Annotated in this window: 61 protein-coding genes and 4 tRNA genes (2 of these 65 cut by a window edge); 24 read left to right on the top strand and 41 right to left on the bottom strand. The window is 67.9% G+C overall.

What is annotated here, in order from left to right:
- From AB0M45_RS19155 to rplJ, 6 genes are all read right to left on the bottom strand, one after another.
- Positions 1–168 carry the 5' end (the start) of an MCE family protein gene (locus tag AB0M45_RS19155; protein ID WP_364330405.1) on the bottom strand. It extends 1,185 nt beyond the left edge of the window, so the window shows 168 of its 1,353 coding nt (coding positions 1–168); its start codon is at positions 166–168; its stop codon lies beyond the left edge, outside the window.
- Positions 165–992 carry an ABC transporter permease gene (locus AB0M45_RS19150; RefSeq protein WP_364330470.1) on the bottom strand — a complete coding sequence of 276 codons (828 nt, stop codon included), beginning with the start codon at positions 990–992 and terminating at the stop codon, positions 165–167. Before AB0M45_RS19150 ends, AB0M45_RS19155 begins: the two co-directional genes overlap by 4 nt.
- A 39-nt stretch (positions 993–1,031) precedes the next feature.
- A complete protein-coding gene (locus AB0M45_RS19145; protein ID WP_364330402.1) occupies positions 1,032–1,826 on the bottom strand; it encodes an ABC transporter permease in 795 nt (264 codons plus the stop codon).
- Positions 1,827–1,837: 11 nt separating this feature from the next.
- Positions 1,838–2,971 carry an ABC transporter ATP-binding protein gene (locus AB0M45_RS19140; RefSeq protein ID WP_364330399.1) on the bottom strand — a complete coding sequence of 378 codons (1,134 nt, stop codon included), beginning with the start codon at positions 2,969–2,971 and terminating at the stop codon, positions 1,838–1,840.
- A gap of 206 nt (positions 2,972–3,177) precedes the next feature.
- The gene (rplL, locus tag AB0M45_RS19135; protein ID WP_067468960.1) at positions 3,178–3,558 is read right to left on the bottom strand and encodes a 50S ribosomal protein L7/L12; all 381 of its coding nucleotides are present in this window, start codon (positions 3,556–3,558) and stop codon (positions 3,178–3,180) included.
- 66 nt (positions 3,559–3,624) lie between these two features.
- The gene (gene rplJ, locus AB0M45_RS19130) at positions 3,625–4,164 is read right to left on the bottom strand and encodes a 50S ribosomal protein L10 (RefSeq protein WP_364330395.1); all 540 of its coding nucleotides are present in this window, start codon (positions 4,162–4,164) and stop codon (positions 3,625–3,627) included.
- A 441-nt stretch (positions 4,165–4,605) separates the two neighbouring features.
- Between rplJ and AB0M45_RS19125 the strand changes: the two genes are divergently transcribed.
- A complete protein-coding gene (locus AB0M45_RS19125) occupies positions 4,606–6,228 on the top strand; it encodes an MFS transporter (RefSeq protein ID WP_364330392.1) in 1,623 nt (540 codons plus the stop codon).
- A 107-nt stretch (positions 6,229–6,335) separates the two neighbouring features.
- Here the strand turns inward: AB0M45_RS19125 and AB0M45_RS19120 are convergent, their stop codons facing one another.
- From AB0M45_RS19120 to AB0M45_RS19070, 11 genes are all read right to left on the bottom strand, one after another.
- Entirely contained in the window at positions 6,336–6,875 is a 540-nt protein-coding gene (locus AB0M45_RS19120) for an NAD(P)H-dependent oxidoreductase (RefSeq protein WP_364330389.1), read from the bottom strand.
- Between the two features lie 98 nt (positions 6,876–6,973).
- The gene (gene rplA / locus AB0M45_RS19115; RefSeq protein WP_364330386.1) at positions 6,974–7,687 is read right to left on the bottom strand and encodes a 50S ribosomal protein L1; all 714 of its coding nucleotides are present in this window, start codon (positions 7,685–7,687) and stop codon (positions 6,974–6,976) included.
- A gap of 75 nt (positions 7,688–7,762) precedes the next feature.
- Positions 7,763–8,197: a 50S ribosomal protein L11 gene (rplK, locus tag AB0M45_RS19110; RefSeq protein WP_039802009.1), complete on the bottom strand. Its 435-nt coding sequence runs from the start codon at positions 8,195–8,197 to the stop codon at positions 7,763–7,765.
- 94 nt (positions 8,198–8,291) lie between these two features.
- Entirely contained in the window at positions 8,292–9,029 is a 738-nt protein-coding gene (gene nusG, locus AB0M45_RS19105) for a transcription termination/antitermination protein NusG (protein WP_364330467.1), read from the bottom strand.
- Between the two features lie 167 nt (positions 9,030–9,196).
- Positions 9,197–9,583: a preprotein translocase subunit SecE gene (gene secE, locus AB0M45_RS19100; RefSeq protein WP_364330382.1), complete on the bottom strand. Its 387-nt coding sequence runs from the start codon at positions 9,581–9,583 to the stop codon at positions 9,197–9,199.
- Between the two features lie 31 nt (positions 9,584–9,614).
- Positions 9,615–9,687, bottom strand: a tRNA-Trp gene (locus AB0M45_RS19095).
- Positions 9,688–9,908: 221 nt separating this feature from the next.
- A complete protein-coding gene (locus tag AB0M45_RS19090; RefSeq protein WP_364330464.1) occupies positions 9,909–10,973 on the bottom strand; it encodes a fused (3R)-hydroxyacyl-ACP dehydratase subunits HadA/HadB in 1,065 nt (354 codons plus the stop codon).
- 182 nt (positions 10,974–11,155) lie between these two features.
- Positions 11,156–11,326, bottom strand: coding sequence for a 50S ribosomal protein L33 (rpmG, locus tag AB0M45_RS19085; RefSeq protein WP_011211653.1), 171 nt, complete (start codon positions 11,324–11,326; stop codon positions 11,156–11,158).
- A gap of 42 nt (positions 11,327–11,368) precedes the next feature.
- A tRNA-Met gene (locus AB0M45_RS19080) sits at positions 11,369–11,444 on the bottom strand.
- Positions 11,445–11,526: 82 nt separating this feature from the next.
- Positions 11,527–11,599 (bottom strand) — tRNA-Thr (locus AB0M45_RS19075).
- A gap of 606 nt (positions 11,600–12,205) precedes the next feature.
- Positions 12,206–12,288: transfer RNA gene (locus AB0M45_RS19070), tRNA-Tyr, on the bottom strand.
- Between the two features lie 175 nt (positions 12,289–12,463).
- Here AB0M45_RS19070 and AB0M45_RS19065 point away from each other — a divergent pair.
- Entirely contained in the window at positions 12,464–12,955 is a 492-nt protein-coding gene (locus AB0M45_RS19065) for a YajQ family cyclic di-GMP-binding protein (protein ID WP_195129371.1), read from the top strand.
- Positions 12,956–13,120: 165 nt separating this feature from the next.
- Here AB0M45_RS19065 and AB0M45_RS19060 read toward each other — a convergent pair whose 3' ends face one another.
- The gene (locus tag AB0M45_RS19060; protein WP_364330377.1) at positions 13,121–13,573 is read right to left on the bottom strand and encodes a hemerythrin domain-containing protein; all 453 of its coding nucleotides are present in this window, start codon (positions 13,571–13,573) and stop codon (positions 13,121–13,123) included.
- A 69-nt stretch (positions 13,574–13,642) separates the two neighbouring features.
- Here AB0M45_RS19060 and AB0M45_RS19055 point away from each other — a divergent pair, with 69 nt between their 5' ends.
- Positions 13,643–14,107, top strand: coding sequence for a MarR family winged helix-turn-helix transcriptional regulator (locus AB0M45_RS19055; RefSeq protein WP_364330374.1), 465 nt, complete (start codon positions 13,643–13,645; stop codon positions 14,105–14,107).
- Positions 14,108–14,123: 16 nt separating this feature from the next.
- On the opposite strand, the gene htpX is transcribed toward AB0M45_RS19055, so the two are convergent.
- Both htpX and AB0M45_RS19045 read right to left on the bottom strand, forming a co-directional pair.
- On the bottom strand, positions 14,124–15,005 hold the full coding sequence (gene htpX, locus AB0M45_RS19050) for a zinc metalloprotease HtpX (protein WP_364330371.1): 882 nt from the start codon (positions 15,003–15,005) through the stop codon (positions 14,124–14,126).
- A 233-nt stretch (positions 15,006–15,238) separates the two neighbouring features.
- The gene (locus AB0M45_RS19045; RefSeq protein ID WP_364330368.1) at positions 15,239–16,291 is read right to left on the bottom strand and encodes a polyprenyl synthetase family protein; all 1,053 of its coding nucleotides are present in this window, start codon (positions 16,289–16,291) and stop codon (positions 15,239–15,241) included.
- Positions 16,292–16,488: 197 nt separating this feature from the next.
- Here AB0M45_RS19045 and AB0M45_RS19040 point away from each other — a divergent pair, with 197 nt between their 5' ends.
- Genes AB0M45_RS19040 through AB0M45_RS19030 form a run of 3 tightly spaced genes read left to right on the top strand, consistent with a single transcriptional unit; the run spans position 16,489 to position 18,700 of the window.
- Positions 16,489–17,760, top strand: a complete 1,272-nt coding sequence (locus AB0M45_RS19040) for a geranylgeranyl reductase family protein (protein WP_364330365.1) — start codon at positions 16,489–16,491, stop codon at positions 17,758–17,760.
- 16 nt (positions 17,761–17,776) lie between these two features.
- Positions 17,777–18,205, top strand: a complete 429-nt coding sequence (locus tag AB0M45_RS19035; RefSeq protein WP_364330362.1) for an AraC family transcriptional regulator — start codon at positions 17,777–17,779, stop codon at positions 18,203–18,205.
- A 57-nt stretch (positions 18,206–18,262) separates the two neighbouring features.
- On the top strand, positions 18,263–18,700 hold the full coding sequence (locus AB0M45_RS19030; protein ID WP_364330359.1) for a VOC family protein: 438 nt from the start codon (positions 18,263–18,265) through the stop codon (positions 18,698–18,700).
- Between the two features lie 58 nt (positions 18,701–18,758).
- On the opposite strand, the gene AB0M45_RS19025 is transcribed toward AB0M45_RS19030, so the two are convergent.
- Positions 18,759–19,265, bottom strand: a complete 507-nt coding sequence (locus tag AB0M45_RS19025) for a DUF2505 domain-containing protein (RefSeq protein WP_364330356.1) — start codon at positions 19,263–19,265, stop codon at positions 18,759–18,761.
- Between the two features lie 39 nt (positions 19,266–19,304).
- Here AB0M45_RS19025 and AB0M45_RS19020 point away from each other — a divergent pair, with 39 nt between their 5' ends.
- The 4 genes from AB0M45_RS19020 to AB0M45_RS19005 all read left to right on the top strand — a co-directional run bounded on the left by AB0M45_RS19020 (position 19,305) and on the right by AB0M45_RS19005 (position 26,096).
- The gene (locus tag AB0M45_RS19020; protein ID WP_364330354.1) at positions 19,305–19,760 is read left to right on the top strand and encodes a DUF3592 domain-containing protein; all 456 of its coding nucleotides are present in this window, start codon (positions 19,305–19,307) and stop codon (positions 19,758–19,760) included.
- Between the two features lie 100 nt (positions 19,761–19,860).
- Entirely contained in the window at positions 19,861–21,003 is a 1,143-nt protein-coding gene (locus tag AB0M45_RS19015; protein ID WP_364330351.1) for a glycosyltransferase family 1 protein, read from the top strand.
- 71 nt (positions 21,004–21,074) lie between these two features.
- Positions 21,075–21,779, top strand: a complete 705-nt coding sequence (locus tag AB0M45_RS19010; RefSeq protein ID WP_364330348.1) for a demethylmenaquinone methyltransferase — start codon at positions 21,075–21,077, stop codon at positions 21,777–21,779.
- Positions 21,780–21,893: 114 nt separating this feature from the next.
- The gene (locus AB0M45_RS19005; RefSeq protein ID WP_364330345.1) at positions 21,894–26,096 is read left to right on the top strand and encodes a bifunctional nitrate reductase/sulfite reductase flavoprotein subunit alpha; all 4,203 of its coding nucleotides are present in this window, start codon (positions 21,894–21,896) and stop codon (positions 26,094–26,096) included.
- Positions 26,097–26,129: 33 nt separating this feature from the next.
- Here the strand turns inward: AB0M45_RS19005 and menE are convergent, their stop codons facing one another.
- The 3 genes from menE to AB0M45_RS18990 all read right to left on the bottom strand — a co-directional run bounded on the left by menE (position 26,130) and on the right by AB0M45_RS18990 (position 28,986).
- Entirely contained in the window at positions 26,130–27,281 is a 1,152-nt protein-coding gene (gene menE, locus AB0M45_RS19000) for an o-succinylbenzoate--CoA ligase (RefSeq protein WP_364330342.1), read from the bottom strand.
- Between the two features lie 417 nt (positions 27,282–27,698).
- On the bottom strand, positions 27,699–28,091 hold the full coding sequence (locus AB0M45_RS18995; RefSeq protein WP_364330339.1) for a VOC family protein: 393 nt from the start codon (positions 28,089–28,091) through the stop codon (positions 27,699–27,701).
- A 1-nt stretch (position 28,092) separates the two neighbouring features.
- On the bottom strand, positions 28,093–28,986 hold the full coding sequence (locus AB0M45_RS18990; protein ID WP_364330336.1) for a 1,4-dihydroxy-2-naphthoyl-CoA synthase: 894 nt from the start codon (positions 28,984–28,986) through the stop codon (positions 28,093–28,095).
- A 278-nt stretch (positions 28,987–29,264) separates the two neighbouring features.
- Between AB0M45_RS18990 and AB0M45_RS18985 the strand changes: the two genes are divergently transcribed.
- From AB0M45_RS18985 to menD, 3 genes are all read left to right on the top strand, one after another.
- A complete protein-coding gene (locus AB0M45_RS18985; RefSeq protein WP_364330333.1) occupies positions 29,265–29,921 on the top strand; it encodes a PaaI family thioesterase in 657 nt (218 codons plus the stop codon).
- 74 nt (positions 29,922–29,995) lie between these two features.
- Positions 29,996–30,442: a hypothetical protein gene (locus AB0M45_RS18980; protein ID WP_364330330.1), complete on the top strand. Its 447-nt coding sequence runs from the start codon at positions 29,996–29,998 to the stop codon at positions 30,440–30,442.
- A gap of 414 nt (positions 30,443–30,856) precedes the next feature.
- Entirely contained in the window at positions 30,857–32,500 is a 1,644-nt protein-coding gene (gene menD, locus AB0M45_RS18975) for a 2-succinyl-5-enolpyruvyl-6-hydroxy-3-cyclohexene-1-carboxylic-acid synthase (RefSeq protein ID WP_364330327.1), read from the top strand.
- A gap of 16 nt (positions 32,501–32,516) precedes the next feature.
- On the opposite strand, the gene AB0M45_RS18970 is transcribed toward menD, so the two are convergent.
- The 3 genes from AB0M45_RS18970 to AB0M45_RS18960 all read right to left on the bottom strand — a co-directional run bounded on the left by AB0M45_RS18970 (position 32,517) and on the right by AB0M45_RS18960 (position 33,744).
- Entirely contained in the window at positions 32,517–32,744 is a 228-nt protein-coding gene (locus tag AB0M45_RS18970; RefSeq protein WP_364330324.1) for a hypothetical protein, read from the bottom strand.
- A gap of 134 nt (positions 32,745–32,878) precedes the next feature.
- A complete protein-coding gene (locus tag AB0M45_RS18965) occupies positions 32,879–33,121 on the bottom strand; it encodes a hypothetical protein (protein WP_364330321.1) in 243 nt (80 codons plus the stop codon).
- 110 nt (positions 33,122–33,231) lie between these two features.
- Complete coding sequence (locus tag AB0M45_RS18960) at positions 33,232–33,744, bottom strand: SgcJ/EcaC family oxidoreductase (RefSeq protein WP_364330318.1); 513 nt, start codon at positions 33,742–33,744, stop codon at positions 33,232–33,234.
- 64 nt (positions 33,745–33,808) lie between these two features.
- Here AB0M45_RS18960 and AB0M45_RS18955 point away from each other — a divergent pair, with 64 nt between their 5' ends.
- Together AB0M45_RS18955 and AB0M45_RS18950 are read left to right on the top strand one after the other, a co-directional pair.
- Positions 33,809–34,267, top strand: coding sequence for a MarR family transcriptional regulator (locus AB0M45_RS18955; protein WP_364330315.1), 459 nt, complete (start codon positions 33,809–33,811; stop codon positions 34,265–34,267).
- Between the two features lie 111 nt (positions 34,268–34,378).
- A complete protein-coding gene (locus AB0M45_RS18950; protein ID WP_364330312.1) occupies positions 34,379–34,957 on the top strand; it encodes a TIGR03086 family metal-binding protein in 579 nt (192 codons plus the stop codon).
- Here AB0M45_RS18950 and AB0M45_RS18945 read toward each other — a convergent pair.
- Complete coding sequence (locus tag AB0M45_RS18945; RefSeq protein WP_364330309.1) at positions 34,954–35,586, bottom strand: TetR/AcrR family transcriptional regulator; 633 nt, start codon at positions 35,584–35,586, stop codon at positions 34,954–34,956. The genes AB0M45_RS18950 and AB0M45_RS18945 overlap by 4 nt on opposite strands.
- Before the next feature lie 164 nt (positions 35,587–35,750).
- Between AB0M45_RS18945 and AB0M45_RS18940 the strand changes: the two genes are divergently transcribed.
- From AB0M45_RS18940 to AB0M45_RS18930, 3 genes are all read left to right on the top strand, one after another.
- Positions 35,751–36,785 (top strand): aldo/keto reductase, encoded by a 1,035-nt coding sequence (locus AB0M45_RS18940; RefSeq protein ID WP_364330461.1) that lies wholly within the window; start codon positions 35,751–35,753, stop codon positions 36,783–36,785.
- A 125-nt stretch (positions 36,786–36,910) separates the two neighbouring features.
- Positions 36,911–37,903 (top strand): ATP-binding cassette domain-containing protein, encoded by a 993-nt coding sequence (locus AB0M45_RS18935; protein WP_364330306.1) that lies wholly within the window; start codon positions 36,911–36,913, stop codon positions 37,901–37,903.
- Between the two features lie 56 nt (positions 37,904–37,959).
- Positions 37,960–38,745: an ABC transporter permease gene (locus AB0M45_RS18930; protein WP_364330458.1), complete on the top strand. Its 786-nt coding sequence runs from the start codon at positions 37,960–37,962 to the stop codon at positions 38,743–38,745.
- Positions 38,746–38,888: 143 nt separating this feature from the next.
- Here the strand turns inward: AB0M45_RS18930 and AB0M45_RS18925 are convergent, their stop codons facing one another.
- Positions 38,889–42,506 (bottom strand): BTAD domain-containing putative transcriptional regulator, encoded by a 3,618-nt coding sequence (locus AB0M45_RS18925; protein WP_364330303.1) that lies wholly within the window; start codon positions 42,504–42,506, stop codon positions 38,889–38,891.
- A 131-nt stretch (positions 42,507–42,637) separates the two neighbouring features.
- Between AB0M45_RS18925 and AB0M45_RS18920 the strand changes: the two genes are divergently transcribed.
- Positions 42,638–43,102, top strand: a complete 465-nt coding sequence (locus AB0M45_RS18920) for an SRPBCC family protein (protein ID WP_364330300.1) — start codon at positions 42,638–42,640, stop codon at positions 43,100–43,102.
- Between the two features lie 94 nt (positions 43,103–43,196).
- Positions 43,197–44,066, top strand: a complete 870-nt coding sequence (locus tag AB0M45_RS18915; protein WP_364330297.1) for a 1,4-dihydroxy-2-naphthoate polyprenyltransferase — start codon at positions 43,197–43,199, stop codon at positions 44,064–44,066.
- On the opposite strand, the gene AB0M45_RS18910 is transcribed toward AB0M45_RS18915, so the two are convergent.
- From AB0M45_RS18910 to AB0M45_RS18890, 5 genes are all read right to left on the bottom strand, one after another.
- Entirely contained in the window at positions 44,063–44,446 is a 384-nt protein-coding gene (locus AB0M45_RS18910) for a phage holin family protein (protein WP_364330294.1), read from the bottom strand. The genes AB0M45_RS18915 and AB0M45_RS18910 overlap by 4 nt on opposite strands.
- Positions 44,447–44,520: 74 nt before the next feature.
- Complete coding sequence (locus AB0M45_RS18905) at positions 44,521–45,102, bottom strand: Clp protease N-terminal domain-containing protein (protein ID WP_364330291.1); 582 nt, start codon at positions 45,100–45,102, stop codon at positions 44,521–44,523.
- The gene (locus tag AB0M45_RS18900) at positions 45,102–45,323 is read right to left on the bottom strand and encodes a helix-turn-helix domain-containing protein (RefSeq protein ID WP_364330288.1); all 222 of its coding nucleotides are present in this window, start codon (positions 45,321–45,323) and stop codon (positions 45,102–45,104) included. Before AB0M45_RS18900 ends, AB0M45_RS18905 begins: the two co-directional genes overlap by 1 nt.
- Before the next feature lie 168 nt (positions 45,324–45,491).
- Positions 45,492–46,577 carry a PLP-dependent cysteine synthase family protein gene (locus tag AB0M45_RS18895; protein ID WP_364330285.1) on the bottom strand — a complete coding sequence of 362 codons (1,086 nt, stop codon included), beginning with the start codon at positions 46,575–46,577 and terminating at the stop codon, positions 45,492–45,494.
- Entirely contained in the window at positions 46,574–46,936 is a 363-nt protein-coding gene (locus AB0M45_RS18890; RefSeq protein ID WP_364330282.1) for a DUF4229 domain-containing protein, read from the bottom strand. Before AB0M45_RS18890 ends, AB0M45_RS18895 begins: the two co-directional genes overlap by 4 nt.
- Positions 46,937–47,120: 184 nt before the next feature.
- On the opposite strand from AB0M45_RS18890, the gene AB0M45_RS18885 reads away from it, so the two are divergent.
- On the top strand, positions 47,121–47,330 hold the full coding sequence (locus AB0M45_RS18885; RefSeq protein ID WP_195129343.1) for a BldC family transcriptional regulator: 210 nt from the start codon (positions 47,121–47,123) through the stop codon (positions 47,328–47,330).
- 117 nt (positions 47,331–47,447) lie between these two features.
- On the top strand, positions 47,448–47,654 hold the full coding sequence (locus AB0M45_RS18880) for a hypothetical protein (protein WP_364330278.1): 207 nt from the start codon (positions 47,448–47,450) through the stop codon (positions 47,652–47,654).
- A gap of 203 nt (positions 47,655–47,857) precedes the next feature.
- Here AB0M45_RS18880 and AB0M45_RS18875 read toward each other — a convergent pair whose 3' ends face one another.
- Complete coding sequence (locus AB0M45_RS18875) at positions 47,858–48,466, bottom strand: hypothetical protein (RefSeq protein ID WP_364330275.1); 609 nt, start codon at positions 48,464–48,466, stop codon at positions 47,858–47,860.
- A gap of 355 nt (positions 48,467–48,821) precedes the next feature.
- On the opposite strand from AB0M45_RS18875, the gene AB0M45_RS18870 reads away from it, so the two are divergent.
- Complete coding sequence (locus AB0M45_RS18870; RefSeq protein WP_364330272.1) at positions 48,822–49,421, top strand: hypothetical protein; 600 nt, start codon at positions 48,822–48,824, stop codon at positions 49,419–49,421.
- A 280-nt stretch (positions 49,422–49,701) separates the two neighbouring features.
- The gene (locus AB0M45_RS18865; RefSeq protein ID WP_364330269.1) at positions 49,702–50,373 is read left to right on the top strand and encodes a hypothetical protein; all 672 of its coding nucleotides are present in this window, start codon (positions 49,702–49,704) and stop codon (positions 50,371–50,373) included.
- 215 nt (positions 50,374–50,588) lie between these two features.
- Here the strand turns inward: AB0M45_RS18865 and ccsB are convergent, their stop codons facing one another.
- The 6 genes in view from ccsB to AB0M45_RS18835 are tightly spaced (at most 40 nt apart) and all read right to left on the bottom strand, a layout consistent with a single transcriptional unit that may run on beyond the window.
- A complete protein-coding gene (ccsB, locus tag AB0M45_RS18860; protein WP_364330456.1) occupies positions 50,589–51,554 on the bottom strand; it encodes a c-type cytochrome biogenesis protein CcsB in 966 nt (321 codons plus the stop codon).
- A 2-nt stretch (positions 51,555–51,556) separates the two neighbouring features.
- Positions 51,557–53,233, bottom strand: coding sequence for a cytochrome c biogenesis protein ResB (locus AB0M45_RS18855; RefSeq protein WP_364330266.1), 1,677 nt, complete (start codon positions 53,231–53,233; stop codon positions 51,557–51,559).
- The gene (locus AB0M45_RS18850) at positions 53,230–54,072 is read right to left on the bottom strand and encodes a cytochrome c biogenesis CcdA family protein (RefSeq protein ID WP_364330263.1); all 843 of its coding nucleotides are present in this window, start codon (positions 54,070–54,072) and stop codon (positions 53,230–53,232) included. Before AB0M45_RS18850 ends, AB0M45_RS18855 begins: the two co-directional genes overlap by 4 nt.
- Positions 54,073–54,112: 40 nt before the next feature.
- Positions 54,113–54,367, bottom strand: a complete 255-nt coding sequence (locus tag AB0M45_RS18845) for a hypothetical protein (RefSeq protein ID WP_364330260.1) — start codon at positions 54,365–54,367, stop codon at positions 54,113–54,115.
- Positions 54,364–55,005: a TlpA disulfide reductase family protein gene (locus AB0M45_RS18840; protein WP_364330257.1), complete on the bottom strand. Its 642-nt coding sequence runs from the start codon at positions 55,003–55,005 to the stop codon at positions 54,364–54,366. The genes AB0M45_RS18845 and AB0M45_RS18840 overlap by 4 nt, the downstream gene beginning before the upstream one ends.
- On the bottom strand, positions 55,002–55,126 hold the end of the coding sequence (locus AB0M45_RS18835; protein ID WP_364330454.1) for a histidine phosphatase family protein. The gene runs 526 nt beyond the window's last position; 125 of the gene's 651 nt are visible here — the last part of the coding sequence; its start codon lies off the right edge, out of view — the gene reads right to left on this strand; it ends in the stop codon at positions 55,002–55,004. The genes AB0M45_RS18840 and AB0M45_RS18835 overlap by 4 nt, the downstream gene beginning before the upstream one ends.

Below are 55,126 nucleotides of genomic sequence, written 5' to 3'. Positions count from 1 at the left end.
GCCCACGGTGTCGGTGATCAGATCGACCTGCACGGTCCGCACGAACTGTTTGTTGTAGATCGCGACCGTCGTCCACAGGAACAGCGCCACCACGGCGAAGAACGCGATGCCGAGCACCCGGACGCGCAGCTTCTCCGTCGAACGCCAGGTCTGCACCCCGCGGGTCATCCGGCCACCCGGACCGTGGTCGTGGTGCCCCAGATGGCGAGGCTGAGGAAGAAGTCGAGGATGTTCACCAGCACGATTGCGGCGCGGACCGCGCGACCGACCGCGACGCCGACGCCCGCAGGGCCGCCGGTGGCGTGGAAGCCGTAGTAGCAGTGCACCATGATGATCACGAAGGCGAAGACCAGCACCTTGAGGAACGAATAGAGGACGTCCTCCGGTGGCAGGAACAAACTGAAATAGTGGTCATAGGACCCGCTGGACTGCCCGCTGAACCAAATGCTGACCATTCGGGAGGCGAGGAACGTGCCGAGCAGGCCCACGATGTACAGCGGGATCACCGCGAGGAATCCGGCGATCACGCGGCTGGTGACCAGGAACGGAATGCCGGGGACCGCCATCACCTCGAGCGCGTCGATCTCCTCGGAGATCCGCATGGCGCCCAGCTGCGCGGTGAAACCGCAGCCGACCGTTGCCGATAGCGCCAGCGCGGCGACCAGCGGTGCGATCTCGCGGGTATTGATGTAGGCGGTGAGGAAGCCGGTGAGCGCCGAGCTGCCGAGTGCGTCGAGCGCCTTGAAGCCCTGGAGGCCGACGACGACGCCGACCGAGCCGGACATGAACACGATGACGCCGATGGTTCCGCCGATCACCGCGAGCGCGCCGGTGCCGAAGGTGACTTCGGCCAGCAGCCGCATGACCTCCTTGCGGTAGTGCACGGCGGTGCGCGGGATCCAGGCGATGGCCCGGGAGTAGAACGACATTTGGTCGCCCGCGCGATCGATGACGTTGAGCGGCATGCGGATGACTTCTCCGGCCCGGCGCATCGACCTTGCGACCGGGGTGCGATATGACGTGGCCATCGATCAGGAGCCCTTGGCCGGGACGACTTGCAGGTACACCAGGGTCAGAATGAGGTTTACGAAGAACAGCACCATGAATGTGATCACCACGGATTGGTTCACCGCGTCACCGACTCCTTTCGGACCCCCTTTGGGATGCAACCCCTTGTACGCGGCGATCACGCCGGCGATGAGGCCGAACACCGCTGCCTTGATCTCGCCGATCCACAGGTCCGGCAGCTGCGCGAGCGCGGAGAACGACGCCAGGTAGGCGCCGGGCGTTCCGCCTTGCAGCAGCACGTTGAAGAAGTAGCCGCCCGCGATACCGACCACCGACACCAGGCCGTTGAGCAGCAACGCCACCAGCATCATGCCGATCACGCGCGGTACGACGAGCTTTCGCACCGGATCGACACCGAGCACCTCCATGGCATCGATTTCCTCGCGGATGGTGCGTGAGCCGAGATCGGCGGCCACCGCCGACCCGGCCGCGCCCGCGATGATCAGCGCCGTGACGACCGGAGCCGCCTGCTGGACGGTGGCCAGCACACTGGTCGCGCCGGTGAAGGACTCGGCGCCCAGTTGTTTGATCAGCGAGCCGGTTTGCAATGCCACGACCGCGCCGAACGGAATCGCGACCAGCGCGCTGGGCAGGATCGAAACACTCGCGATGAACCACGACTGCTCGATGAACTCCCGCCACTCGAAGGGTCGGCGGAACGTCTTGCGGAGGACATCGATGAACAGCGCAAAGATGTTGCCGACCTGGGTAAACCCCGACTCCAGTGGAGTTCGCAATCGCGCCAGGGTGGAATTCACAATCGCAGATGTTACCCGTTAGTTGTGTTGTGTCGCACGGTGGCGTCGTACGCGCCGCCTTGGTAATTCGCCAGGTCGCCGCCGTTATACGCCATCACCTGCGTGTCGTCGTTCTCGGCAAGTGATTCGCGAATCGCGACCTGAGCCGCGTGCGGCAGCGTGTGCATGATCTCCCGGACGCGCTCTTTACGCCGCAGCACCGCTTGACGCACCGGCATGCCCGGCGTCGCCCGCATCTGCGGGATGATCCCCTCGACCTCCTCGGCGCCGCCGTGGTGGTGACCGGCGTCCACCAGCGCCTGCTCGCGCGCCATCTGAGCCTCGTCCTTCTCCTCGGACATACCGATCGGACCGATCATCCGGCCGTTGAGGAACTGCTTGACCACTGGCTCCTCCGAGGTCAGCAACACCTCCCGCGGACCGAACATCACCAACTGGCGGCGGAACAGCATGCCGATGTTGTCCGGCACCGTCCGGGCCAGGTTGATGTTGTGCGTGACGATCAGGATCGTGGCGTCGATCTGCGCGTTGATATCGATCAGCAACTGCGACAGATACGACGTGCGCACCGGGTCCAGACCCGAGTCCGGCTCATCGACCAGGATGATCTGCGGATCCAGCACCAGCGCGCGGGCCAGCCCGGCACGCTTACGCATACCGCCGGAAATCTCACCGGGGAGTTTGCCCTCGGCCCCGAGCAGACCGGTCAGCTCCAGCTTCTCCATCACGATCTTCTTGATCTCGGATTCGCTCTTCTTGGTGTGCTCGCGCAACGGGAACGCCACGTTGTCGAACAGATTCATCGACCCGAACAGCGCACCATCCTGAAACAGCACACCGAACAGCTTGCGAATCTCGTACAGCTCCTTGTTGGAGCAGGTGGTGATATCCGTGCCGTCGACATAGATGGAGCCGCGCTCCGGACGCAACAGACCGATCAGCGACTTCAGGAACACCGACTTACCGGTGCCCGACGGGCCCAGCAGCGCGCTCACCTCGCCCGACGGCAACGTCAGAGACACGTCCTGCCAAATTCGCTGCGAACCGAAGGACTTGGTTACACCCTCGGTCCTGACCTCGACGCCCACGCCAACCTCCACAATTCTCAGCAAGCTGCCCACCGGCGGAACCGCGCGCTCGGTCATCGCGGTGCGTCACGTCACAGTGGGTGCGGTCACTGTAACCCATGAGAGAGACGGGGCACACCCCTGACTTGACTGAAGAGTAACTCCATAAAGCCGCTTGTATTCGGAGCAGTGCCGAGGTCACAAAAAAGAGCAATGATTTTCGGAAAAATAACAAACGGGCGGCCCCTAATGGGACCGCCCGTTCGCGTGTTTTCGGTCTGGAATTACTTGACCGCGACCTTGGCGCCGGCCTCTTCCAGCTTCGCCTTGGCAGCCTCGGCGGCTTCCTTGGCCACCTTCTCCAGGATCGGCTTCGGGGCGCTCTCGACGAGGTCCTTGGCTTCCTTCAGGCCCAGGCCGGAGACGATCTCGCGGACCACCTTGATGACCTGGATCTTCTTGTCGCCGGCACCCTCGAGGATGACGTCGAACTCGTCCTGCTCCTCGGCGGCCTCGGCCGGAGCGGCGGCACCGCCGACGGCGGCGACCGCGACCGGGGCAGCCGCGGTGACCTCGAACTTCTCCTCGAACTTCTTGACGAAGTCCGACAGCTCGAGCAGGGTCATGTTGCCGAAGACCTCGAGCAGTTCGTCAACGTTGGCCATGGTTGTATTCCTTTCGGTAGTTGATGTCTATGCGGGCGAGTCGTGCGGCGAGTCGTTCCGCACGGATTACTCGGCGGCAGTTCCGCCTTCTTCGGCCTGCTTCTTCTCCTGCAGCGCGGCGGCCAGGCGGGCCACCTGCGAGGCGGGAGCGTTGAACAGACCGGCGGCCTTCGCCAGGTTGCCCTTCAGGGCGCCGGCGAGCTTGGCCAGCAAGACCTCGCGGGTCTCCAGGTCGGCGATGCGCTCGACCTCGGACACGGACAGCGGAGCGCCGTCCATGTAGCCGCCCTTGATGACAAGCGCCTTGTTGTCCTTCGCGAAGGTTTTCAGCGCCTTGGCCGCGTTGACCGGCTCACCGGTGATGAAGGTGATCGCAGTCGGGCCGACGAACAGTTCGTCGAGGCCTTCCACGCCCGCCTCGGCGGCGGCCCGCTTGACCAGGGTGTTCTTGGCGACGGAGTACGTGGCCTCAGCGCCGAGCGCGCGCCGCAGCTCGGTGAGCTTGCCGACCGACAGGCCACGGTATTCCGTGACGACGGTGGCCGTCGAGCTCCTGAACTGCTCCGCGATCTCCGCGACCGCGGTGACCTTCTCGGGTTTTGCCATACTTCGCCTCCTCTCTGATGGTCGGTTCGTACACGCGAACTACCGATCAGGGTCGGCGACAAAACAAACGCCCCGAACGCAGAGCGTTCCGGGGCGCAACAGAAAACCGGTCCGGCGCAATGCGCTCGGATCAATTCCCAGCCTCGGCTCTCCCTGCGTGGGCCGCCGGCAATGTCGCCGGACCTTCGACCGAACCCATGCGGGATCGGCGACCAACGGTCTTCGGTAGAACGGATTGGGTAGCGATCGAACTTGTCGATAACTGACGTCCAATGTACCCGGACTGGTTCCCATCTGCCAAAACGGCCCTTCGCTGGGACATGATCGCTACCTGCCGGCCTTCGATTTACGTGTCGTAACTCACTTTTCACCTGGGATGTGGCAGACATCGCCCAAATAAACTGTTACCCAGAGTGACACCTACTGCTTAGGCTCCGAGCTATGGCAACCTCCATAGTCGATCCACCGATGCTGCTGGAACGACGTACCGCGCGCTTCCTCGCCCTGGCCGTGATCTGCCTGGCGGAATTGCTGGTCGTCCTGGACAACACCATCGTCAACGTGGCGCTGCCCTCCCTGGGCGTCGAACTATCCACCGGTATCAGCGGCCTGCAATGGGTCGTCGATGCGTACACGCTCAGCTTCGCCGGGCTTCTGCTCGCCTTCGGCAACCTCGGCGATCGCTATGGTCGCCGCCGCGTCATGATGATCGGCCTGATCGGCGTCGCCGTCATGTCGGTCGGCGGAGCTCTGTCGAACTCGATGGGAGCGGTCATCGCGGCACGCGCCGCCATGGGCGTCTTCGCTGCCGCCGTTTTCCCCGCGACGCTCGCCTTGATCATCAACATCTTCACCGACCGAAGGGAGCGCGCGCTCGCTGTCGGCGCGTGGACCGCCATGGCGGGCTTCGCGATCGCCATCGGCCCGATCTCGGGCGGGTGGCTGCTCGAGCACTTCACCTGGCACGCGGTGTTCTGGATCAACGTGCCTGCGGCGCTCATCGCGTTGGCCGCCACACTGATCTGGGTGCCCGAGTCACGATCGGATCGGGTGGGACGGCTCGACACGCTCGGCATCACGCTGTCCATCGCCGGCATCACGCTGCTGGTGTGGTCGATTATCGAAGCCCCGCGCCATGGCTGGCTGTCGGTGACCACACTCGGCGTCGGCGCGTTCGGCGCTGTGCTGCTCGCCACATTCATCGCCTGGGAATTACGCACCCCCGCACCGATTCTCGATATGCGGCTGTTCCGCGACCGCCGGTTCTCGATGCCGGCCATGGCCATCGCGGTCGGTTATTTCTCGATGTTCGGATTCCTCTTCCTGATCACCCAGTACTTCCAGGGCGTCCGGGAATACACACCGCTCGAATTCGGCATCGCGTCTTTGCCTTTCGCGTTCTCGGTGGCGATCGGCGCGCCGATCGCGACGCTGCTCGGGCAGCGGCTCGGCACCACGCCCGTCATCGTGTTCGGTCTGCTGCTGACCGGTCTGGGCCTGTATCTCGGTGGCCAGGTCACTGTGGACAGCGCGTATGTGACCGATGTGCTGCCATCCATGGTCTCGATGGCGCTCGGCCTGGCCATCGTGCAGGGCCCGGCCACCGAATCCATCATGGGTTCGCTTCCGCTGAACGAGGCGGGCGCCGGGTCGGCGGTCAACGACACCACCCGCGAGATCGGCGGCACGCTCGGCGTCGCCGTGCTCGGCTCGATCGTGGCCTCGTACTACAGCACCCGGATCGGGCCGCGCATCGATGCCGTACCGGCCGGGATGATGAACGACACCGAGAAGGGGCTGGTGAAGGCCAGCCTGCTGAGCGTCATCGAAATGCGCAAACGACCACTGGCTCCGTTCTTCGAAACGCAGCGAGAGAACTTGATCATCGCCATGAAGACCGCGATGCTCCAGGGTTCGCATGCCGCGTCGCTGGTGGCCGCAAGCGCGGTCATCGGGTGCGCGGTCCTCGTAGCCGTCGTCCTGCCCTGGGGCGTGCCGGATCGCGATGCCGTGTTGCTCGGATGGCGCAAATCCACGCAGCCGCAGGAAGATCCGGCGCGGTAGCGCCCACTGGACACCGCCGCCGACCCAGGATGCCGCGCCGGGGCAGGATACGGGCGGCGGGGCGCCGGTACACGGGCTGCCCGTCCGTGTACCGGCGCGTGGCGTTCTCAGGGCGTTGCGCGCTGCGCGTGCCGTGCGAGCCGACGCAATACCGCGGACGCGCCGGACCGGAATTCGGCGTCAGCGATCAGTCCATCCCGGCCGACGTCGTGGCGAAGTACCGGCAGGCGCCGGCAGGCGCCGAGATCGACGTCGGCGCCTACATATGCGAGCACGCTCCGCAGAGTCGCGGTCGCGCCGTCACCCCGGCCGACCGGCGCGACAGTGATCCATGCGACCGGCTTCTCGTAGAGGTCACCGGTGCCGACTGTCCAGTCGAGCAGGTTCTTCAGGCTGCCGGGCAGCGTGCCCGCGTATTCCGGCGTGGAGAACAGGACCGCATCGGCGTCCGAGAGCTGTTCACGCAGTGCGAGAACAGACGGATGCGCCGAGCCGTCGTCGTCCGGGGCGAAGGCGGGCAATGCCGCTAGGTCGTCGTACCACCGGGTTCTGATGCCGTCCGGGGCAATCGCCGAGACCGTGCGCAATGCGGCGGAATTGGTGGACGCGGAGCGAGTGCTGCCGGAGATCAACAGGACGACTGTCACATCGAACGCAACCACGCCGCCGGGCGAATTAGTCCGGAAAGAGCAATGGCGGGAACGCGAAACGCGTTCCCGCCATTGCGGTGGTGTTCAGGTGCTGCTTACGCGTCCTCGTCGAGGAGGTTGCGGGTGCGGTTCGGGTCCACCGGGATGCCCGGTCCGGTGTTCGTCGAGACCGTCACCTTCTTGACGTAGCGGCCCTTGGCGGTCGACGGCTTGGCGCGCAGGATCTCGTCCAGCGCGGCGCCGTAGTTCTCCACCAGCTTGGTGTCGTCGAAGGACGCCTTGCCGATCACGAAGTGCAGGTTGGCCTGCTTGTCGACGCGGAAGTTGATCTTGCCACCCTTGATGTCGTTGACCGCCTTGGTCACGTCGGTGGTGACCGTGCCCGTCTTCGGGTTCGGCATCAGACCGCGCGGGCCGAGGACACGCGCGATGCGTCCGACCTTGGCCATCTGGTCGGGGGTGGCGATCGCGGCGTCGAAGTCCAGCCAGCCGCCCTGGATCCGCTCGATCAGATCCTCGGCGCCGACGGCGTCGGCGCCGGCGGCCTCGGCCTCGGCGGCCTTCTCGCCGGCCGCGAACACGATGACGCGGGCGGTCTTACCGGTGCCGTGCGGCAGGTTGACGGTGCCGCGGACCATCTGGTCGGCCTTGCGGGGATCCACACCGAGACGCACGGCGACCTCGACGGTCGCGTCGGTCTTGGTGCTGGCGGTGTCCTTCGCCAGGCGCGCGGCGGCCAGCGGGGAGTAGAGCTTGGTGCGATCGACCTTCTCGGCCGCGGCGAGATATGCCTTGCTTCGTTTTGCCATGATTCTCTGTCCTTGTGTGTGGTTCAGATGTGGTTATCGGGCCTGGCCGGCCCTCCCACCGTGCGGCGAGTGCGCTCAGCCCTCGACGGTGATGCCCATCGAACGCGCGGTACCCGCGATGATCTTGGCCGCCTGATCGAGATCGTTGGCGTTCAGATCTTCCTGCTTGGTCTTGGCGATCTCGCGCACCTGGTCCATGGTCACCTTGGCGACCTTGTTGCGGTGCGGCTCGGCCGAGCCCTTCTGCACGCCCGCGGCCTTGAGCAGCAGCTTGGCGGCCGGCGGGGTCTTCAGCTTGAAGTCGAAGGACCGGTCCTCGTACACCGAGATCTCGACCGGGATGACGTTGCCGCGCTGCGACTCGGTCGCGGCGTTGTACGCCTTGCAGAACTCCATGATATTGACGCCGTGCTGACCGAGCGCGGGGCCGACCGGAGGGGCCGGGTTCGCCTGGCCGGCCTGGATCTGAAGCTTGATGATCCCGGCGAGCTTCTTCTTCTTGGGGGGCATCTTTCTTTCCTAGGTGGTTGTAGTCCTTGCTCTTTGCAAGTCGTGGTGTTGCGATCCTCGGCCGGGGATTCACCCTGCCGCTGAAAGAACGGGTCTAGATCTTCGCGACCTGGGTGAACGCCAGCTCGACCGGCGTCTCGCGGCCGAAGATCGACACGAGCACCTTGAGCTTCTGCTGTTCGGCGTTGACCTCGGAGATGCTGGCGGGCAGCGTCGCGAACGGGCCGTCCATCACCGTCACCGACTCGCCGACCTCGAAATCGACCTCGATGACCGGCTTCGGCGCGACCTCGCCGCCCGCGGTCTCGGTGGTCGCCACGGCGGCGGCCGCGGCCGGCTTCTTCTGCTGCTGCGCGGCCGGGACCAGGAACTTCACCACGTCGTCGATGGACAGCGGCGACGGGCGCGAAGTGGCGCCGACGAATCCGGTGACACCGGGGGTGTTGCGCACGGCGCCCCACGACTCGTCGTTGAGCTCCATCCGGACCAGGATGTAGCCGGGCAGCACCTTGCGGTTGACGTGCTTACGCTGGCCGTTCTTGATCTCGGTGACCTCTTCGGTGGGCACCTCGACCTGGAAGATGTAGTCCTCCAGGTCCAGGTTCTGCACGCGGGTCTCGAGGTTGGCCTTCACCTTGTTCTCGTAGCCCGCGTAGGAGTGGATGACATACCACTCGCCGGGGGCGCGCCGCAGCACGGCCTTCATCTCGGCGACGGGATCGGCGGGCTCGGCATCGACAGCAGCGGTGGGGGCGGACTCAGCGGGCTCCGATTCCTCGACCGGGGACTCGTCGGTCGCGAACTCCTCGACGGAGTCGGTGGGCTCGGCCACCGCGTCGTCGGCCGGGAACTTGTCGTGTGTGTCGTTCTCCGGGGTGCTCACTGGGGCACTCGCTTCCTGTGTCGTCACGTACATCCTCTGCGTGCCGGGACGGGCGCGGCGAAATGCTTCCGCCCGTGTCCGCCCCGGGATCGGCTACCGGCTTCGGCGTCGTTCAGCTAGCCGAACAGCCAGTTGACACCCTTGATGAACGCCAGATCCAACCCGCTGATGAACGCGACCATGAAAATCACGAACACCAGAACAACGCTCGTATAGGTGACCATCTGCTTCCGGTTGGGCCAGATCACCTTGCGCAGTTCCGCGATGACCTCACGCAGGAACTTGATCAAACGCTTGAACGGATTACCCGGCTTGCGTTCGGCCCGATCGGTTGTCTTGGCTGCCTTCCGCGACGGGCGGTCGAGCGTGGCGATCGCGCCCGTGTCGGCCGGCGAGGACGTGCGAGTCCGCCGGGCGGATCGCTTACCGCTCGGCCGAGTCGCTGCGGCGGCGCCATCGCCTTCGTCGGCATGTGCGCCGCGGCGAGTGTCCCGCTCGTCCACGTCGATCCTCTCTCGTCGCTGGCATCCAGGGCAGGGGCGACAGGACTTGAACCTGCAACCTGCGGTTTTGGAGACCGCTGCTCTGCCAGTTGAGCTACGCCCCTTCGGTCGGACGGAGTGAGCTGTCCAACCACTCTTCGATATTCAGTTGTGTCCAGGTCTCACACAACACGCGCGCCACTCCGGCAGTTGCCGGCCCCGTCGGCGATCCTCGCGGACCGCCTGGAACCAGCCCTACAGAGCAGCGCGCAGCGGCTGGTGACCCCAGAAACCTGAGTGTACGTTACCGTGCGCGCCATTAGCCAATCAGGGTCGGCCGACCAGGTCAGGCCAGTTGCACCGTCGCGGTCGCGCGGCCGAAGATCTTCTTTCCCGCCGACTTCGCCACGATGGCCACGACCGCGGTCTTGGCCTCCGGATCGACCGACTTCACCTTACCGGTGTACTCGACCTCGGCGGCCTCGTCGGTGCCCACGTAGACCGGGCTGGTGAAGCGAACGTTGTACTCCTTGACCGCGCCGGGATCGCCGAGCCAGGAGGTGACGAAGCCGCCGCCGAGGCCCATGGTGAGCATGCCGTGCGCGACGACGTTGTCCAGGCCGACCAGCTTCACGACCTCGTCGCTCCAGTGGATCGGGTTGGCGTCGCCGGAGACGCCCGCGTAGTTCACCAGATCGCCGCGGGTGAGCCGGACGGTGCGCGCAGGCAGTTCGTCGCCGACCGACACGTCCTCGAAGCGGACGGCGTGCTTGGTGCGGACCCCTTCGGCGGCGGGAGCGACCGGCGCGGGCACCTCGACCGCGGGGGCGCTGCGCGGGGCGTGTGCGGGTGCCTCCTCGCCGATGCCGTGCATGAGCACGTTGCGGACGGCGGCGGTGAGGTTCGGGTCGATGTCGCCGCCGCTGCGGCCGACGAGCGTGGTGTAGGTGGTGAGCACCAGTTCGTCGTTCTGCGCGGTGACGATGTTCTTGGTCACGATGATGTCGCCACCGAAGGCCTGCCGGAACGAGTGCAGGTAGACGTCGCAGGTGAGTTGGTCGCCGACCTTGATCGGGCGGTGGAACTCCAGGATCTGGTCGGTTTGCATGATCTGGCTGAGGTCGTAGCCGGTGACGACCTGTTCGAACAGCTTGCGCTGGGCCAGGATGCCGACCAGGGAGATGAACGTGACCGGCGCGAGCAGGTTGTCGTAGCCGTATTCCTGGGCCACGTCCTCGTCCCAGTGCACCGGGTGGTAGTCCTGCACGGCGCGGGCGTATTCCCGCACCTTTTCGCGGCCGACCTCGTAGTAGTCGTCGACGCGGTAGTGGTGACCGACCATCGCCGCGGCGTGGGCCGCGGGGTCGAGCGCCTCGCCCGTCTGGACCGCTTCGTCTGTACCGGTGTTGATTGTCACGGGAGGACTGTACCTATCTGACCCCGATGCCACGGAGTCGGTGGAGCGCTCGCCACCGCACCTACCGTGAAAATGCGTCAGGGCCGGACTATTGTCCGGCCCTCGCGGTGTCACGGCCCGAGATACCGGGATGCGACTCCCGGCGCCATTCCACGCGGTAGTTCACGCGTGGAGAACTAGCGGGATTCGCGATGCGCCCGGTGCGTGCCGCAGTTCGGGCAGAACTTCTTCAGCTCGAGCCGGTCCGGATCGTTGCGCCGGTTCTTCTTGGTGATGTAATTGCGGTGCTTGCACTGCTCGCAGGCCAAGGTGATCTTTGGCCGGACATCGGTGGACTTCGCGGCCACGATATGCCTTCTTTCCGGTACCTGATGGGCTTGTATCGGTTGTGGTAGCGATGGCCGGACTTGAACCGGCGACACAACGATTATGAGTCGTTTGCTCTACCGACTGAGCTACACCGCCACGGCGTCGCATTGCCATGGTGCCGAGCCCAACCCGCAACTACGGGAGCGATGCCGAGTCGGTCACCACCGGCAATCCGGCGAGCCCCCTAACGGAATCGAACCGTTGACCTTTTCCTTACCATGGAAACGCTCTGCCGACTGAGCTAAGGGGGCATGACTACTCCCGCACCGAGCCCCAAACGCTCGACCCCAGCGCGGTGAAGTCTTGAACGAGGTTACACACTTACCGCTCTCACCACCAAACCGCGTGGTCAGAGTGGTGTTTTTGGCCGCGCGGGCGCGGCGTGTCCGCGACTTTTGTGGCTCACGCCCGAACGACCACCGCTGGCGACTTCGTCGCGCACGCGGCAGCCACTCGGACACGAGCCGGGCCACGAACAAGCAATGCTCGATATCGCTCCGCTCGGAAACGAGGGTCGAGCCAATCGGGTTGCGTGGAGTGGCAGAGGTAACACTAAGTGGTTTGCGGCTGTTCGGCCGTGCCCACTGCGTGTTGCATTCGTAGTTCGTGTCCGAGTACTGCGGTGCTGCGCGCTTGGAAACCCGTCACGGGAATGTACGCCGATGAACCGAACACGCAACCAACCAATCACCGGCGTACCCACAAACGCGGCCGCTTGGCCGACAACGCAACCACTGGAAGGGGGTCCGGGGGGCGAAGCCCCTCCGGGCGGGGCGTGGGGGTTGCACCCCCACAAGACAAGACGAAGCGAGCCCTGTACGCGCTTTCTGCGTACAGGGCTCGCCTATCGAGCGGAGTGGCAGGTGTAGGATTCGAACCTACGTAGGCTTTCACCGACAGATTTACAGTCTGCTCCCATTGGCCGCTCGGGCAACCTGCCGTTCGCGCATTGTTTCCGCGCGCTGAGCAGAATACATCGAACCCGCACCCTTAATGCAAACCGGCTGGCTATCGGCCGTGCGGCGCGACTACCCTCGGGCCTGGCGGGTAGAACTGACGATGGCCGGAAGCATCCGGTTCAGATGACCTGTCGACCGTCAGAACAGGAGCGCAGCGTGGCTGATTCGTCTTTCGATGTGGTGAGCAAGGTCGACCGGCAGGAGGTCGACAACGCCCTGCATCAGGCGGAGAAGGAGCTCAACACCCGCTACGACTTCCGCGGCACCGGCGCGTCCATCGAATGGTCCGGCGAGGACAAGATCGTGCTCACCGCCGAGGCGGAGGAGCGGGTCAAGGCCGCGCTGGAGGTGTTCAAGGAGAAGCTGATTCGCCGCGATATCTCGCTGAAGGCGTTCGACGCGGGCGAGCCGGTGTCCTCCGGCAAGGTGTACAAGATCACCGGTTCGCTGGTGCAGGGCATCGACTCCGAGCACGCGAAGAAGATCTCGAAGAAGATCCGCGACGAGGGCCCCAAGGGCGTGAAGGCGCAGATTCAGGGGGATGAGCTGCGGGTGACCAGCAAGAAGCGCGACGATCTACAGGCGGTCATCGCCCTGCTGAAGGGCGAGGATTTCGGCATCGCGCTCCAGTTCGTCAATTACCGCTGACCGTGGGCCGCAGCGCGGCCGGGTCGGTCGCGTTCAGCGCATCGACCAGGGTGTCTTCCTCGTAGTCGAAGTGCGTTTCCAATTCCGCTGCCAGGCCGTCGAATTCGGTACGCAGCCGAGCCGGGTCCGCCGGTTCCGGCGCGTCGAGGAGTGCCCGTAGGCCGGTCAGTGCCGGGCCACCGTGCCGTGTTCGCGATGCAGTCGCTCCACCACCGGCGCGAGTTCGGGCCGCAGCCGGACCAGGGCCGGAAAGACGCCGTCTTCGTTGGTGTGATGTTCGCCGAGCGCACCGCAGAAAGCGACGCAGTGGGCACGCAGATCCTGCGGGAATGCGGGTTTCGCACTGGCACCGGGAGCGCGGAGGTATTCGTCGAGACCCGCGCGGACGGTGGCGAGGTCGCGGCGCAACTGGGCATGCACCTGGCGCAAGTGGTCGCCGATGGCCGCGGCACGCTGCTGAGCGGGCGCGGCCGCGTCCGGCGAGCCGACCATGAGCACACCCGCGGCTCCCGCCGCGACGGCCGCGGTGGCGCCCGCACCCGCCAGGAAGCGCCGCCTGCGCAGCTTCGGCTCCGGTACCGCTTGCAGTGCGACCACCGGGATGATTCGGTCGGTCACCGCTTGGTACGCGGCGAAGGCAGGGTCGTCGCTCGCCTGCGCGGCATAGGCTTTTGGGAGGTGTGTGGCGTGTCAACCGAGGAGCGGGCGGGACTCGGCGTCGATGAGGGCATCCGCACTCTGCTGCTGCTCATGCCCCGGGTGGTTGGGCGGGCCAAGAAGCTGGGCGTTCCGAAGGAACTGGAATCCTTCTCGCTCGCCCCTCGGCACCTATCGCTACTGGCCAATCTGGTATTCGATGGGCCGACCACGGTGACCGATCTGGCCGCGCGCCTGGAGGTGGCTCCGACGACGGTGAGCCTGATGGTCGGCGAACTCAGCAGACAGGGTGTGCTCGAGCGTGGCGCGGACCCCGACAACCGCAGGCGCACCATCGTCGCCATAGCGGCTGCCCACGAGAAGTCGGTGCACAAGTGGCTCGGCCGCAGCGCGCGAGCTTGGCGAACGGTGCTGGAACCACTCACACCGGAGCAGCGGCGGTTGTTCGTCGATACGTTCCGCGCCTACGAAGACCAGTTGGCCATGGACGATTGAGCCGAGCACCGGGAAGTCAGTACCGGCGCGGGCCGCCCGCCATCTCCTCGAGCCGTTCGACGCGTTCGGCAATGGGCGGGTGCGTGGAGAACCAGCGTGCGGCCCGCTCACCCGGGCGGAACGGGTTGGCGATCATCAGGTGCGATTGTGCCGCGAGCTTCGGTTCGGGCGGCAGCGGAGCAGCGTGGACACCACGCTCGATTTTGCGCAGCGCGGAGGCGAGCGCCAGCGGGTCGCCGGTGAGCTCGGCGCCGGACTGATCGGCTTGGTATTCGCGCGAACGGGACACGGCCAGCTTGATCAAGGTCGCGGCGATCGGACCGAGCAGCGACACCAGCAGCACGCCCAGGATGTTGGGGCCCGCACCGTTGCGGTTCCCGCCGAACATGGAGGCGAAGAAGGCCAGGTTGGCCAGACCGGAGATGACGGCCGCCAGCGCGCCGGCGATCGACGAGATAAGGATGTCACGGTTGTAGACGTGGGAGAGCTCGTGGCCGAGCACGGCGCGTAATTCCCGCTCGTCGAGAATCTGCAGGATGCCGCTGGTGCAGCAGACCGCGGCATGCCGAGGGCTGCGCCCGGTGGCGAACGCGTTGGGCGCGTTCGTGGGGCTGATGTACAGCCGCGGCATCGGCTGGCGGGCGGTGGTGGCCAGTTCGCGCACGATCCGGTAGATGACCGGCGCCTCCAGCTCACTGACCGGCTGGGCGTGCATCGCCTTCAACGCGATCTTGTCGCTGTTGAAGTAGGCGTACGCGTTCATCCCGACCGCAAGCAGGATCGCGATGATCAGGATCGTCGGGCTGCGGAACATGGCACCCGCGAACACGATCAAGGCCGAGAGGCCCACCATCAGCCCGAAGGTTTTCAGTCCGTTCGCAAACCCGTGCCCGTGCATATGTCTCCCTTGGCCACTCCCCCGTTCACCGAGTTGCCTTACAGCAGATAAACGATAGAAGCCCCAGGCAAAGTTCCGGTGAACCCACACCGCCCCGAACTACCCGCGGCGATCACGTACTGGGTCGTGAATAGGCTCCCCGCGCGACGCAACCACACCGGCCCCACCCCAGCTTTCGAGCGCAGCGAAAGCGCGCATTGCCGCGAACACGCCGTGCCCGCGCGGCCGATATTTCAGCCCACGCGTTCGATGGTGTAGCGGACCAGTCGCTGGAGTGCGTCGTTGGCGGGGCCGTCGGGCAGCGCGGCCAGCTCGGTGTTGGCGAGATCAGCGTAGCCTTGCAGCTTCTCCTTGGCCAGCACCATGCCGCGGGAGCGGGCGAGCAGATCGAGCGCCTCGGCCACCTCGTCGTCGGTTTCCAGCGGGCGGGCCAGCAGCTTGCGCAGGCGATCGCCGTCTGCGCCCTCTTCGCGCAGCGCGTACAGCACCGGCAGGGTATGCACGCCTTCGCGCAGGTCGGTGCCGGGTGTTTTGCCGGACTGCTCGGAGGCCGAGGAGATGTCGATGATGTCGTCGGAGATCTGGAAGGCGGTGCCGACCGCGTCGCCGAGGCGGGCCAGTCGCTCGACGTGCTCGGGGTCGGCGCCGGAGAAGGTGCCGCCGAAGCGTCCGGCGGCGGCGATGAGCGAGCCGGTCTTCTCCCACACCACGCGCAGGTAGTGCTCGACCGGGTCCTGGGACTCGCGGGCGCCCATGGTCTCGCGCATCTGACCGGTGACGAGTTCGGCGAAGGTCTCGGCGATGATGCGCACGGCGTCCGGGCCGAGGGTGGAGGTGAGCCGGGAGGCGTGCGCGAACAGGTAGTCCCCTGCGAGGATGGCGATGTTGTTGCCCCACCGCGAGTTCACGCTCGGGGCGCCGCGGCGCATCGGGGCCTCGTCCATGACGTCGTCGTGGTACAGCGTGGCCAGATGCACCAGCTCCACCACGGTGCCCGCGGTGATCAGATCGGGATCGGTCGGGCGCGGCCCGAGCTGTCCGGTGAGGATGGTGAACAACGGCCTGAACCGCTTGCCACCCGCCTTGGCCAGGTGTAACGCGGCTTCCTGGAGGAATTCCGCACCGTCGGACAGCTCGTCGACCAGGAGTCTTTCGACCTTCGCCAAGCCGTCGCGCACCGTTGCGGCGAGCTCGTCGTCACCGAGATCGACGCCGGCCACCACCGTGCTCTCGGCGCTGCCGACACCGCCGTGCGCGTCCACGATTCGCTCGCTGCGCTCACTCATGGCCGATCTGCTCATTTCTTCTCCCAGCGATGCGTCCGACCCCACGGTAGAGAACCTAGCGTGTCCCCGGCCGATGGCCCATGAACACCGTCACTCCGCGGCGGATCTGTCTTGTCGCCGTTCGCCGTCAGGGCCGTCGGCGGGCCGAGCGCGACCGCCGTCGACAGGAACGAGACGGCCCTGCGAGTATGGAGCGCATGGGTTCACCGGAAGCGACTCCCGCGGGCGGCGACGAGGACGCGTTGCCCAGCCGGGCCGAGGTGCTGGTCGTCGGTGCTGGTCCCGCGGGCTCGGCGTCCGCCGCGTGGGCGGCCAGGGCGGGACGGGACGTGATGCTCGTCGACTCCGCGGTGTTCCCCAGGGACAAGACCTGCGGTGACGGCCTGACCCCGCGCGCGACCGCGGAGTTGGAGCAGCTCGGCCTCGGCGAGTGGGTGCGGGCGCACGTCGTCAACCACGGTTTACGGATGACCGGCTTCGGCCGCGAGGCGCTGCTGAGCTGGCCCGGCGGTTCCTTCCCGACCTACGGAAGCGCCGTTCCGCGAACCGAACTCGATGACAAGCTGCGCGAGACGGCGGTGAAGTCCGGGGCGCGCATGGTGGACGGAACGAAGGTGGTCGACGTCACCCGCGATGGCGACCGGGTCACCGGCGTGACGGTGCGCACGGCCGATGGCGTGCGAACGATCGCCTGCCGGACGCTGGTGGTCGCCGACGGGGTGCGCTCCCCGATCGGGCGCCTGCTCGGCCGCACCTGGCACCGGCAGTACGCCTACGGCACCGCGGCGCGTGCTTACATCAAATCCGGCCGCAGCGACGATCAGTGGATCACCTCGCACCTGGAGTTGCGCGACGCCTCAGGTGCCCTGGTTCCCGGGTACGGCTGGGTTTTCCCGCTCGGGAACGGCGAGGTGAACATCGGCGTGGGGTCGCTGGCCACGGAGCGGCGGCCCTCGCATATCGCGTTGAAACCGCTTCTGGCGCACTACACGGCGTTGCGCACGGAGGAATGGCAACTCGAGGGCTCGCTGCGCGCGGTGGCCTCGGCCCTGCTCCCGATGGGCGGCGCGGTCTCGAACGTCGCCGGCCGCAACTGGGTGCTGGTCGGCGACGCCGCAGGCTGTGTGAATCCGCTCAACGGCGAAGGCATCGACTACGGCCTGGAAGGTGGCCACCTGCTCGCCGACCTGCTGGACGAGTCCGACCTCACCACGATCTGGCCGCAGGTCTTGCGCGCACGCTATGGGCGTACTTTCTCGGTCGCGCGCCGGATCGCGGGGCTTGCCACCCATCCGCGCATGGTTCCGCTGGGCGGCCCACCGGTGATGCGCTCGAAGTACCTGCAGCGCACGGCCGTTCGCGTGATGGGCAACCTGGTCACCGACGAGGACGTGGACCTGACCGCGCGGGCTTGGCGAGCGGCGGGCCGGACGTCGATGCGCTTCGACGAACGACAGCCGTTCGCGTAGGAATCCTGGTGGCGCGATGGGCGAACAACCGGCTCGCGGATTGCCCCCGCTGTATCTGCTCCCGCATCTGCGCCGAGCCAGGGACCTCGCGGACCGGAATTACGCCGACCCGCTGAATCTGGACGAGCTGGCGGCGACCGCCGGGGTGTCCAAGTATCACTTCTTGCGCGCCTTCGCCGCGGTCTACGGTCTGACTCCGGCCGCGTATCTGGCGCAGCGGCGCATCGAGCGCGCGCAGGATCTCCTGCGGGCGACCAATCTCACGGTCACCGAGGTATGCATGATGGTCGGATACAGCAGCCTCGGCTCGTTCAGCAGCAAATTCCGCCAGCTGGTCGGGGTAACGCCGTCGCAGTATCAGGCGAAGTTCGCCGACGGAGCACCCCGCATTCCCGGCTGTTTCGTCTTCATGCACGGCCTCTCCGACCGCAAGCCCGCCGACTGAGCGAACGGAGCAATTTCGGAGAAGCCGCCGGTCATGTGCACGCCATAGCCTGGCCGCATGACGACGATCACAAATGTTTCCCTGGTCACGGTGTACGTGACGGATCAGGACGCGGCCAAGCAGTGGTACATCGACAAGCTCGGATTCGTCGAGTCCGCTGACGTCACGATGGGCGACAATGGCTTCCGGTGGGTCACGGTCGCGCACCCCGCACACCGGGAGCTGGAGATCACGCTCATGCTCCCGGGGCCGCCGCTGGACGAGAACTACGCCGACGCCGTCCGGCGCGCGCTGGCGAACGGCACGCACGGCTCGCTCGGCCTGCGGACCGAGAACTGTCAGAAGACTTTCGAAGAACTCACCGCCAAGGGTGTGGAGTTCATTCAGCCGCCCGCCGAGCGGCCATACGGGACCGAGGCGATCATTCGGGACAACTCGGGGAACTGGCTGGTCCTGGTGGAGCCGAAGGAATACTCGCCGCAGGACTTCGCGTAGTACCGGCCGGGCGATCGGGGCGTTGCCCCGGCTCGCGCTGGGGCAACGGACGGATTCGTCAGGCGGTCGGTTCGGTGGTCAGCCACTCCTCGATGAATTTGCGCTCGCTGTTGAGCACCCGGTGGTGCAGTTGTTCGGCGAGCGGCTCGATGGCGCCGCCGACCAAAGGCACCTTTACCTGCACGGTGCCTGCCACCTCGAGCTCGGAACCTTCGGCGGTGGAGCGCATTTCGTAGGTTCCGGACATGGCGGTGTTGATGCCGCCGGTGCTGGCCTCGAAGGAGCCCTTGGCGACCTCGCCGACCAGGGGCTGCCAGTTGTCGGTGCGGGAGAAGGTGAGTTCGCTCTTGAGCACCTTGCGCACCAGCGCGGGAACCTTGTCCTCCGCGGCCTTTTCGGTCATGTGGATACGGATGGTGCCCGCGCCGTCGGGGTGCGACACCTGCAGCGTCGCGGTCGGGGCGTCGGCGAAGCGAGCCTGCCAGACGTCGTCGGTGGTGATTGCCCGGTGGAGATCTTCGACCGGGACGGTGTAGGGCACGGTGAAGCTGAATTTTCGGGACATGGCCGCCACCGTAGCCGAGCCGGTCGGTAGCCTGTGGCGGTGTCGGAAACCAGCCAATCCACCGGGCGGCCGATCCGCCTGCGGCGGGCGAGGATCGGCGTGCTGATCGCCGCGACCGCCGTCAGCGTGCTGGTCGCGCTGCTGGTACTGGCCGCGTGGCGCAACGACTACCTGATCAGCTCCGACAAGGGCAGCACCACGGCCGAGGTGCTCTCGGCGGGGCGGCTGCGCTCGGCCGTCATGTACGTCACACCGGATGGTGAGACGCACAATCCGAAGGTCGGCGTGCTGTATCCGACCAACCTCACCGCGGGCGAGCGCATCCGCGTGGAGTACAGCCGCAGCGACCCCGACCTGGTGCGTGTGGAGGGCCGCGACGTGCGCGTCGCTATACCGCCCGCCTTGTCGGTCATCGTGGTGGTCTGGCTGCTCACGCTTCCGGCGTTGTGGCTGCTCACCCGCGCGAGCAAGCGCAGGCCCGCGCCGGTGAGCTGAGCCCGCCGACGGGGTGCGACCCCGAGGAGTTCGCCGGAACTTTCCGTGCGCTTCACTTCGGCGTGGCGGCGCGGCGCGGTGTAGCGGTCAGGCTGAGAGCGTGCGAGTAGCGATCGTCGCGGAGTCGTTTTTGCCGAATATGAACGGCGTCGTCAACTCCGTGCTGCGGGTGCTGGAGCACCTGGACCGGCACGGACACGACGCGCTGATCATCGCGCCGGACACCACGCGCGGGCTACCCGCCGCACCGCGCAGCTATGAGCGGTTCCCGGTCCACCGGGTGCCCGCAGTCATGGTCCCGAAGGTCAGTGCGCTCCCGGTCGGGCTGCCGCAACCGGGCATCGTCTCGGCCATCGACGACTTCGACGCCGACGTGGTCCATCTGGCCTCGCCGTTCCTGCTCGGGGCCGGCGGCCTCGGCGCGGCGCTGCGCCTGGACCTGCCGACCGTAGCGGTGTACCAGACCGACGTCGCCGGTTTCGCGAAGAGCTACGGCCTCGGGCTGGCGAGCCGGGCGGCCTGGGGATGGACCCGGCGCATCCACGAGGGCGCCACCCGCACTCTCGCCCCGTCCCGGGCCGCGGCGGAGGACCTGGCCAGGCACGGTATCCCGCGCGTGCACCGGTGGGGCCGTGGTGTCGACATCGCGCGTTTCACCCCGAGCGCCCGATCCGCCGCGTTGCGTGATGCCTGGTTCGGTGGGCGAGAGCGGCTGCTGGTCGGTTTCGTGGGGCGGGTCGCGCCGGAGAAGCACGTCGAGCGGCTTGCGGTGCTCGCCACCGACCCGGACATCCAGCTGGTCATCGTCGGTGACGGGCCGGAGCGTCGGCGGCTGGCCCGGATGATGCCGACCGCGGTGTTCACCGGCGAACTCGGCGGCGACGAGCTGGCCCAGGCGTACGCCAGCCTGGACGTGATGGTGCACGCGGGCGAGCACGAGACGTTCTGCCAGGGCGTGCAGGAGGCGCTGGCGTCGGGCGTCCCGGTGATCGGTCCCGACGCGGGTGGTCCGCGCGACCTGATCGCGCACTGCCGCAACGGCTACCTGCTTCCGGTGGACCGGTTCAGCGAACTGCTCCCCAGCGCCGTGGGGGCGCTGCACGATCCGGCGCTGCGAACCCGGTTCGCGGGCGCGGCCAGGAAATCGGTGCTGCCGCGCACCTGGCCCGCCATCTGCGGTCAACTGATGGGTCACTACGCCGAGGTGACCGGGACGCGGATCCGGCTGCCGCAATCGGCTTGACCGCGATCGGCGTGATCGACGCATCGTCGTGCCATGCTCGGTTCGTCCTGGCCGGGAGTTAGTGTCTTGACGTGGCGAAAACGCAATCGAACCGGGCCTCGTTGGACAAGCAGCCGCGGGAAGTCGCGGCGATGTTCGACGGCGTCGCCCGGCGATACGACCTGACCAACACGGTGATCTCCGCGGGGCAGGATCGCTACTGGCGCTGGGCGACCCGCAAAGCGCTCGCGCTGCGACCGGGTGAGCGGGCGCTCGATCTCGCGGCCGGGACCGGCGTGTCCACCCTGGAGCTGCGGAAATCCGGCGCGTGGTGCCTGGCGGCCGACTTCTCCAAGGGCATGCTCGCCGCGGGCCGGTTCCGCGATGTGCCGATGGTGGCCGCCGACGCGATGGCGCTGCCGTTCGCCGACAACTCCTTCGACGCGGTGACCATCTCGTTCGGGCTGCGCAACGTCGCGGACACCGACCTCGCGCTGCGGGAGATCCTGCGGGTCACCAAACCGGGCGGCAGGCTGGTGGTGTGTGAGTTCTCAACACCCGTCGTCCCGGTGTTCCGGACGCTGTATCTGGAGTACCTGATGAAGGCGCTGCCCAAGGTGGCGCGCGTGGTGAGCAGCAATCCCGACGCGTACGTCTACCTGGCCGAATCCATCCCCGACTGGCCGAACCAGCGCAGGCTGGCCATGCGGATCGCGGCTAACGGGTGGTCCTCGGTGAAGTGGCGTAACCTCACCGGCGGCGTCGTCGCCCTGCATCGCGCGTACAAACTCGGCTGAACCGGAGATCCCGATCACACCTCACCGCCGAATTTCGGCGCGGTGAGGAGGAATGTCACCTGCCGATAACGCGGGGTAAATCCGGCGCAACCGGCGGTCCGGATGATCGAAGGCATGTCTGACGCAGTGACCGGCCGCAGCGACGGCATCGCCCGAACGGCGTGCTCGTACTGCGGCGTGGGCTGCGGAATCACGGTGCAGACCGGCTCCGGTGCCGGGGGCAAGCCGGTGATCGCCAAGGTCAGCGGCGACAAGCTGCACCCGGCGAACGCGGGGCGGCTGTGCACCAAAGGGGCCACGCACGCGGAGATGATGCGCACGTCCGGCCGGATGGAGACCGCCTACCGGCGCTCGGAGCGTGGCCAGGTTCCGGTGCCGTTCCCCGTCGACGAGGCCGTGCACGAGGCCGCCACCCGGCTGCGGGCAATCCTGGACGAGCACGGTCCGGACGCGATCGCACTGTATGTCTCCGGGCAGATGTCGCTGGAGGCGCAGTACCTCGCGACCAAGCTCGCCAAGGGTTATCTGCGCACCATGCACATCGAGGCGAACTCGCGACTGTGCATGGCCAGCGCGGGCACCGGGTACAAACAGTCGCTCGGCGCGGACGGGCCGCCCGGCTCCTACGACGACTTCGAGCACACCGATCTGTTCTTCGTGATCGGCGCGAATATGGCCGACTGCCACCCGATCCTCTACCTGCGGATGGCCGACCAGCTCAAGGCAGGTGCGAAGCTCATCGTGGTCGACCCGCGCCGCACCGAGACCGCCGCACGTGCCGACCTGTTCCTCCAGATCGCCCCCGGCACGGATCTCGCGCTGCTGAACGGCCTGCTGCACCTGCTCGTCGAGAACGGCGACATCGACGCGGAGTTCATCGCCGAGCACACCGAGGGCTGGGACGCGATGCCGGAGTTCCTGGCCGACTATCCGCCTGCGCGGGTCGCCGAGATCACCGGACTCGCCGAAGCCGACATCCGTACCGCCGCGCAGTGGATCGGCGCGGCGGGTGACTGGATGTCGCTGTGGACGATGGGACTCAACCAGTCCACGCACGGCACCTGGAATACCAACGCCCTGTGCAACCTGCACTTGGCCACCGGGGCCATCTGCCGTCCCGGGAGCGGGCCGTTCTCACTCACCGGCCAGCCGAACGCGATGGGCGGGCGCGAGATGGGCTACATGGGGCCCGGGCTGCCCGGTCAGCGCAGCCTGCTCTCCGCCGAGGACCGCACGTTCGTGGAAACCGAGTGGGGCCTCGCACCGGGCACGCTGCGTTCCGAGGCCGGGCCAGGCACGATCGAGATGTTCCGCGGGCTGGCCGAGGGCACGATCAAGGCGGCGTGGATCATCTGCACCAATCCCGTTGCCACCGTGCCGAACCGGAAGACGGTGATCGCGGGCCTGGAGGCGGCCGAACTGGTGATCGCGCAGGACGCCTACACCGAAACCGCGACCAACGCCTACGCCGATCTGCTGCTGCCCGCCACGCTGTGGGCGGAAACCGATGCGGTGATGGTGAACTCCGAACGCAATCTCACTCTGCTCCAGCAGTCGGTCCCGCCCACCGGAGACGCGCGGCCGGACTGGCGGCTGATCGCCGACGTCGCCACCGCGATGGGGTTCCCCGGCTTCGACTTCACCTCCAGCGCCGAGGTTTTCGATGAGATCAAGCGGTTCGCGAATCCCGCGACCGGCTACGACCTGCGCGGCGTGAGCTACGAGGCGCTGCGCGACGGCCCGATGCAGTGGCCGTGCGCGCAGCCCGAGCGCAGGCGCAATCCGATCCGGTACCGCAACGACGGGGTCAGCCAGACGCTGTTCGTCGACGAGAACGGCCATCAGCCCAGGCTCGCCTTCGCCACACCGAGCCGCCGGGCGGTGTTCTGGCCGCGGCCGCACATGCCGCCGCAGGAGATGCCGGACGACGACTACCCGTTCCTGCTCAACACCGGCCGCCTGCAGCACCAGTGGCACACGATGACCAAGACCGGCAAGATCGACAAGCTGACCAAGCTGAACGGGACGCCGCTCGTCGAGGTGCATCCGGCCGACGCCGAGCGCCTCGGCCTGCGCGAAGGCGACCAGCTCGAGATCGCATCGCGCCGGGGCCGGGCGGTGCTCCCGGTGCAGGTCAGCGACCGGGTTCGGCAGGGCGATTGCTTCGTGCCGTTCCATTGGAACGACGAGCAGGGCGAATACCTGACCATCAACGCGGTCACCAACGACGCGGTCGACCCGGCGTCGCTGCAACCGGAGTTCAAGGCGTGCGCGGTGGCGCTGCGCCGGGTCGCCGCCGTGCCGCAACCGGAGACTCACCCCGCACTGCCCACGGTGGAGCCGGCGCACCCGCTGGCGGCCGTGCTCGGCCTGGACAGCGGCACCGCACCCACGCTCAATGAGACCGAGCGGATCTACCTCAGCGGCTATCTGGCCGCGTTGCAAGCACTTCCGGTGACCGGGCAGCCGGTGCTTCCTGAGTCGGCGCCGATGTCCGCGCATAGCAGGCTGTGGGTCGATGGCCTGCTCGCCGGTATGTATTCGCGCGGCACGGCGGTCCCGGTGACCGCTCCGAGCGCGGGCGCCGCCGCGCGCGCGATCACCGTGCTATGGGCTTCGCAGACCGGTACCGCGGAGGAATTCGCCGCCAAGGCCGCCGCGCGCCTGGCCGAGGGCGGTTTCGCGCCCCGGCTGCTGGACCTGGATTCCTGCGACATCGGCGCGATCAGCGGCGACGTGCTGGTGATCAGCAGCACGTTCGGCGACGGCGGACCGCCGGACAACGGAGCCGATTTCTGGGATCGGCTGGCCGAGAGCGCCGTGCGGCTGACCGGTGTGCGATACGCGGTGTTCGCGCTCGGCGACTCGTCCTACGACGACTTCTGCGGCTACGGCCGCAAACTGGACCGGAAGCTGGCCGACCTGGGCGCGACGCGACTGCTCCCGCGCGTCGAGAGCGAACCCGACTACCAGGACGCCGCCGACCGCTGGCTCGATGACGTGCTCGCCGCGTTCGGTGACGGTCCGGCAGACCCCTCCGACGAGCCCGGCTCCCCCGCCGATCTGCCGGCACGCGGCGGAATCGGCCCAGTACGCACGGCGACTGGCGCGGTAGCCACGATGGAGCGCCCGACCGCCGCGCCCGCGCTCGGCCGCACCCGCACCGCTCCCGCGCCGTTCACCCGCAGCACCCCACTGCGCGCCCCGCTGGTGCGCAACGAGTTGCTGTCGGCGGGCGATTCGCCCAAAGAGGTACGCCGGTTCGGGTTCGATCTGCGCGGTCTCGAAGCCGGATACGAGGTGGGCGATTCCCTGGGCGTCTGGCCGATGAACTGCACCTCGCTGGTCACCGAGTGGCTGACCGCCACCGGCTTGGACGGCCGCCGGGTGGTCGAAGTCGACGACCGCGAACTACCGCTGACCGAGGCGCTGCGGACGCACTACGACATCACCAAGGTCAGCCACGACCTGCTCGGCTTCCTCGCCGAGCGCAATCACAGCAGCAGGCTCGCCAAGCTGCTGCGCAGGGACAATCGCAACGAGCTGGCCAATTACCTGTGGGACCGGCAGGCCGTCGACGTGCTGCGCGATTTTCCGGTGCGGGCGGATCTGGTGGAGTGGCTCGGCACGCTGAAGAAGCTGCAGCCGCGGCAATATTCGATCTCGTCGAGCCCGCTGGTCAGCCCGGATGAGGTGGAGCTGACCGTCGGCATCGTCCGCTACGGCGACCCCGCGGCCATCGGTTCGGCCGCGCGGCGCGGCGGCGTGTGCTCGACCTTCCTGGCCGACCGGGCGGGAGCCGAACTCGCCGACGCGGCGGTGCCGATCTTCCTGCAGCGGGCTCCGCACTTCCGTCCGCCCGCCGACCCGGCGACGCCGATGATCATGGTGGGACCGGGCACCGGCATCGCGCCGTTCCGCGGCTTCCTCCAGGAGCGCAGTGCCCTCGGCCGCACCGGGCGCAACTGGTTGTTCTTCGGCGATCAGCACGCGGCGCACAACTTCTACTACCGCGCCGAGCTGGAGGACATGTTCCGCTCCGGCTTCCTGACCCGGCTCGACCTGGCCTTCTCCCGCGACCAGCGCGAGCGGATCTACGTGCAGCACCGGATGATCGAACACGGCGCCGAGCTGTGGTCATGGCTGCGCGATGGCGCCCACTTCTACGTCTGCGGCGACGCCAGCCGCATGGCCAAGGACGTCGACGACGCGCTACTGCGGATCGCCCGCATCCACGGCAAACTCGACGAGGACGGTGCGCTGGCGTTCAAGAAGCAGTTGGTCGCCGAAAAGCGCTACGTCCGCGACGTTTACTGAGCTTTCGTTGCCGCGGTCGACGAGCACCGCCGGCTAGTCGGCCAGCAGGTACTCGCGGACTTTCGCACGGTCGGGCTTGCCGGGGCCGCGCAGCGGGATCTCGTCGAGCACGGCGAGTTCGCGCGGGGCGGCGATGGTGTCCAGTTCGGCGATCACGTGTTCGCGCAGTTCGTCGAGGCTGGGTGCGGCGCCGGGGTTGGGCACGACAGCGACGGCGACGCGCTCTCCGAGCCGTTCGTCCGGCAGCCCGAGCACCACCACCTCGCTGATCGCGGGATGGGTGCTCAGCACCGCCTCGACCACCTGCGGGATCACCAGCAGGCCACCGGTCGTGATCGCCTCGTCCAGCCGCCCGGTGATGGTCAGCAGGCCGTTCTCCAACGTGCCCGCGTCCTCGGTGCGGAACCAGCCCGGTTCGGCGAAGGCGGGATGGTCGGGCTGATTGCGATAGCCGGAGGCGATCACGGCACCGCCGATCACCACCCGGCCCTCCTCGATACGCACCTTCGTGCCGTCCAGTGGCACGCCGTCGTATACGCAACCACCGCAGGTTTCGCTCATGCCGTAGGTGCGGACCACGGTGATGCCCGCGGCTCGGGCGCGCTCGTACACCGGCAGCGGGGTGGCCGCGCCGCCGACGAGCACGCCGTCGAGCTCGGCCAGTGCCGCGGCGGCCAGCGGCGAGTCGAGCGCCTTGATCAGCTGGGTCGGGACCAGGGCCGTGTACCGGCGCTCGCCGCGCATGCCCGCGATGGCACCCGCGAGCGCTTCGGGCAGGAATCCGCCCGACACGTCCAGTACGGTGGGTTCGGTGCCCGCCAGGACGCTGCGCAGCAGTACTTGGATGCCGGCGATGTGATGGGTGGGCAGGGCCAGCAACCAGTTGCCCGGCCCGCCGAGCCGATCGTGCGTCGCGGTGCCGCTGGCGCGCAGGGCCGCGTCGCTGAGCATCGCGCCTTTCGGCACACCTGTGGTGCCAGAGGTGGTGACGACCAGGGCGACCTCGTCGTCGATCGGTTCGCCCGGCGAAAGCGCGTCGCTCAGGCGTCTGGCCTCGCGCCGGTCGCTGGTGGGAATCGGCAGCCACGCGGCCCCATTACCTTCCAGCGCCTGCCGCAGGTGCGGCATGACGTCGCCGAGACCCGATCCGGTGGGCATCGGCAAGGTTCGCAGCGTCTTACTCATGCCGTATCCATTCGGGCATGAGCGGGGCCCTCCGTGGTCACGCTCCGCTGCCTCCTCCAGGCCTGACCGCTCATGACCGCGCCTCCCCTGCCTCGCCGTTCGCCCGGCTCGGTCGTGCCCAGAGCCGCTGTGCCCATGGCTCGCTCGCTGCGCTCCCTCACAGTAGGGATCGTGTCATGCCCGCGTCGCCGCACGCGGAACGGGTCGGTTTGCCGGGGTGGCGCTGGAGAGCGGTCACCCGGACGGATCGGGGCTCGGGTACGACTGGCATCGGGACTGCGATTCACTCGTCGGACGGGACGCGGACACGGCGGCCCGGACATCGGCGGTCGGGTGGCCGTCTGAGCGTTATCGTCCTCGCCGGTTGTCGCATTGGCAACTCGGCGCGGCCCGCCCAACTACCGAATGGAACCGATGTCACTCCGGTGACCAGCGAGAATCCCGTCTGATCGGATGCGAGGGCGGCACTTCGACGAAGACGATCGGCACGCCGTCGGGATCGCGCACCCACATCTCGACCAGGCCCCATGGCTCCTCGACCGGCGCACGGTCGATCGCGATGCCCTTGAGCGACAGCTCCGCGGCGGCATCGGACAGATCGCGGACCTGGAGCCAGAGGGCGCCCTCGAACGAGGAGGAACTACCCGATCCGCCGTGCGCCGCCACCTCGATCAGCGACTGTCCGGCGAAGAAGACCGTGCCGCCGGGATACTCCCGCGCGATGGCCAGCCCCAGCCCGTCCCGGTAGAAGGCGAGCGTGGCCGCGTAGTCCGCGGGACGCAGGATGATCCGGCTACTGAGGATGTCCATGTCAGAAGTACCAGGGGTAGGGGGCCCAGTCCGGCTTGCGCTTTTCCAGGAACGCGTCGCGGCCTTCGACGGCTTCGTCGGTCATGTACGCCATCCTGGTCGCCTCGCCCGCGAACAGTTGCTGGCCGACCAGCCCGTCGTCGAGCAAATTGAACGCGTACTTCAGCATGCGCTGCGCCTGCGGGGACTTGCCGTTGATGTCGGCGGTCCACTCCAGCGCGACGTCTTCCAGCTCGGCATGGTCGACGACCTTGTTCACCGCGCCCATCTGGTGCATCTCCTCGGCGGTATAGGGGCGGCCGAGGAAGAAGATCTCGCGGGCGAACTTCTGGCCGACCATCTTGGCCAGGTACGCGCTGCCGTAGCCGCCGTCGAAGCTGCCCACGTCGGCGTCGGTCTGCTTGAAGCGGGCGTGCTCGCGGCTGGCCAGGGTGAGGTCGCAGACCACGTGCAGGCTGTGGCCACCACCCGCGGCCCAGCCGTTCACCAGCGCGATCACCACCTTCGGCATGAAACGGATCAGCCGCTGCACCTCGAGAATGTGCAGCCGGCCCGCGCGCGCCTGGTCGACCGTGTCCGCGGTGTCGCCACTGGCGTACTGGTAGCCGCTGCGCCCGCGGATGCGCTGGTCGCCGCCGGAGCAGAAGGCCCACCCGCCGTCCTTGGGGCTCGGGCCGTTCCCGGTGATCAGCACCGCGCCGACGTCCGGAGTCATCCTGGCGTGGTCGAGTGCCCGGTAGAGTTCGTCGACCGTATGCGGGCGGAACGCGTTGCGCACCTCCGGCCGGTCGAACGCGACCCGCACGGTGCCCTGCTCGATATGCCGGTGGTAGGTGATGTCGGTCAGGTTCTCGAATCCCGGAACCGGGCGCCATAACTTCGGATTGAACGTCACCCCCGTGATTATTGCTCTGCCTGATTTGCAGTGCCTACGGCACTGCGTGTTCACGGCCCCCTCATGGCTCGTGTCCGAGCGACCACCGCTGGCGACTTCGTCGCGGACGCGGCGGCCACTCGGACACGAGCCGGGCCGCGAACGGGCAATGCTCGGTCTCGCTGCGCTCGAAAGCCGGAGTTGTGCCGAGCGGTTTGTGTTCGATGCATCGCCAGCGGCTTCGCCATATCTGCCCACTCTCGATTTGACGGTGTAAAACCACGCGTTACCGTGCAGGTATGAGCGATCGAGTGAAACCTGTTATCGACCGGAGCGCGGTGGACGAGTCCCGGTATGAGAAGCACGGCGGATTCCCGAAGGTCACCGCGGCGCGGGTCGGGCCGAACTTCGGCGCGTTCGTCGAGGCCATGCGGACGCTCCAGGATCTCGCGGTCGCCGTGGACGCGCCGGACGACGTCTTCGGGGCGGCGCAGGCCAAAGCCCGTGAGCTGATCGATCTGCTCGAGCCGTACCGGGCGCCGGAGTTGCAGGGTCCCGCGGGGCGCGCCGTGGAATTGCCCGGGCGCGGTAGCCTTTTGCTGCTGCCGTGGCGGGTGGTCGAGGCTGGGCCGGACGGCATCGAGATGACCGGCGTGTTCCGCCGCTTCCATCTCGGCGGGAACGGGGCCGCGCACGGCGGCGTGCTCCCACTGCTGTTCGACGATCTGCTCGGCATGATCGTGCACTACGCCGGACGGCCGATCAGCCGCACCGCGTTCCTGCACGTGAATTATCGCAAGATCACTCCGCTGGAGACGCCGCTGACGGTTCGCGGGCGGGTGGACCGGATCGAAGGGCGCAAAACTTTCATAACCGCCGAATTGCTCGATGAGCAGGGCAATCTGCTCGCCGACTGCGAGGGATTGATGGTGCAGTTGCTGCCGTGGCAGCCGTAGCCGGGTGAACGCTGGCGCGGGTGCGTATAGTTGCCCTCGCTCGTTCATCGATATCGATCCGGAGGAACCTGAAAGTGGTTGCAGCACTGTCTGAATCCCTGCTCGACGACGCCAAGCGCCCGGCTTTCCTTGCCGATGCCGTCGAGGTTCTCGACGCCGAGGTGTCGGACAAGGGTGGTGCGTCCGGCCTGGCTGTGAAGGGTGGCTACGCGGCGGTCAAGAAGATCAGCCCGTCTATCGTGCCCGATGCGCTGGAGTCGTTGGCGCCCAAACTCGTCGCGCAGCTGGAGCCGTTCTGGCAGGAGTACGCCGCGTCGGGCTCCGGCAAGTTCGCCGATCTGCTCGTCGCCAAGTCCGACGAGGTCGCCGAGGCGCTGCTCGCCGTCACCGACGCGCGCGCCGAGGCCTCCACCCGGCCTGCCCTGAAGAAGGTCTACTCCTCGATGCGCTCGTCGGCGAAGAAGAACGTCATCGAGGCGCTGCCGCGGGTCGGCGACCTGATCGAGAAGCACGCCAACTGATTTGCGAGGTCGCACATCGGGGCGTCTCGGCTTCCCGGCCCTCGATGTGCGACGCACGCGCGACCCTATCGATCTCGCATCAAGCGACTGAGATCGACCAATTCACGTCGAACCGCTACCGCGGTGTGGTCCTGCTGAGCGCGGCCGAGTGGCTGACGCACAGGTAGCCGAAAATGTATGCCGTCGCCCGTCCGAGCGTGATCTATCGCGGATTCGTTGCCACAAACGCGGCCGATTCTCCCGGTCCGAGTCCAAGGGATCACGAACCCGGCCCTGCCGACATGGCCGAATAGCCTCGCCCGGCCCGCGCCAGCCCACCGCGAATCCGGCCGCGCAGCGGACGTGGCCGAAGAGACAATGAGACATGCCCCTCCCGGACGTCGCACAGGCGGAACTGTCTGCCAGTCTGGAGGCGTGAACCCGTCTACAGCACAAGCGCACGTCGTCGTCGACGAACTCGTGCGCGGGGGCGTGCGGGATGTCGTCCTGTGCCCCGGCTCCCGGAACGCTCCGCTGGCCTTCGCCCTGCAGGCCGCCGACGCGGCCGGGCGTTTGCGGCTGCACATGCGGATCGACGAACGAACGGCGGGCTTCCTCGCCGTCGGACTCGCCGTCGCGAGCAGGCTCCCGGTTCCGGTCGTGATGACCTCGGGCACCGCGGTGGCCAACCTCGGGCCCGCCGTGCTGGAGGCCAACTACGCCAGGGTCCCGCTGGTGGTGCTCAGTGCCAACCGGCCCTACGAGCTGCTGGGGTCCGGCGCCAACCAGACCATCGAGCAGTTCGGCTTGTTCGGCAGCCAGGTCCGCGCCACCATCTCGCTCGGCTTGGCCGAGGGGGAGGCGGGCGACGCCGGCCATCCGCCCTACGGTCAGCAGAACAGCCAGTGGCGCTCGGCAGTCTGCCGGGTGCTCGCGGCGGCGCGCGGCACCCGCTCCGGTAACGCGGGCCCGGTGCACTTCGACGTCCCGCTGCGCGAACCGCTCGTTCCCGACCTGGTGCCGGACGAGTCGGCTCCCGCGGGCCGCGCCGGCGAGTGCGCCTGGACCGAGACCCAGTACGCCACGCTGGACGTGCCGCTCGATCTCGATCTTTCCCCTGACACCGTGGTGATCTCCGGACACGGCGCCGGACTCCGCCCGGAACTGGCGGCGCTGCCGACGGTCGCCGAGCCCACCGCACCCATGCACGGCCCCGCGCTGCACCCGCTCGCGCTGCCGCTGCTGCGGCCCCGGCAAGCGATCATCACCGGCCGCCCCACCCTGCATCGCCAAGTGTCGAAGGTGCTCGCCGACCCGGACGTCCGCGTGTACGCGCTCACCACCGGTCCGCGCTGGCCCGACGTGTCCGGCAACGTGGTCGGCACCGGAACGCGCGCGGTCACCACAGGCGCCCCGAGCGCCGAATGGCTGAATCGCTGCCACGAACTGAACGCGAAAGCCGACCAAGTGGTGCGCGCCGAACTCGCGCGGCACCCGAAGCCGACCGGACTGCACGTCGCCGCGGTCGTGATGGACGCACTGCGCGACGGCGACCAACTCCTGCTCGGCGCGTCCAACCCGGTGCGTGACGCCGCGCTGGTGTCACACCCCCGCCCCGGGATCAAAGTGCTCTCCAATCGCGGCGTCGCCGGTATCGACGGCACGGTGTCCACGGCGGTCGGCGCCGCACTGCACCATCCGGGCCGCACCGTCGCCCTGATCGGCGACCTCACGTTCCTGCACGACGCGTCCGGCCTGCTCATCGGGCCCGGTGAACCGCGGCCAACCGATCTGACCATCGTGGTCGCCAACGACGACGGCGGCGGCATCTTCGAGTTGCTCGAGCAGGGCGATCCGCAGTACGCGGGCGTGTTCGAGCGGGTCTTCGGCACGCCGCACGGCATGGATCTGGCCGCGCTGTGCGCCGCCTACCGCATCCCGCACCGGCAGGTCGATCCACAGCAACTGGCCGTCGAGCTGACCGGGCACGCGCACGGTACGCGCGTGCTGGAGGTCGCCACCGAACGGTCGAGCCTGCGGGAACTACACGCGACGGTGCGGGCGAAGATCCAGCCCTGATCGGGCGCAGGGCTGGTCAATAGCCGAATTCGTCCTCGACGTCGTCGTCCAGTGGGACCACGATGGACTGTTCGACTACGTCCGCCGGATTGGCGTCCCACACGTCGCGCTCGATGACCGCTCGCTCGGAGTTCTCTTCCCGCTCCGGTACGTCGTCGGGTAAGACCGGCTCCTCCGGATACGCCGGGATGGACTGCTCCGCGAGATCGGCCTCGGGGACCGCGTCCGCAAGGGGGTCTGTCATCGTGCGCTCCTCTCCGCGTAGGCCTCGCGATCGGCATACCCGTCCTGGCACGCCGCAATCAAGGCAGACGTACAGCTGGCAGCATCGAGGATGCCCGTGGCCGGGCCGCGGGGCAACCATCTCGCAGGGGTGGGTTATCCCCCCTCGTCCGCACGCGGCGCCGCCGCGTTCGCGGGATGCTCCACCAATGCGAGCGTGCGCCCGGCCATGAACCGCGCGGTGCGCACCGCCGTCCCGGATCGCGTCACCTCACTGACTTCGACCACGCCGCGCGCAATCCGCACTTCGACGCGCCGCCCGGCCCGGGTAGCCGCGATCTCGTAACTGCGCGACCCGTCGCCGACATCGACGACGATCTCCACACGATCACCCTTCATCCTCCAATTCTCCTCTTTTCCAGGGCTTTTCGCCGCTACGGCTGGATAACGGCGGAGCGGCGCCGGCCGCTTCCAGCGCTGGTCGAAACAGCCCCGTTGCCCACGGGCGGCTACGCCGCCGCCCGGCGCCGACCGAGTCCAAGCGTGCGCGCGATGCGGGTCATGAGCTGAGACATCGCGGCCGGAAAGGAATCCGGCTCGGGGACGGTGACCGGGCGGACCCGGCCGTTGTGGATCGCGCTCACCCGCCAGCTTTCGGAAGTGCGCACCAGCACGAGCGTCTGGCGCGAGAGCCTGCGCTCGGGCAGCCGGGAGCGCCACGGCATCAGCACCGACGCGCTGCCGTGCAGGATCGCCACGTCCGGGGTGACGAAGCGGATCGACTCCACATCGCCGACGAGTGCCGAGCCCGCCAGCACGCCGCGAAAGAGCTTGTCGTGATTGCGCTGATGCTCGGCGCGGCCGATCGCGCGGGTGCCGTCGTAGGACACATAGTCGGAGTCTTCGGTGAACAGCGCCGCGTAGGCCGCGGCGTCATTGTCGGTCCAGGCCCGCATGAGGTCCTGGAACAGCGCCCGGATCCGGGCGGCGTCGGCGGCGGTTCGGTCGGCGGTCTCGGTCATCGCTGGATTCCCTGCCCGTGCTATCGTTTCGGTTAACGAAATCTACGATAACAGAAAGTTTCGAATGTCGAAAGATGACCTCATCGGCGCGATCGGTACGCAGTTGCGGCTGCTCCAGCAGAGCTTCGACCTCTTCGACGAGGCGGTCGCCGCACATCTGGGCGTGAACCGCACCGACCTTCGGTGCCTGGATGTCGCGCTCGGCCGCGGCCCGCTGCCCGCCGGCGAGCTGAGTGCCGCGTTGAAACTCAGTCCCGCGGCCACGACCACGGTCATCGATCGCTTGGAACGTGCCGGGTTCGTCGCTCGCAGCCAGGATCCGGCCAATCGGCGCCGGGTGCTGGTGACCGCCACCGACGCCGCGGACGAGGTGGCGCAGCGGATCTTCGAACCCGTCGGCCGCGCGGGCGCGCAGGCCCTCGGCCGCTACGACACCGACCAGCTCGCGCTGATCCTCGACTTCCTGGGCACCGCGCTCGCCGTCCATCGTGAGCAGACCGATCGCGTCGTCTCGAAAGGCTGACCCAGGCGCGTGGATTCCACCGCGTCAGCTCACGGACGCCCTGGTACCGATGAATTCCAGGAGGCTCGCACGTCTCACTAGGTGGAGACGTCCCCTCGCTCAGGAGTTTCAATGAAACCGGAATTCGATTTCGAACCGGCGGCTACCGCGCTCGAGGCGGTGGTCGTCGGCATAACCGAGGATCAGCTCACCCTGCCAACGCCCTGTGCCGGCACCATGGTGCGAGACCTCCTCACGCACGTCGTCGACCTGACCGAGGCATTCCGGCAGGCCGCCACCAAGGAAGCCGTGGGCAGTTCCGTCGCGCCGGACACGCGCCCGGACCGGCCTCTCGTGTCCGATTGGCGCAGCAGGATTCCCACGCGGCTGAAGGCACTCGTCTCCGCATGGCGCGAACCGGCGGCATGGGACGGCGTCACCGAAGCGGGCGGCGTCACGTTGCCCGCCCCCGTCATGGCCATGGTCGCGCTGGACGAATTGGTCATCCACTGCTGGGATCTCGCGAAGGCGACCGGCCAGGAACCGCGCTATGACCCCGCCGACCTCGCGGTGCTCGCCGAATTCTTGGCGGATACGCCACCCGAAGGCACACCGGGACTCTTCGGCCCGGTAGTGCCGATCCCGGCCGAAGCGCCTGTCTTACAGCGGGTTCTGGGCCTCACCGGGCGCGACCCGGCGTGGACTCCCTAGTCTGCGTCGCGCCCGGCCGGTGTGACGAACATTCCAGCTCTCGCCGCGCCCGCGGCGGCCGCCGCGCTCGTGCGGATGGCGTTGTCGTCGATGGGATCACCGCTGGCGAGCAGTCTGTAGTAGAGCGGACCGGATACCGCGGACAGGACGGCACGGGAGTCGGTACCAGGAGCCGCCTCGCCGCGCTCTATCGCGGCCACGACACAGGGTGCCCATTCGGTGAGCCGGACGTCGTAGAAGCGGCGCAGCGCGGTGGCGGCGGCCTCGTCGCAGGTGGCGGCGACGATAACGGCCTGGAACAGCCGTCCTTGGCGAGGGTCGGTCAACGTCGCGGCGACCAGATGGGCGTTGGCGGTGAGATCGCCGAGCAGTGAACCGGTGTCGGCGTGCGGCAGCGACTGTTCGGCCATGTCGGCCAGTAGATCGGTGACCAGCCCGGCGGGGGTTCGCCAGCGGCGGTAGACGGTGGTCTTGCCGACCTCGGCGCGCGCCGCGACCTCGGCGAGATCCAGGTGGGCGAAGCCGCGTTCGGCGAGCAGGTCACCCGCGACGCGCAGCACCGCCTCGCGGACCCGCGCGGTCCGTCCACCAGGGCGCACCGATCCGGGCACGGCCTCTTCCTGCTCCATAACGGGACTCCAGTTTCATTTATCGCGCAACGGGTGTAGTGTCCAAGTTCTTAATGGAACTATAGACCCCTTTGCGGGCCGTCCTTGGATCGTGAACGCACATTCGGACGGTGAGCACGGATCAGGAGGACGGTCCTGTGAACATTCAGACGGTAGACGCGCAGATGGAGTACCGGCGGCTGGGCGCATCAGGCCTGCTCGTCCCGGCCCTGAGCTTCGGCGCGGGCACCTTCGGCGGACGGGGCGAGTTTTTCGGCGCGTGGGGCGACACGGACGCCGAGCAGGCCCGACGGCTGGTCGACATCAGCCTGGACGCCGGCGTCACGATGTTCGACACCGCCGACGTCTACTCCGACGGCGCCTCCGAAGAGGTACTGGGCGCCGCGGTCAAGGGCAGGCGTGATCAGGTGCTGCTGTCGACCAAGGCCACTTTGCCGACCGGCCCCGGCCCGCTGGACGCCGGTTCCGGGCGGGCCAGGTTGATCGGTGCGGTCGAGGCGTCGCTACGCAGGCTGGGCACCGACTACATCGATCTGTTCCAGCTACACGCCTTCGACGCGGGCACCCCGGTGGAAGAAGTCGTCGCGGCATTGGACGACCTGGTGCGCGCGGGCAAGATCCGCTACGTCGGCGCCTCGAACTTCGCGGGCTGGCAGCTGATGAAATCCCTTGCCGCGGCCGATCGCAACGCCCTGACCAGGTACGTCGCGCACCAGGTCTATTACTCGCTGGTCGGGCGCGACTACGAATGGGAGCTCATGCCACTCGGGCGCGACCAGGGTGTAGGCGCGGTCGTCTGGAGCCCGCTGGGCTGGGGCAGGCTGACCGGCAAGATCCGTCGTGACCGACCGCTTCCGGAGGGCAGCCGGCTGCATCGGACCGCCGAGGCCGGTCCGCCGGTCGACGACGAGAAGCTCTACGACGTGGTCGACGTCCTCGACGAGCTGGCCGCCGAAACCGGTAAGACGGTCCCGCAGATCGCCCTGAACTGGCTGCTGCGCCGCCCCACCGTCGCCACCGTCATCGTCGGCGCCCGCAACGAGGAGCAACTGCGCCAGAACCTCGGCGCCATCGGCTGGCAACTCGACGCCGATCAGATCGCGCGTCTGGACAAAGCCGGCGCCACCACCCCGCCCTACCCCTACTACCCGTACTACCGCCTGCCTGACTTCACCCGCCTGAACCCGCCCGCGGTGTGAGCGAACGCGCTGTCGCCCTCCGATCGGCGAGGCCGTGCGACCGGTCGCGCCGGTCGCGATAACGCAAGAGCGCACGACAGAACCGTGCAAGGGCCGTGCAAGCAGAGACCGGCACAGTCGTCGGCATGACTTCTTTCGCACCATATTCAGCGCTCGCCGTGGAGGCGGACCGCTTGGTCAAGGTGTTCGGGGAACAGCGCGCCGTCGACGGTGTGAGCCTGGCGGTGCCGCGGGGCTCGGTGTACGGCGTGCTCGGACCGAACGGCGCGGGCAAGACCACGACCATCCGCATGCTGGCGACTCTGCTGCGCCCCGATGGCGGCAGCGCCCGGATCTTCGGCCACGACGTGGTCGCGGAGCCGACGGCGGTCCGCTCGCTGCTCGGCGTCACCGGACAGTACGCCTCGGTCGACGAGGACTTGTCCGCCACCGAGAACCTGATCATCTTCTCCCGCTTGCTCGGCCTGAGCCGGATCGACGCCCGGCGCAAGGCGGTCGAACTGCTGGAGGAATTCGACCTCGTCGAGGCGGCGAACAAGCCGCTGCGAAACTTTTCCGGCGGCATGCGGCGCAGGCTCGATCTGGCCGCCAGCCTGATCGCGACGCCGCCACTGCTGTTCCTGGACGAACCGACCACCGGCCTCGATCCGCGCACCCGCGCCCAGATGTGGGAGACCATCCGCCGCCTCGTCCGCGAGGGCGCGACGGTGCTGCTCACCACGCAGTATCTGGACGAGGCCGATCAGCTGGCCGACCGGATCGCGGTGATCGACCGCGGCAAGGTGATCGCCGACGGCACGGCCGACGAACTCAAGGCCTCGGTCGGCCGCTCCTCCCTGCATCTGACCCTGGTCGATCGCGGCCAGTTGGACGAGGCACGCCGGATCATCGGCGATTTCCTCGGCACCGAAACGCAGATCACCCCGGAGGCGGGACGGCTCACCGCGCCGCTGCCCGACGCCGGTGTCACCGCCGATCTGCTGATCCGCCTGCGCGAGTGGGAGATCGGGGTCGAGGAGATCACCGTGAGCAAGCCGAGCCTGGACGAGGTTTTCCTCACCATCACCGGCCACCCTGCCGACGACACCACCGACGAATCCGAGAGGAGCGCGGCGTGACAACCACAACCATCACCGCGACCGACAGTGCGGCGGGTCATGCCGCGCCGACCCCGATTCCCGATGTGCGCAACCGGATTCCGATCGGGCAGGCGGTGGCGAACTCGCTCACCATGGCCTACCGCGGACTGCTGAAGATCAAGCACAAGCCCGAGCAGTTGTTCGACGTCACGATTCAGCCGATCCTGTTCACCGCCTTGTTCGCTTACATCTTCGGCGGTGCCATCGGCGGCAGCGTGCGGGATTACCTGCCGATCCTGATCCCCGGCATCCTGGTGCAGACCGTGGTGCTCACGTCGGTCGTCACCGGCACCCAGTTGCGCGAGGACATGGACAAGGGCGTTTTCGACCGGTTCAAATCCCTTCCGATCGCTCGCATGTCGGCCCTGGCCGGAGCGCTGATCGCCGACATGGTGCGCTACGTCATCGCGACCGTGCTGACCATCGTCGTTGGCCTGTGCATCGGCTATCGGCCGGAGGGGGGCGTGGCCGGCGTCGTCGCGGCGGGTCTGGTCATCGTGGCCTGCTCGTTCGCGATCAGCTGGATCTGGGCACTGGTCGGGGTCACCGGCAAGAGCGCGGCGGGTGTGCAGGGCATCTCGATGATGATCATGTTCCCGCTGACCTTCATGTCCGGCGCGTTCGCGCTGGTGAGCACCATGCCGGGCTGGATGCAGGGGCTCAACCACGCGAATCCCGTGTACTACATGGTGAACGCGTGCCGCGGGTTGATGAACGGCGGCGCGTACGGCAGCGATCTGGCCTGGTCGCTGATCGGCTCGCTGGTCGTGATCGCGATCTTCGCCCCGCTCACCGTCAAGGCGTACATGCGCCGGGCCTGAAGCGCACCGACATCGGCACGCCGGGTGAACGACCAGTCGCCCGGCGTGCCGTCGTTGGTCGAAGGTGGGTCTCGTCTTTCCTGTGCGGGAGGGAAGTGGTCGCGAGGGGTCGGGGCGTCGGTGAAAGACACCGCGCGCAACAGTCAGCGAGCGTCGTTCAGTTCCTGGATCATCCGCATGATCCGGTCGGCGGAGTCTTTGCGGCGCAGGCGGTCGACCCGGTCACGCTCCTTGCCGACCCGCTCGGCGCCCAGTGTCGTGACCGCGGCGTCCAGGTGCCGGTCCCAGCGCATGGTCGGAAAGTCTTGGCGGCAGAAGACATTCGGAGCCAGGACGAGCAGCTCGAGACCGCGCGAAACGTCATGGCCGACAGCGATGAGATACGAGCCGATCGCGCAGGCCACAGCGCCGATCTGCGGCAGGTCCTGATACTGCGTCATTATCGGCACCATGAGCTCGGCGAGTTCCGCAACCAGGGCCGCGCCGGTTTCGGCCGCACCGTAGAGAACCTTTGCGTCGAGCGCCGCCGCGGCGAGCATCAGTGCGCCGGGCCCCGGCCCGAGCGCGTGGTCCGGCCAGCCGAACAGGTCGAGTGCGCGCTGGTAGCGAGCGAAACCCTCGGCGATGCCGCCCGCCGCGAACGCCACCTCGGCCGAACTCTGCATGACCGTGGACAGCAACGGATTCCGCCCGCCGGTCGAGGTGTCCAGGTCTATCGTGCCGAACGCGAGCTCGAGTTCCCGTTCGGCCTGCGCCAGCTCACCGGTGCCGACCAGCGAAGCAACCAGCAGGCTGCGGGTCTCCACGGTGTCCTCGTACGCGCCGAGCCGCTGCAGCAGGTCGAGCGAACGGCGGTAGTAGGTCACCGATTCGGCGTACTGGGCGATCTGACCGCAGACCTGGCCGAGATGCCTGCACACCATGGCCACGCTCCAGACATTGTTGTGCCCGAAGATCTCCAGCGCCCTGATCGCGTCGACGGTCGAGCCGCGCACGTCGCCGAGGTTCTCCCGGATGTTGGCGCGCAGCAGCAGCGCGGCGGTCTTGGTCTCCGGATCACCCGAGCGCAGCGCGTCGGCGATCAGCCTGCCGAGTCCGCGCCCGTCCGCCCTGGTGAGCACGACGCGGCCGATGAAACTGTTGGGCTCGGTGAGATCGGCGCCCGCACGGAACAAACGACGCACTTTCAGGCGCAGCCGGGCGAGGTCGCGGGCGCCGCCGCCGATGTAGGTGAGATGCAAAAACATCATCTCGTAGGTGGTGAGCACCAGGTCTGCGCGCGGGGCGTCCGGACCGAAGGCGGGCGCATCCAACTCGATCACCCGCTCCGCCCAGGTGACCACCTCCATATGGGAGCCGCGGATCACCCACAGCGTGGCGACGACGGGGAAGACCGTGTACGCCGTCGCCGCGTCCCGCCGTTCGAGCGCGCAGCGCAGCGCCGCGAGCAGGTTGTCCAGCTCGGCCGCCCCGGCGAGCGCGAGCTGGAGCTGGTCGCCGGTCATATATCGGAGCGCCATGTCGTCGGCATAGTGCTTGGCCCACCGCATGATGCGGGTCTCGACCGTTTCCGCCTCGCCCGCGATGCCCGTCAATCGCTCTTCGCCGAATTCGCGCACTGTCTCCAGCATCCGGTAGCGGATGCCGAGCACTTCGTCATCCAGCACGGTCAGCAGCGACTGGCTGACCAGGCCGTCGACGGCCGCCGCGACATCGCCCAGGTCAGCATCGCCCGCCACCGCTTCGGCGGCCGACAGCGTGAAACCGGCCGGGAATCGGCACAATCGGCGCAGCGCCACCTGCTGTTCGGTGTCGAGCAGGTTCCAGCTCCAGTCGATCACCGCGTGCAGGGTGCGGTGCCGCTCGGGCGAGCTGCGGTCGCCGTGGCGCAGCAGCGCGAACCGGTCGGCGAGCCGTTCGTTGATCTCCTCGACGCTCATCGCCCGCACCCGGGCGGCGGCCAGTTCGATGGCCAGCGGCAGCCCGTCGAGGGTGCGGCAGAGTTGGGCGACGACGTTCGGGTCGAGCCGGACGGCGGGCCGCACCGCCTTGGCACGCGCGGCGAACAGCTCGGTCGCGGGCGAGCCCGCCGCGTCGATGGTCAAGGGCGGCAACGGATACACCGTCTCCGCGGTGATCGACAGCGGCGAGCGGCTCGTGGTGAGGACGGTCAGCCGGTTCGCGACACCGATCAGGTCGGCGACAACTACGGCGACGGCATCGATCAGGTGTTCACAGTTGTCCAGGATGAGCAGCATGGAGCGGGCCGATACCGCGTCGTGCAATCGTCTGCGCGCATCGATGGTCTGTCTGGAACGCAGTGCGGCCGTGTCGAAGGTGACATCGCTCAGTCCGAGCGTCGCGGCGATCGCCGCCTCGATCTCGGCCCTGGCGTCGCCGCCCTCCGCGCGCACGGAGGCCAGCTCCACCAGCACCACCGGACGCGAGCCGGCCACGCGTGCGCCGAGCTCATTGGCGACCCTGGTCTTTCCCGCACCACCCGGGCCGAGCACGGTCACCACGCGGCAATCGCGCAGTAGATCGGCGAGCACTGCGAGATCGGCCGCACGGCCGAGCAGCGCGTTGGGCGCGGCGCGCAGGCCGATGGTGGCGGGCGGCGGTTCCGCGCCGAGTCCAGGTGCTGGTCCCGCCGATGGGTCTGCGGCGATACCGGCCGGAGCCGTCCAAGCGGGTGCGCAACCGTCTTGGCCGCCGACCATCGCGGAAACACCGGTAGAGCCCCGCTGCGCCGCGGCACGACCCCCTGCGGGGGGCGCTTCCGCAGCGATATCGGCCACCGTCGAGGGCTGCGCGAACCCGCCCTGGGAGCCGCTGGCCGTCGCGGAAACACCGGTAGAGCCCGGCTGCGCCGGTGTTCGACCGGCTACGGGCGGTGGTTCCACAACGACACCGGCCACAGCCGTCGGGACCGACGCGAAGCCGTTCCGGGATTCGCCAGCCGTTCCAGACACACCGGTGCGACCCGGCTGTGCCGCGGCGCGGCTCACCGGCTCGCCCCGCAGGATCGCCGTGTGCAGCGCGGCCAGCGCCGGTCCCGGGTCCGTGCCGAGCTGCTCGACAAGCCGGGAACGGAACGCCGCGAAAGATTCCAACGCCTCGTTGGCCCGTCCCGCCTCGGCGAGCAGACGCATCAGGGTGTGCTGCGCGGTCTCGTCCAGTGGGTCGGCGGCGGCGCGGCGGCGGGCCAGACGGAGTGCGCCGTCGATGTCACCGCCGTCCTCGCGCGCGGTCAGCTCGAGGTCGTCGAGTTCGGCGAGAAGATGCCCGACCGTGACGCGCAGGGCGTCGGCGACGTCACCGGAGGGCAGATCAGCGCCGGGTTCGCCACGCCACAGCGCCCGCGCCTGCCCGATCGCCGCGAGGCACGCGGCTGGATCGCCCGCGGTGTGGCACCGGCGCGCCTCTCGCGCCCCTTCTCCGGCCAAGGTCACATCGACTTGGTCGGCGCGGAGCATCAGCCGGTAACCCGCAGGTCCGATCTCCAGCGCGCCTGCCGGAAGGGCGGCGCGCAGCCGAGAGACCTGGGTGTGCAGCGCGTTCATCGGCGACCGCGGCGGCTGTTCGCCCCAGACGTCATCGATCAGGGCCTGCGCACTGCGACTGCGCCCCGGCCGCAGGGCCAGCGCCGCGAGCAGGAGCCTGGAGCGCGTACCGGGCAGCGGTGTCAGCGCACCGTCACGACGCAGCGCCACCTCACCCAGCAAGGCCACCACGACCGATTGGCCTGCGGGCGTCGTCACTGCTCGACTGTGGCCGTGCGGGCCGTTGTGCTCCGGAAACATCCCGCGGTCATCGTAGGCGAGCACGGCCGAGGGAGCCGACACGATTCTTTTGCCGCGATTCCGAGTGGTCGGTCGCATAGGCTGACCTCGTGGCTGAGTTCGAGGTGGTCCGGTCGGCCGTGATCACGGCCGAACCCGCGCGAGTGCACGCGCTGATCAACGATTTTCACGAATGGGTCAAGTGGTCGCCCTGGGAGGATCTCGACCCGCAATTGCAGCGCAGTTATTCCGGCGCGGACTCCGGCGTCGGCGCACGCTACGCCTGGAGCGGCAACCGCAAGGCGGGGGCCGGCAGCATGGAGATCATCAGCAGCACCGAGCGCCAGATCGGGTTGCGCCTGGAATTCCTGAAGCCGATGAAGGCCACCAACCAGGTGACCTTCATCCTGGACCCGGTGGAGACCGGCACCGAGGTGACCTGGCGGATGACCGGGCAGCAGACCGGCGTGATGGGCTTCATCGGCAAGCTCATCCCGATGGACAAATTCGTCGGCCGTGACTTCGAGAAGGGACTCGCCGGGTTGCAACAGGCAGTGACGGCCGCAACGGCCTGATCGCCGCGCGCGCCAGGCAGTACCTCCGCCTTCGCTCCGGCCATGCGCGGGCTGAAGACGGACTACGTCCGACTGCGCCGATTATGCTGCGGACATGGCTACTGCAGCGCAATGGATCGAGGGCGCGCGACCGCGTACCCTGCCGAACGCGATCGCCCCCGTGCTCGCCGGGACCGGCGCCGCCGCGTCCATCGACGGGGCGGTGTGGTGGAAAGCGATTCTCGCGCTGCTGGTTTCGCTGGCGCTGATCGTCGGCGTCAACTACGCCAACGACTACTCCGACGGTATTCGCGGCACCGATGACGTCCGGGTCGGCCCGGTGCGCCTGGTCGGGCAGAAACTGGCCTCCCCCGCCGCGGTGAAGAACGCCGCGATCGCCAGCCTCGCCATCGGCGCGGTCTTCGGTTTGGTGCTCGTCGCCACCAGCGCGTGGTGGCTGCTGCTGATCGGCGCCGCCTGCCTGGCGGGAGCCTGGTACTACACCGGGGGCAGCAAGCCCTACGGGTACAGCGGATTCGGCGAGCTGGCGGTGTTCGTCTTCTTCGGCCTGATCGGCGTGCTGGGCACCCAATTCGTGCAGGCGAACCGAATCGACTGGGTGGGCGCGCTGCTCGCGATCTCGGTGGGCGCGTTCTCCAGCGCCGTGCTCGTCGCGAACAATCTGCGCGACATCCCGACCGACACCGAGTCCGGGAAGGTCACGCTCGCGGTGAAACTCGGCGACCCCCGCACCCGCACCCTGCATCTCGCGCTGCTCACGGTGCCGTTCGTCGCGACCCTGATCCTGCTCGCCCGCACGCCGTGGGCGCTGGCCGGGCTGGTCGCCATTCCTCTGGCCGTACGCGCCAACGCGCCGGTGCGCGGCGGCAAGGGCGGCCTGGAACTGATTCCAGCGCTGCGCGATTCCGGGCTCGCCCTGCTCGTCTGGTCGGCAATAACCGCACTCGCGGTCGGGCTCGGTTAGTCCTCGTCCGGAACGAGGATGCCGAGCACCCAGTTCACCAGCGAGACGATGATGCCGCCGAATACCGCCGCCCAGAAACCCTCGACGCGCAGGCCGTAGTCGGTGAACGCGTCGGTGATCTCGGCGGTCAGCCACAGCATGAGCGCGTTGATCAGGAGCAAGAACAGTCCGAGCGTCACGATCACCAGCGGCAGCGACAGCAGCTTGACAATCGGCTTGACCAGCGCGTTCACAACGGTGAACACCGCGGCGACGGCGAGCACGACGCCGATCTTCGCGGCGGTGCCCCCTTCCGGGGCAAGGATGTCGATCTTGTCGACCCAGAAGGCGGCCAGCCAGATGGCGACCGCGTTGATGACCAACCGAATCACAAGCTGCATGGGCCAATGCTAGGCCGGATGGGCGCGCATGCACCGACTTACAACGGGATCCACGGCGGCGCAGGTCCGCTGGCTCAGGCCGCACGGTCGAGCAGGGCGTGCACCTTGGGGCGCAAGTCGTGGATCGCGTCGCCACCACCGAACAGACGCACGGTGGTCTGGTTGGGCGCCCGCAGGATGCCGAGCAGCACGTGCCCGGATTCGATGGATTTGTCCTTGCGGCCGAGCGCCTCGCGCAGCGCGAGCTCGAGCACCTTCTTCGCGTCCCTGGTGAACGGGATATGCCCGTAGTTCCCGCCGCGGCCCCAGCCGAACGGTCCGCGCCGCGGTTCCGGCTCGGCGCGGTCGAGCGCGTCCTCGCCGAAATGGGCCTCCAGCGACTCGCGCACGGCGTCGAGATCGATGCCGATCGAGCGCAGCGCCGCGGCGTCCTCCGCGCCGAGCGGTTCGCCCTTGGCCTTCTCCGACAGCGCGCGGCGCACACCCTCATGGGTGAGTCCGGCCTCCGCGAGCAGCGCGGTCAGCTCGGGTTCGCCCTGCGAAAGCAGACCGAGCAGCACGTGCTCCACCTCGATATTCGACGCACGCAGCGCACGCGCGTCTTCCTGGGCGATGATGATCGCCGTTTTCGCCGACCTGCTGAACCGTTCGAACATCAGCGGCTCCTGCCTTTCCGGTTGTACTTCTGGTGGACCGCCTGCTTGCTGACCTCGAGCGCTTCGGCGATCGCTTGCCACGACCAGCCCTGGGCACGGGCATTGGCCACCTGGATCGCCTCGAGACGTTCGAGCAGCCTGCGCAGTGCGAGCACCGCGCGCAGCCCGACTTCGGGGTCGGGGCTGCCCGCGGCGGCCGCCAGCGTGGTTGCTTCCGTCATGCGTCAATTTTGATTGACGGCAGTAGTGGTGTCAATCAAAATTGACAACCGATGGCGCGAAGAAGCCCGATTTCCGCTATCGGCGAACCATGAGCTTTCTTCGGCGAACCCGGGGGCGCAATGGGCGACCGCGTGTCGTCAAGGGCACCGGGGTCACGGCCGAACCGCTCAGGCGTCCCAGATCCCCGTCGCGAAGAACTTGTCCAAGACCGCGGTCGGCTCGGCGAGACGCAACCCCTGCGACGCGACCCAGTCGTCGTCGAAATACGTTCCCGCGTAGCGATCGCCACCGTCACAGAGCAGCGTGACCACGCTGCCACTGCCTCCCTCGGCGATCATCTCGCCGATGAGAGCGAACACGCCCCACAGATTGGTTCCGGTCGATCCGCCGACACGGCGGCCCAGCCGAGCGCTCGCATAGCGTGCGGCCGCGATGGACGCCGCGTCGGGCACTTCGAACATCCGGTCCACGACCTGCCCGACGAACGACGGCTCCACCCTGGGACGGCCGATCCCCTCGATGCGCGAGGGCATTCCGGTCTGGTAGCCCGAATCGCCGGTCTCGTAGCCGCCGAAGAACGCGGAGTTCTCCGGATCGACCACCGCCAATTTGGTTGCGTGCCGGCGATAACGGATGTAGCGACCGATCGTGGCGCTGGTGCCGCCGGTGCCGGCGCCGACCACGATCCACTCCGGCACCGGATGGGTCTCCAAAGCCATCTGGTCGAAGATCGATTCGGCGATGTTGTTGTTGCCGCGCCAGTCGGTGGCGCGCTCGGCGTGGGTGAACTGGTCCATGTAGTGACCGCCGCATTCGGCGGCCAACCGCGCCGCCTCGGTGTACATGTCCGGCGGGCGCTGCACGAAATGACAGCGGCCACCCTGCGCTTCGATCAGCGCGACCTTCTGCGGTGAGGTGCTCGCCGGCATCACCGCGACGAAGTCGAGGCCGAGCAGTTTCGCGAAGTATGCCTCGCTGATCGCGGTCGAACCGGACGACGCCTCCACCACCGTGGTGCCCTCGGTGATCCAGCCGTTGCAGATCGCGTACAGGAACAGTGAGCGAGCCAGGCGGTGTTTGAGACTGCCGGTGATGTGGGTCGACTCGTCCTTGAGATACAGCTGCACGTCCCACGCCGCGGGCAGCGGGTAGCGCAGCAGGTGGGTGTCCGCGCTGCGCTGGGCGTCGGCGTCGATCAGCCGCACCGCGTTGTCGACCCAATCGCGCGGGGTGGTGTGGTCGCAGGACCTCACGAAGACGTTCCCGCGTCCGGAGGGTTCGGCGGCTCCTCGCCGCGTAGCCGCGCCCGCAGCTGGGCTTTGTCCCGGCGCCTGCGCTCGTCGACCAGGGCGATGTCCTCGTTGACCTTCACGCGCAGCCGCTTGAACAGGGTCAGCGACAGCGGCATCGCGATGATCAGGGCGAACAGCGCGGCGACCACCAGCGGGATGTCCACCGACACCAACTGGGCGGCCAGCACGATCACCGCGGTGAGCACTACCACGAGACCCAACCTCGCGACGGTATAAAGCGCCAGATTCCGGGCCAGCCGACGACCAACGCCAGCGGTTTGCTGTCCGGAAGCCTTTTCTGGTGGAGTTGCGTCACGCACATCCGTCAGCCTATGCGAAGCTGTTGCCCGCCCCCGGTGCACGCCCAATGCCGGAGGTGAGGCGCACATCCGTTTTGTCTATTACCTCCCCTTTACCAACTGTAGGTGGTTCGAGTACCTAGGGGTTTCAGTGCGACGATGGCGCCATCTGATGAGGGAACTGTCGAGAACGGAGAGGTTTGCTATGACTGCGATCACCGTCGGCGGCCAGGACACCCTGCTGACTCCGGGCCAGGTTGCTGCCCTGTTCCACGTCGACCCCAAGACCGTGACGCGCTGGGCTCACGCCGGGCGTCTCGGATCGCTGCGCACACCGGGCGGACATCGCCGGTTCCGCGAAACGGAAGTACTCCAGCTGCTCAAGTCGCTGACCACCGAGGCGACCGCACGCTGATCGCAGGGCGCGCGGGCCCGTCGTCGCAGGGCCCGCGCTCGCCCGCAGGCGGATTTCACGTCTGCGGTGTGCTGAAGTCACGTCCGCGACTACCCTCGTAATCAGGAGGTGAGCGACGTGACGTACCTGTTGGCACTCATCGCAGTGGTGGCAATCGCGGTGTTGTGCTGGAAGGCGTTCGGCCCCGAGCGGATCGGACCCACTATCCCGCAAACGCGTTCACCACAGCGCAAGCGCATCATCGGACCCGACGACGATCCGGAGTTCCTCTGGCGGCTCTCCCGCCAGCACCGCGACGGCGAGTCCGGTTCTGCCGAGCGCTGACGCGATTCGTCCGCGTTACACGCGCCCAGCGACATCCGGCGTGTGTTCCCCCATTGCTCCGCGCGCTGCGCCGAGCATTCCGCTGTGCCGTCGTCCTGGCGGGATAACTCCCTCGTCCCGCCAGGCAGCACGGACATCGGCCGTTCGGTCGGGGTGAGGCAGGCGCGCTGCGGTGCGCCTGCCCCACCCGATCCGAGCGTCGATCAGGGTTCGCCGTTGACGACCGCCAGCAAGGCGTCGGTGAAGGGCTGCCCACCCTGGATGGCTCCGCCCGCGATCGCGCCGACGACCAGGCCGATCGGGCCGGTGATGATGCTGAAGAAGCCCAGGCCGATCAGGGCTCCGAGCAGACCACCGAGCAGCGCGCCGACGACCACGCCCGCGACGTTCTTGTTCAGTTCGGCGATGAGGCGATTCATCGAGCTGATCGGCTGCATCTCGCCGATCTCCTTCGCGTCCGCCACCGGCGTGAGCGCGAGACGCCTTCCGTTGTCACTGATCTCGTGCGCGACCGCCAGCTTGCTTCCGGAAACCTGGAAGGACAGCGGCACCTCGGCGACCACGGCGCCGGTGTCCGAGGTCAGTTTGATCTTGGTACCGTCGTCGACCACCGCAAAGGTGCCGTGCTCGACAGCGGTCGTGATAGTGCCGGTTTCGCGGGAGACCGTGGTGCGGTAGTCGACGCCCTGCTCTACGCCGACTGTCGCCGTCTCCTTATCCGCTTCCACGGGTTGCGCGTTCGCGGCCCCCGCCGTGATGCCCACGGCGGCAACCGCGGTGAGCGTGATGGCGGCAATAGTGCCGAACTTCATTATGGAATTCCTTCTCGAGACCTCCGGCTCCCGAGGCCGGATGGCGTGTGACTGTACAGCGCCCGTAGCTTGTTGCCAGACTTGGCGATCGGCATACGTCTCGCGAAGGTTCGTTATGCGATTGTGATCAGTTCGGCTGACGAAGACGTCGCGCAGGTTAACTACGGGGCGAATCACCCCCCTGGGGACGAAAACTCGACGCGGACGCGCCGCGTAGTGTATGCATGGCAAGGTTCTTCAATCCGCAAATTCACAACTTCGGGTCGGCTCAGGCGTTGGGTTCGAAGGTTACAGCTGTGGAGGACGTGACGTGTCGCGCCAACGTATCCGTGCCGGTCTTACCTTGATTGCCTTCATGGCTGGGACCGCGCTGGCTGCGGGCCTCGTGGTCGCCGCGGCGGTGTCGATGTCGGATCCCGCGGAGGAACCGGCCAACGCCGCCCAGACCGGCAACGCGACAACCACATCGGCGCCACCACCGACCACCACCGAGGAGTTGCCGACCACCACCGAGGAACTGCCCACCACCTCGGCGATGCGCGGCGCGTCGAACAAGGGCGCCACGAGTTTGCAGGTGAACATCGGCGACTGCGTGCACCTCGGCGGCTCCGGAATCGACAAGGCCGCCTGTGGCAGCCCGAACTCGACCTACAAGGTCTTCGAGAAGGCTCCGGCAAACAGCCAGTGTCCCACCGACGCCGACCACACCTACAACGAAACCCTCCAGGGGGCAGCGCAAGCCGCGCTGTGCCTGGACATCGACTGGGTGGTCGGCGGCTGTATGGACGTGGTCCCGGGTAGCCCGAAACGCCTGGACTGCGCGACCCCCACCCCAACCGGCGTGCGGGTGATGGACATCAAACAGAACACCGTCGACGTCAACGCCTGCGGCTCGACCGACAGCGGAATCGTCTACCGGCAGCGTCATTACGTCGTCTGCGTCAACCGCCTCTGATCGCTGCCGGCGGCAGCGCACCCCGTCGCCTCGGCGGGAAGCGGCGACGCGACCCGGCCAGGGACGCGTACAACTCGCCGAAGGTGGTCTGGTCCTGGCGAAGCTACTGAGTCGAATGACGCAGCAGCCTCGAAACCGATTCGAGGGAGGGGCCAGGGCTAAGAGGCCGCGCAAATAGGTGTTATTCGAGATCAGGGTCTCGGTCGGCCGACGCCGATAAACTGGCGGCATATCCGACCGGGAGGAGTCGGAATGCGAATCGCATGAGGTGGGAAGACTGTTGACCGAACAGACGACTGAAGAGAAGCTTTCCGTATCAGGTGAGGAAGGGAGCGGGGCGGATCGGGCGCTGCGCCGGCAGCGGATGGTGTGGATACTCGCCGTCCTCGCGCTCTTCGCGGCAGGAATCGCGGCAATGACCGCAGGTGGTCTGGCAGGTCGCTTCTATCGGTTCGGCGCCATCCCCACTTGGGCTTACATTTGGGCCATGCCGGCGTGCTGGACGGCCGGTACGGTGCTCTACATGGCCTTCGCCCCGCGGCTGTGTCGGTACCGTAAGTGGGTGTGGGTCACATGTGCTGCCGTCCTGGCGCTGGTGACGGCGCCCCTTTGGGGGGTGGCGTGGCTCGCGGCAAGCTGGGCCGACGATAGCAGCAATGTCGTGGCCATCGAAGTGAGTCCCGACGGGCGCTACGAAGCCGTCACGGAGGAGTTCTACGACCTGATCGATCCCTCCTGCCGCGTCTGGCTTCGGGAGCGCGGCGGGGTGTTCAGCAGACAGGCTCTCGTGTGGGAGCGAATCGAAGCCAATTGCCCGACGCACGTGTCCTTCACGGGCGACACCGCGATCAGCATCACCGAGGGGGGCGCCCAGAGGCCCATAACCACGACGTTCGACGCCGACCGGATGCGCGTGGCACAAATCTTGCCGACCCCGAAACCCTCCCGCTGATCGGCCGGACACGAGGTTCAGGGGCGCGCAGACTTAGGTTCACGCGGTCGGTTTCGGAGGGGTGTGGCCCGACTGGTCCACGCGTACCGCCGTCGAGGTCGTTCTGCGGGAGCGCCTGAATCCCGCTGCGTACCGAGCGCGACCAGCGCGACGGCACCGAGACTCATGATCAGCATTGCGCCTATCGGCGCAAATCAGGCCCCATTTTCTACCGCCTAGTTGAGCCCGGCGTACGAGTGCAACCCGCTGATCACCATGTTGATGATGAACAAGTTGAACAGCATGGCGACGAAGGCGGCGATGTTGATCCAGGCGGCCTTGGTGTCGCGCCAGCCAGAGGTGGCGCGGGCGTGCAGGTAGGCGGCGTACAGGACCCAGGCGATGAAGGAGCAGGTTTCCTTGGGGTCCCAGCCCCAGAAGCGGCCCCACGCGGCTTCGGCCCAGATGGCGCCCAGGATGACGCCCGCGCCGAACAGCGGGAAGCCGATGATGGTGGTCTTGTAGGCGAGCCGGTCCAGGGTGCGGGCGTCGGGCAGGCGGCGGGCGATGGCGCCGAGGATGTTGTTCGACTCCTGGCCGTCGGGCTGGCGCAGGCGGTACAGGAACAGCATGCTGGCCACACCAGCGAACAGGAACACACCGCTGCCGATAGCGACGATGGTGACGTGCAACGGCAGCCAGAACGACCGCAGCGCGGGCACTACCGGCGCAGCGTCGGCGTAGAGCACGGTGCCCGCGAGGAACAGCAGGAGCAGCACCGGCACCAGCACGAACGCCCAGATCCCCCGGTAACGCCGGTCGCGCAGGAACAGCACCCCGACGAGCACGGCGGCGGCCGTCGCCATGGTGACGAACTCGTACATGTTGCCCAGCGGGAAGCGATGAGTGGAGAAGCCGCGCAACACGATCGAGGCCACATGCAACGCAATCGCGACCATCAGCACCGAGAACGCCATGTTGCCGAGCCGCTCCGACAGCGGTGTACGTGCGGGCTCGACGACTCGGCCCGGCCCCTGCGGCGTCGATCCGCCGCCCACCGTCACCAATTCGCGTTCGGCGACCCTGCGGCTGCGCGCCGTCGCGTACTGCCAGATCAGCAGCACCAGCACCAGCGCGTACACCACGATCGCCGTCTTGAACGCGAAATCGCTGTATCTGGCGATGGTCTCGTCGATCGGCATGGTCACTCTCCCGTGGTCTCGGCGCGCCGCGCCGGGGTGGTCTCGGCGTCCGGCTGCTCGTCGAGCAGGCGCTCGCGCAGCCGGCCGAACTCGTCGCCCCAGCCTGCCTGATCGGTCCTGGCGAGCCCGCCCATCTCTACTACAGTGCGTCGTTTGTCAACGGTACCGGCTCCGTCGTCGGCCGGGTACACCCGCACCCAGATCCGCCTGCGCTTGACCAGCAGCGAGACCAGCAGTCCCGCCATCATCAGCAGCGCGCTCACCAGCACCCACTGCTGGGCGGGATCGTGCGAGACCTGCAAATTCACGAACTCCTGCGCGCCGTCAAAGGTGACCTTGGTGCCGTTCGGCAGCGTGGTCGACTCGCCGGGGCGCAGATTGACCCTGGCCTCCTTGGTCAACCTGCCCTGCTTGACCTGCTCGGGGTCCAGCGCGAACAGCGACTGTGGCTTGCCGGTGTCCAGCCCGGTATCGCCGCGATAGATGTCGACCGCGACGGCCGGGTCGTTCATCGCGGGAAACGCCGAGGTCAACAGCGATCCGTGGAACATGGCGGTGGGCGCGAACAGGCCCTCGATCGCGATCTGGTTCTTGCGGCGTTCCTCGTCGGTGGCGTACATGCCGCCGGGCGGATCGATCCGCAGCACCCCGCTGGACAGGAACGTCGACGCGTCGTCCGGGCGCCATTGGATGGACTCGGTGCGCGTCTGCCCGTTGGGGAAGGTGACCGTGAAGGTCGGCGCGTAGCCGTGGCCCTGCAGGTAGAGCCGGTCACCGGCGACACGCAGCGGGTGGTTCACCCGCACCTGGGTGTCCCGCCAGGTGTCCGTCCGAAGGTCCCCGCCCGCCTGGTAGGCCAGATCGGCGGTGAACATCTCGGCCTGCCCGCTGGTCAGGTAGTCGGCCCGGAAGTTCTTCACCCGCACGCAGATCGGGGTCATGCCGGTGCCGTCGTTGACGTTGCCCGCCTTGAACGAGTCGAACACCGCCGGAGAGGTGGTGCAGAAACCGGGCCCATTGTTCGCCAGGACGATGACGCTGCCCTCGTAGCCGAACAGCTTGCCCACCGCGATGGCGACCAACAGCCCGACCAGCGCGAGATGGAACACCAGATTGCCGAGCTCGCGCGTGTAGCCCTTCTCCGCCGAGAGAGCCAGTTCGCCGTCGCGGTTGCCTGGCCGGATCTCGGTGCGCCAGCCCCGCAGCTGGGACCGCGCGTGGTCGATCACCGCACTGGGCGACTGCGCGACGCGGCCCGAGTAGTGGTGCGGCAGCCTGGTCAGGTTGCGTGGCGCCCGCACCGGCGGCGTGCGCAGGGCGCGGTAGTGATCGAGCGTGCGCGGCAGGATGCAACCGACCAGCGAGATGAACAGCAGTACGTAGATCGCGGTGAACCAGAAGCTGGAGAACACGTCGAACAGCTCGAAGCGGTCCATCCACGGACCGAGCGTGGGCCGGTCGGCGATGTACTGGGCGACCTTCTGCTCGTTCAGGTTGCGCTGCGGCAGCAGCGCGCCGGGAATCGCGGCCAGCGCGAGCAGGAACAGCAGCACCAGGGCGGTGCGCATGCTGGTGAGTCCGCGCCAGGTGTTGCGCACAAAGGCCCAGGCCCGTCCGGCCAGGGATTGGCGCGGCGGCCGCGCCGAGTTCTCGGTCGACGGCGGGTGGGTCACGGTCATATCGGCAAGGTCACCTCGGAGACGAACGCGTCGCGAACCCAGGCGACGAACTGGTCCCACGCTCCGGTGACCAGCGCGGCGCCGACCGCGACGAGCAACATGCCCCCGATGATCTGGATGGTGCGGGAGTTACGGCGCAGCCAGCCGACCCCCCGCAGTGCGCTCGCCGACCCGAAAGCGAGCACGACGAACGGCAAGCCAAGGCCGAGGCAGTAGGCGACGATCAGCGCGACGCCGCGCACGGCCGTGGTCCCGTCGGTGCCCGCGGCCACTGCCATGACGCCGGACAGCGTCGGGCCCAGACACGGCGTCCACCCGAGCGCGAAGACTCCACCGAGCAGCGGCGCGCCCATGATGCTGCTGAGCCTGCGCGGCTCCATCCTGGTGTCGCGCTGCAACGCGGGCACCAGGCCGATGAACACCAGGCCCATCAGGATCGTCACCACGCCGCCGATTCGTTGCAGCAGTTCCCGGTTCACGTTGAGCGTCTGAATGACCCCGAACACCGTGGCGGTCGCGAGCACGAAGACCACGGTGAACCCGGTGACGAACAGCCCGGCCGCACCGGCGACCCGCATCCGGCCCGAGCGAAGCGGTTGCGCGACGGCGGTCGACCCGGATCGGACCACGTGGGACCCGGTGGCCTCCGCGACGGTGGCGGGCGGCGCCTCCGCCCCGACCAGTCCGGCCAGATACGACAGGTACCCGGGGACCAGCGGCACCACGCAGGGCGAGGCGAACGACACCAGACCCGCGAGCAGGCACGCGCCGAGCGCCAGCAGCAGCGGACCGGAGGCCGCCGTCTGCTGGAACGATTCACCGACTCCGGCGAGCACCATCAGATGGCCTCCCCGGATCGCGGCGCGGGACGCTCAGGTCTCACACCGATTCCTCCCGCGTGTCCTCTGGCGCTCGTCCCGCGCCGCGGCGCAACGACACCTTCCGCTCGGTGGCGGCGGGCTCTTCGGCCACCTCGAGCACGGCGAAGTCCAGCAACGAGTCGGCGGCGACGCTGCGCGGCACGGTGGCGATACCCGCCCACCGGTCGTCGACGGCCCATCCGCCGCCGATGCGTCGGGCGCCCTGTCGTGGCCGGCAGGCACGCAGGTGACGGGTACGACGGTCGCGATTCACTGTGATTCCTCCGCGGCGAGACGTTCGACCACCGGCTGCAGATCCTCGGCGAGCAGGGACCGCAGGAAGACTGCGGCGACCCGGTGTTGCCGGTCGAGGACGAGGGTGGTGGGGATGACACTGGTAGGGAAATTCCCGCCGAGCGCCAGCAGAGTGCGCATCGACGGGTCGTAGATGGACGGATAGCCGACCTTGTTGTCGACCACGAAATCCTGGGCCTTGTCCTGCTGTGGATCGCGGACGTTGATGCCGAGGAACGCGACGCCCTTGTCCTTGGTCGCCTCGTAGACCTTCTCCAGGGCGGGCGCCTCGGCACGGCACGGACCGCACCACTGGCCCCACAGGTTGAGCACGACGACCTTGCCCGGGTAGTCCTCGACCGACGTGGTCTTGCCCGCCGTCATCAGGTCCGGGCCGGCCAGCTCGCCGATGGTGCCGCGCGCGGTGGGCGGGTCGTAGAGGATATCGGTCTTGCCGCCGGGCGAGACGAATTCGAAGGTGCCGCCCGATGCCACCGCGTCCGAACCGGTCGAACACCCCGCGAGCGCGGCGACCAGCGCCAGGCACGCGAGCAGAACCGGCAGCACCCGCCCGGTGCGCGTGGCGGGCGGGGTAACGGACGCGGTGCAGCGAGTCATGCGCCGTGTACCGAGGGGTCCGAGCCGCCCGCGGGCTCGGAGTAGACGATGTCGACGAGCGTGTCGCCGTGATAGACCAGCGAGGTCAGCGACGCGAGCGAGCACTGCCGGTGCCGCGGGT

Origin of the sequence: Nocardia sp. NPDC051787, assembly GCF_040681325.1 — a bacterium.
GTDB lineage: Bacteria > Actinomycetota > Actinomycetes > Mycobacteriales > Mycobacteriaceae > Nocardia.
Note: the sequence above shows the minus strand (reverse complement) of the source record. Positions and strands in the feature narration are given on the sequence as shown.

Bases quoted from the DNA above. Each gene is read 5' to 3' on its own strand.
- AB0M45_RS18995 (WP_364330339.1), bottom strand. From the start codon at position 28,091: ATGGACATCCTCAGTAGCCGGATCATCCTGCGTCCCGCGGACTACGCG.
- AB0M45_RS19040 (WP_364330365.1), top strand. From the start codon at position 16,489: ATGGGTTCACCGGAAGCGACTCCCGCGGGCGGCGACGAGGACGCGTTG.
- AB0M45_RS18850 (WP_364330263.1), bottom strand. From the start codon at position 54,072: ATGGTGCTCGCCGGAGTCGGTGAATCGTTCCAGCAGACGGCGGCCTCC.
- menE (WP_364330342.1), bottom strand. From the start codon at position 27,281: ATGAGTAAGACGCTGCGAACCTTGCCGATGCCCACCGGATCGGGTCTC.
- AB0M45_RS18935 (WP_364330306.1), top strand. From the start codon at position 36,911: ATGACTTCTTTCGCACCATATTCAGCGCTCGCCGTGGAGGCGGACCGC.
- AB0M45_RS18910 (WP_364330294.1), bottom strand. From the start codon at position 44,446: ATGCAGCTTGTGATTCGGTTGGTCATCAACGCGGTCGCCATCTGGCTG.
- AB0M45_RS18885 (WP_195129343.1), top strand. From the start codon at position 47,121: ATGACTGCGATCACCGTCGGCGGCCAGGACACCCTGCTGACTCCGGGC.
- AB0M45_RS18970 (WP_364330324.1), bottom strand. From the start codon at position 32,744: ATGACAGACCCCCTTGCGGACGCGGTCCCCGAGGCCGATCTCGCGGAG.
- AB0M45_RS18945 (WP_364330309.1), bottom strand. From the start codon at position 35,586: ATGGAGCAGGAAGAGGCCGTGCCCGGATCGGTGCGCCCTGGTGGACGG.
- AB0M45_RS18965 (WP_364330321.1), bottom strand. From the start codon at position 33,121: ATGAAGGGTGATCGTGTGGAGATCGTCGTCGATGTCGGCGACGGGTCG.
- AB0M45_RS18855 (WP_364330266.1), bottom strand. From the start codon at position 53,233: ATGACCGTGACCCACCCGCCGTCGACCGAGAACTCGGCGCGGCCGCCG.
- rplL (WP_067468960.1), bottom strand. From the start codon at position 3,558: ATGGCCAACGTTGACGAACTGCTCGAGGTCTTCGGCAACATGACCCTG.
- AB0M45_RS18915 (WP_364330297.1), top strand. From the start codon at position 43,197: ATGGCTACTGCAGCGCAATGGATCGAGGGCGCGCGACCGCGTACCCTG.
- AB0M45_RS18960 (WP_364330318.1), bottom strand. From the start codon at position 33,744: ATGACCGAGACCGCCGACCGAACCGCCGCCGACGCCGCCCGGATCCGG.
- AB0M45_RS18840 (WP_364330257.1), bottom strand. From the start codon at position 55,005: ATGACTCGCTGCACCGCGTCCGTTACCCCGCCCGCCACGCGCACCGGG.
- AB0M45_RS18950 (WP_364330312.1), top strand. From the start codon at position 34,379: ATGAAACCGGAATTCGATTTCGAACCGGCGGCTACCGCGCTCGAGGCG.
- AB0M45_RS19005 (WP_364330345.1), top strand. From the start codon at position 21,894: ATGTCTGACGCAGTGACCGGCCGCAGCGACGGCATCGCCCGAACGGCG.
- AB0M45_RS18985 (WP_364330333.1), top strand. From the start codon at position 29,265: ATGAGCGATCGAGTGAAACCTGTTATCGACCGGAGCGCGGTGGACGAG.
- AB0M45_RS18900 (WP_364330288.1), bottom strand. From the start codon at position 45,323: ATGACGGAAGCAACCACGCTGGCGGCCGCCGCGGGCAGCCCCGACCCC.
- AB0M45_RS19140 (WP_364330399.1), bottom strand. From the start codon at position 2,971: ATGACCGAGCGCGCGGTTCCGCCGGTGGGCAGCTTGCTGAGAATTGTG.
- AB0M45_RS19150 (WP_364330470.1), bottom strand. From the start codon at position 992: ATGCGCCGGGCCGGAGAAGTCATCCGCATGCCGCTCAACGTCATCGAT.
- AB0M45_RS18940 (WP_364330461.1), top strand. From the start codon at position 35,751: ATGGAGTACCGGCGGCTGGGCGCATCAGGCCTGCTCGTCCCGGCCCTG.
- AB0M45_RS19030 (WP_364330359.1), top strand. From the start codon at position 18,263: ATGACGACGATCACAAATGTTTCCCTGGTCACGGTGTACGTGACGGAT.
- rplA (WP_364330386.1), bottom strand. From the start codon at position 7,687: ATGGCAAAACGAAGCAAGGCATATCTCGCCGCGGCCGAGAAGGTCGAT.
- rplK (WP_039802009.1), bottom strand. From the start codon at position 8,197: ATGCCCCCCAAGAAGAAGAAGCTCGCCGGGATCATCAAGCTTCAGATC.
- AB0M45_RS19045 (WP_364330368.1), bottom strand. From the start codon at position 16,291: ATGAGTGAGCGCAGCGAGCGAATCGTGGACGCGCACGGCGGTGTCGGC.
- AB0M45_RS18870 (WP_364330272.1), top strand. From the start codon at position 48,822: ATGGCTGGGACCGCGCTGGCTGCGGGCCTCGTGGTCGCCGCGGCGGTG.
- AB0M45_RS19035 (WP_364330362.1), top strand. From the start codon at position 17,777: ATGGGCGAACAACCGGCTCGCGGATTGCCCCCGCTGTATCTGCTCCCG.
- AB0M45_RS18955 (WP_364330315.1), top strand. From the start codon at position 33,809: ATGTCGAAAGATGACCTCATCGGCGCGATCGGTACGCAGTTGCGGCTG.
- AB0M45_RS19125 (WP_364330392.1), top strand. From the start codon at position 4,606: ATGGCAACCTCCATAGTCGATCCACCGATGCTGCTGGAACGACGTACC.
- AB0M45_RS18905 (WP_364330291.1), bottom strand. From the start codon at position 45,102: ATGTTCGAACGGTTCAGCAGGTCGGCGAAAACGGCGATCATCATCGCC.
- AB0M45_RS19025 (WP_364330356.1), bottom strand. From the start codon at position 19,265: ATGTCCCGAAAATTCAGCTTCACCGTGCCCTACACCGTCCCGGTCGAA.
- rplJ (WP_364330395.1), bottom strand. From the start codon at position 4,164: ATGGCAAAACCCGAGAAGGTCACCGCGGTCGCGGAGATCGCGGAGCAG.
- htpX (WP_364330371.1), bottom strand. From the start codon at position 15,005: ATGCACGGGCACGGGTTTGCGAACGGACTGAAAACCTTCGGGCTGATG.
- ccsB (WP_364330456.1), bottom strand. From the start codon at position 51,554: ATGCCGATCGACGAGACCATCGCCAGATACAGCGATTTCGCGTTCAAG.
- AB0M45_RS18875 (WP_364330275.1), bottom strand. From the start codon at position 48,466: ATGAAGTTCGGCACTATTGCCGCCATCACGCTCACCGCGGTTGCCGCC.